This window comes from Streptomyces sp. NRRL S-1022 (assembly GCF_000720135.1).
GTDB lineage: Bacteria > Actinomycetota > Actinomycetes > Streptomycetales > Streptomycetaceae > Streptomyces.
The window spans coordinates 1-56870 of record NZ_JOIU01000035.1 but is presented as its reverse complement, the minus strand read 5'-3'; the positions used below and the strand labels follow the sequence as shown (position 1 = coordinate 56870).

Sequence of the window (56870 nt, the reverse complement as noted above, 5' to 3'; positions counted from 1 at the left end):
CCCGGGAGTCGACCAGCCGCAGCCCGCCGAGCGCGATCCCGTCCCGCCGGGCCGACTGCACGATCCGGGCGATCCGCCCCGGCGTCAGCGCGTTCTGCTGATCGTGCACCAGCAGCACCGGCCGCCCGTCCGCGCTCCAGTGGGCGGCCGTGCAGCGGATCGCCGGGAACAGCGGATTGAGCACCGGGAACAGCGGCGGTGCGGCCCGCACCCGGGTCCGGTAGGCCTCCGCCCGCGCCCGGTACGCAGCCGGCCGGCCCGCAACCCACGCGGCCCGCGTGCCCGCAGCCGCCCGCACGAGCGTGTCGACGGCCGCGAAGAACCCCTCCCCGCCCGCGTCCCCCGCCCCGCCCGGGCGCACCCGCAGCAGACGGTTCGCGGCCACCAGGAACTCCCGCCAGGCCGCGGCGCCGAAGACCTCCGGCCCCTGCCGGTACAGCGCGGCGGCGTCCACCGGGTCCGCGGACAACAGCCCGACGACCCGGTCCACGAGGAGGAACGCCTTCTCGGTCAGGTGCACATGGGCCCGCCCGTGGATGGGGCCGCCCTCGGCCAGCAGCCACAGCAGCACCGCCCGGTGCTTCTCGCGCAGCAGGTGGCCCGCCTTGTACTCCGCGGCGGGCGAACGGATCCGGCGCCGGATCTCCCCGACGCACTCCGCGGCCGCGTCCACCGGCAGGGCCACGCTCGCGTGCGCGAACACCTCGGTGTTCCCGCCGGCCAGGTTCTCCCCGTCCGACCCCGACTCGTCGCAGGCCACCTCCCGCGAGCGGCCCTCCGCCACCGCCTCCCACGCTTCGTGCGCCGCGCCGGCCCCGTCTCCGCCCACACCACAGCCCTTCGTCCCGAGCCCCACGACCAGCATGCCGCACGGCGCCGGCCGACGGCAGCGCGCAGCTGCCCCGCGGCCCACACCACCGCGGAAGACCGGGACGGTCCGGCCAGGCCGGTCAGGCCGGTCAGGCACGGCTGGGTGCCGGCTCCGCGGCGGAGGTGCGGCGGGGCAGCAGGAGCGGGGTGGCCAGCAGGAGCACGCCGGCCAGGCCGATGGCGGTGCGCGGGCCGAGCACGCTGCCCAGCACCCCCCACAGGGCCGTCAGGAGCGCGGTCGAGGCCCTGGTCGTCACCTGCCAGGCGGAGAGCGTGCGGGTGACCCGGTCGGCCGGGGTGCGTCGCAGGCGGTAGGTGGCGTAGACGGGGTTGAAGACCCCGCAGCAGAAGATCAGCCCCAGCTCGACGCCCATCACCAGCAGCAGCCCTCCGGTGCCCGGCCCCAGGAACGCCAGCCCCACGGGCCAGAGCGCGCGCAGCGCCCCGGCCGCGAGCAGGACCTCGTGCTGCCCGAACCGGGTGACCAGCGGCCGGGCCAGCCGGGAACCGAGCAGCCCGCCGATCGAGGGCGCGGCGAAGGCGAGGCCGTACTGCCACGGTGCGAAGTGCAGCCGCCCGAGCATGAGCACGGCCAGCAGCGGCTCGGCGGCCATCACCAGGCCGTTGAACAGGGCGGTGTTGAGGAACAGCGGACGCAGCGTCGGGTCGGCGAGGATGTACCGCCAGCCGTCGAGCAGGTCCCCGGCCCGCATCCGCGCCGCCTGCCGGCGCTCCGGCGGGGGCTCCTGGCCGCCCGTCGCACGGATGCCCAGGGCCGAGAGCAGGTAGCTGACCGCGTCGGCCACCACTGTCACCACCGGGCCGAGCAGCCCGGTCGCGGCACCGCCCAGCGGGGGTCCGAGGATCGTGGTCGACCAGGCCGTGGACTCGAACCGGGCGTTGGCGACGAGCAGGTCCCCGGCCGGCAGCAGCGTCTTCAGGTACGCGCCGGAGGCGGCGCGGAAGGTGATGTCGGCCGCCGCGACGACGACCGAGACCAGCAGGAGCTGGAGGAAGGTGAGCGCGCCGAGCGTGAACGCGGCGGGGATCGTCAGCAGCGCCGCGCACCGCACCAGGTCCGTCGCGATCAGCACCGGCCGCTTGCGGCGGAACTCCACCCACGGGCCGAGCGGCACGGCCACGGCCGCGCCCACCGCGGTCCCCACCGCGGAGAGCGCGGCGACCTCCGCCGGACCGGCGTGCAGCACCCGGAGGGCGATGAGCGGGAAGGCGCCGAAGGCGAGCCACGTGCCGAGCGCGCTGGTCCCGTAGGACGCCCACAGCCACCCGAACCGCCGTCCCAGCCGGTGCCCGCTCCGCATGCCCGCCGCCCCCGTCCCTCGACCCGTACAACCGATCCGCGACCGGAACCATCCAAGCGAGCACGGCACCGGGAGATCAAACAACCGCGGAGCCGCCAGGCACAACCGATCGTTGTGGCCGTAGGCTGCCGGCATGGACCTCGACGCCGTCCGTACCTTCGTCGCCGCCGCGGACGCGGGCCGGTTCCAGGAGGCCGCCGCCGAGCTGGCGATCACCCAGCAGGCCGTCTCCAAACGCATCGCCGCGCTGGAGCGCCACCTCGGGGTGCGCCTGTTCACCCGCACGCCGCGCGGCGCCCGGCTGACCATCGACGGGCAGGCGTTCCTGCCCCACGCGCGCGAGCTGCTGCGCATCGGCGAACGCGCGGTCGCCTCCGTGCGCACCGGCCGCCGTCCGCTGCGCGTCGACGTGATCGCCTCGCGCGGCGCGGGCTCGGGCCTGATGCGCGGCTTCCACCGCGCGCACCCCGGGATCGATCTCGACGTGCTGTGGCTGTTCGACATCGAGACGGCCCTCGCCGCGATCCGCTCCGGTGAGATCGACGCCTCCTTCCGCGCCGTCGCCGCACCCGGCCACCCCCTTCCGGAGGACATCGAGTCCGTCCGGGTGCTCGACGAACCGCTCCAGCTCCTGACCGGCCCCGCCCACGCGCTGGCGGGCGCCAGGTCCGTGCCCCTCGCCGAGCTCGCCGGGCACCGGATCTGGATGCCCGGCGTCGTCCCCGGTACCGAGTGGGCCGCCTACTACGACGACCTCGTCGCCGAGTTCGGCCTCACCATCGAGGCGACCGGCCCCAACTTCGGCTCCGACGCGCTCCTCGACACCGTCGCCGACACCCCGGCCCTGGCCACGTTCATGGGCGCACAGACGCGTCTCGTGTGGCCCGCCGGCCACGGCCTGCGCCGCATCCCGGTGACCGACCCGACGCCCGTCTACCCGCACTCGCTCCTCTGGCACCGCGACAACGCCCACCCGGCGCTGGCCGCCCTGCGCGCCCACCTCGCCACGACCACAACCGGCCTCGACGCCGCCGGCACCTGGACACCGGGCTGGGTGCTCCCACGCCCGGCGGAGCCCGAACAGGTCGCCCGACGTGCGGATCTGACGCTGCCGAGGGACACCGGAGCCAGGGGCAGCGACCGGCGCGGCTCCGGCGCGCCCCCGGCCGGGAGCCGATGAGGGGGACCCGTACGAGCTCGCCGTCCGTCGTGATCCCGCCGGAGACCGACACCATGGGGACATGAGCGGACAGCCGGCAGCACCCGTCATCGACACCCACGTCATCGTCCGCGACGACGACCTGATCCTGCTGTCCCGGCGGGGCAGCCCGTACGGCTACGGCCGGTGGCACATGCCGTCCGGGAAGCTCGACCGGGGCGAGCCGCTGCACGCCGGCGCCGCCCGCGAGCTGTTCGAGGAGACCGGGATCACCGTCGCCCCGCACGATCTCCGGCTCGTCCAGGTCGTCCACCACCGCCAGGAGACCGAAGGGGAGCGGATCGGCTTCTTCTTCGAAGCCCTCGCCTGGGAGGGCGAGCCCGTCAACAAGGAACCCGGCAAGTGCCTGGCGCTCACCTGGTTCCCCGTGCACGGCCTCCCCGACGACATCATCGAGTACCCCAGGGCCGGCCTGCTCGGCTACCTCGACGGCACCGGTCCGCTGACGATGCACAACTGGCCGTAGCACCGGACGCGGTGGCCGGCGTACGGATGCGTCGACCGCCGCCCCTCCCGGACCCGCTGCTCACGGGCGGACGGTTGCGGTGAGGCGGCGCAGTGCCGCGTGCGCGGGCGGGCCCCACGTGGGCTTGCCCCCGGGCCGGCCGTGGACGCCGGCGTGCCCGATGTGGAGGCAGGAGAGGGCGCGCAGCACTGCCCAGCCGCGGGCGCGGCGCAGCGTCGCGGCGTCCGGGCCCGGCCGGTACGTCGCGTGGAATCGGTCGATGGCGCCGTCCGGCAGCAGGATCCAGGCGGCGGCGAGGTCGAAGGCCGGATCGCCGGCGAACAGGTCGCCGAAGTCGATCACGCCGGAGAAGGTGCCGTCCGTGGTCAGGATGTTGGCCGGATGCAGGTCGCCGTGCAGCCACAGTGCCGGACCTGCCCAGTCCGGCGCGGCGGCGGCGTCCTCCCAGACCGCGCGGACGGCGTCCGGGTCGCGCACCAGCCCCAGTTCGGTGGCCGAGGCCAGCCCGTGGGCGAAGTCTCCGGCGGTGCCGGCCAGCGGGCCACCCCGGTCCCGGCCTTCGGGCGCCCCGTCGGGGGCGGGGCGGTGCAGGGCGGTCAGGAAGGCGGCCAGGGCGACGGCCGCCTCCGCGGCGCGCGTGGCGGGGGCGCGGTCGGCGGGTTCGCCCGGGACCCAGGTGGTGACGAGCCAGGGCCGGGGAAACCGTCCGGAGGGCTCACCGAGCCGCTGCGGGACGGGTACCCGGAGCGGGAGGTGCGGGGCGAGGCGCGGCAGCCAGGCGTGCTCCTTGCGCAGCAGCGCGTCCGCGGACCGCGTCGCCCAGGGCAACCGGACGGCGAGGTCGTCGCCGAGCCGCCACACCTGGTTGTCCCAGCCGAGCGCTCCGAGCTCCAGGGGCCGGTCCGCCAGGTCGGGGTGCTGCTCGCGCAGCAGTTCCCGGACCAGGTCCTCGGTGATGTCGATCCCGGTGGCCGTCATGCGAGGCAACGGTAGCCGGGCGACGGCCTGCCGGGGCAGCCGCCCGCGCCGCGCGCCGGGGCGGGCGGCTGCCCACCGCTCGCCGGCGTCGCGCTCGGCGCCGGTCCGGCCCTCCTCCCGCGGCGCGTCGCCTCCTAGACTGCGGGTATGGACGACACGCGGCTCGACCGGCTCGGTTCCGGCAAGTACCTGCTGGTGACCAGCTTCCGCAAGAACGGCACCCCCGTCGCCACCCCGGTGTGGGTGGTCCGGGACGGCGGCGCCCTCGGGGTGTGGACGGTCGCCGGCAGTTGGAAGGTCAAGCGGATCCGGCGCCGTCCCGACGTCCTCGTCGGCCCCTGCGACGTGCGCGGCAACCCCACCGGCGACCAGAAGCCGGCCACCGCCGAGATCGCCGACGCGGCCACCACCGCCCGCTACCGCAAGCTGATCGCCCGCAAGTACGGCGTCCTCGGCCGCCTGACCCTGTTCGGCAGCCGCCTGCGACGGGGCCTGGACGGCACGGTCGGGATCCGGGTGACCCTCGGGGAGTGAGGGCCACCCGGGCAGGGCGTCCTACGACGCGTTCCGCACCGAACCCTTCAGCTCCAGGCCGCCGGTCCGCGGCTCACCGGTGCCCGGGTCGGCCTGCCGGAACCGCACCGACTCCGTGGACTCCCGCACCCCGTCCTTCACCGTCGGCAGGGTGATGTCCGCGCTGGTACGCCCCGCGGGGATGTCCGCCCACAGGTAGAGCCCGTTCACCTTGGACAGCGGACGCTCCGGGTCGGGCTTCTCCCCGCTCATCTCCCGCAGCCAGTTCGCCGGGACGTCCTTGGTGGACACCTCGGGCGAGGTGGCCGGCGCGACCGCGAACAGCGCGCCCATGTCCACGTCGACCGCCTCGGACAGCGACACCCGCCATGTCAGCGACTTGCCCTCGGTCACCTCGCCGGCGACGGGCGTGACGGTCATCGTGGGCGCCGGATCGTCGTCGTGGACGGTGATCCCGCCCCGGTAGGAACCGACGACCGCACCGCGGACCGCCTTGACCAGCACGTCGTACGACACGTCGGTGCCGTACCGGGTGTTGCCCTTCACCCGGACCGGTACGTCGATGTCCTGACCGCCCGGCCGCACCGTCACCAGCCGGTCGGTGGCCTTGCCGCCGGCCGGGTCGACGACGTACACCCGGACCTGACCACTGCCGCCCCGGCCCGTCACCCGTGCCGGGACCCGGTAGGTGCGCACACCCGAGTCACCCTCCTGCACGGTCGTCCGGCCGAGGTCGACCCGCGGCAGCGCCTCGGTCCGCACCGCCGGCGTCCCCGGCCGCCAGCCCCACGCGTCCATGAGCCAGGCCCGCCCCGACGGCGAACGCGGCGTCAGTTCGAGCGACTTGACCGAGCCCAGGTCCGGTCCGGAGCGGCCGGCCGCCGGCAACGGCACCCGGATCTCCCGCGCCCAGTAGGACGCGGTCCGCTCGCTGCCGGGCAGCCCGTCCAGCGTGACCCGGCCGAGCTCGGCCTTCTTGCCGGCGGTGTCGGTGAGGGACACGTCCAGCTGCGTGCCCCTGGAGTTCGGCGGCACGAACAGCCGCAGCGCGAGGGCCTTGGCGCCGGACAGCGACACCGGCTTGCGCACGGTCACCCGGGCCGGGGCGCCGGTGCGCGTCCAGTGCAGCGCGATCGCGTGCCGGCCCGCCTCCGGGCCGACCTCCCACTGCGCGAAGTGCGGCGAGGCCCCCTTGGCGCCCTGCCCCAGACAGGCCTTGGCCGGGCTCGGGTCCACCGCGGCGCACAGCGTGCCGCCGCTCACCGACACCCCGCCGTCGGGCAGGAAGCCGCCGGAGCGGCGGGCACCCACCGCGTGGGTGAGGACCCGCGCCGGGTCCGCGGACGGCGCCCGCTTCCCGGAGCCGTCCAGCAGCGGCCGTACCCGGTCGTCCCCGGCGAGGAACAGGCGTGCCGCCGCGGCGATGTACGTCGAGCCGGCCCGGTGCTGCCGGTCGGCGGTCAGCCGGGTCGCCGCCCGCTTGCCGCACACCTTGTCCGGGTGCTGCGGATCGTCGTAGAAGTCGTCCTCGGCGGGAGCCGCGGCCTGGCCGGGCGTCCACTCCGAGTTGAAGAAGTTGTGGTCGGCGCCGATCACGTACACCGCGCTGTGCAGCGCGGCACCGGCGCCGACCCCGCGCGTGCCGTCGACGTACACCTCGCCCTGGAGGTCGGAGACGTCACCGTCGCAGCCCGGCAGGATGGTCACCGAGGGCACGTCGGGCACCGGGTTCTGGCCGAAGACGGTCGGGCCGATCAGGACGGTGCCCCGGATGGTCCAGCGCACCGGCCCGTGGTAGCCGTCCTGGTCGGCGGGCGGCGGGGCGAGGCTGTCCAGCACGGCCCGGTTGACACCCTCGCCGCCCCGGGAGTGCCCGACCAGCAGCACCCGCGACAGGTCGGCGCGGGGCGCCTCACGGACCACCTTCGGTGCGGTGCCGGGGTGTTCGGCCCAGTCGGCCCAGCGGGCCAGGTGCAGCCGCACCAGCGACGAACGGGCCTGCGCGCCGCCGTCCTCCGCCGCGAAGTCCTGCCCGTTGATCCCGTTGGCCGAGATCGACACGGTCACATAGCCCTGGGAGGCGAGCAGTCGCTGGTCCCGCAGGTAGCCGCGGTGGCTCGGCACCGGCTTGGTACCGGCCGGGCAGGGCCAGGTACCGCTGCTTTCGTCATGACCCTTGTAGCACGTGTAGTGGCGGCCGTGCAGGAACAGGGCCAGCGGCCGCTTGCCGGTGGCGCCGACCGGGGCGACGACCACCGCGCGCATCTCCACCGGCTTGGCGAAGCCCGGCAGCCGCACGGACTTCAGCCCGTACTCGCCGGTCCTGGTGCGGTACGCGCCGGGCTTGCCCGGGTCCACGCCGTTCGCCGGCAGCGGGGCCGGCAACCGGGGCGCCGACGCGGTGGCGGCCGGCTCCCGGACGTCCAACCGCCGTCCGCCGGACCAGACTTGCAGCCCCCGCAGCCCGGTCGCCCGCCGTCCGTCCAGCGGGAGCCGGAAGGTGTGCCCGTCGGCGGCCGGCCGCGGCACGCCCAACAGCCTCTCCCCGGCGCGGAATTCGACTCGCGCGTCCCCCATCGGCACCGGCCCCCGCGAGCGCCACACCAGCTGTGGTGCCGAGCCGCCGCCGGTCAGCCGCCATCCCGGCGGCAACGGCGTGTCCCCTGTCGACACGCCTGGTGTCGCGGGCGGTCGGGAGTGGGCGAGAGCCACTCCCGGGGATGCCCCCGCCACCGCGAGCAACGCGGCGGCGGTCACCCATATGCGCCGGGCACGGACCACAGTTCCTCCTCGAACCCCGACCACGGACGTCCCGGCCCTCCCGGGCGTCCCTCGCCCCGGGAGGATGAAAAGGGGAGGCTGTGGGTTGCCTGTGGAGGAGAGGTGGTCGATCACATCGGGGAACGAGCGGGGCGCCGTTCAACAGGGCCCGACGGCAACCGGGTTGGTCCCGGGTGCGGCGCGGGGTACGGCGGTCAGGTCCAGGCCCGGTACGGCTCGTCCAGCAGCTGGAAGACCGGCTCGCCGCGCACCGGGTCCTTGGCGGTGGACAGCCGGACCCGGTCGCCGCTGTGGATCCCGACCGGCGGGCCCATGACCCGGCCCCGGACGACGAACCCCTCGGCCATCTCCACCAGCGACACATTGCGCGCCGCGGGCGTGTTGCGGTGCACCACGGTGGAGTGGCGGACCGTGCCGACGCCCTCGCTGCGCTCGGTGCGCAGCTCGCTGCCCTGGCAGACCGGACAGAGCAGCCGGTGGTACATCGCGGTGCCGCACCAGGTGCAGCGCTGGAAGAGGATGGCGTCCTTGGAGTCCGCGGCGGGATCGAGAACACCCGCAGCGGAACCGGCCGCCGGATGCGAGGTGCTTGCTGAGTGGTGGTACACGCTGGTCAACTCCCTGCGCTCGGCCGGATCCCGCGTACCCGGCGCAGACCGGGCACACATGTGCGCGGTTGCCGTGCCACCGCGCACGCCGTCAGGTTATGGCACTGAGTGTCACTCGTAAAGGCACTCCGTACCCCGAATTTGCGCCAGGGAGGGTTCGCGGATCAGCCGCGGCCGAGCGCCGTCTCCAGTTCCTGCACCAGCCGCCACAACGGGGCGTCCCGGCGGGCGACCAGCACCACCACGTCGTCGGGCCGCGCCGGTCCCGCCCCGGCGCCGGCGGGGCCGAGCCAGGCGGCGGCCGTCGCGGTGGCCGGCGGCGAGGGGGCCGCCTGGGTGGCGGCCGTCCGGCCGAACGTCCGCTGCACGTGTCCCAGTGCGTGGTCCACGGCCGCGCCCGGGTCGTCCTCGCCGTCCGAGCGCAGCCAGGAGCGCAGCGCGTTGTTGTGCGCGGCGACGACCGCGGCCGCGATGACGTCGGCGTTCAGGATCCCGTCGGGCCGCCCCGCGAACCGCGCGCGCAGGTACTCGGCGAGCGCCCGCTCGTAGCGCCACACCACCGACAGCTCGTAGGCCCGCAGGCCCGGCACCTGCCGGGTGAGCTGGTAGCGCTGCACGGAGAAGGTCGGGTTCTCGGCGTACATCCCGAACACCAGCCGGGCCGCGTCGCAGACCCGCCGCACCGGATCGTGCTCCGGGCCGCCCGCCGCCAGGAACGCGGTCATGTCGGCCAGGCAGCGCTCGTGGTCGGGGAAGACCACGTCCTCCTTGGAGGGGAAGTACCGGAAGAACGAACGCCGGCCGACCCCGGCCAGGGTCACGATGTCGTCCACCGTGGTCTGCTCGTAGCCGTGTTCCAGGAAGAGCCGGAAGGCCGCCCCCACCAGGGCGTCCCGGATCGGCGGCTTCGCGGCCGGCGCCGCGCTGCTGGAGCTCATGGACGGGAACGTAGCATCCGGGCCCTGGATTCGTGGCACTCAGTGCAGCGGGAGTGCTCCTTCGGGGGAACTGAGTGCTGCCGTGGGCGGGTCGACGGGGTGGCCGGCGAGTGGGTCGACGGGGGTGGCCGAAAACCGCCGCACCCCCCGGCGTAACCTTTCTCCGCCGTCGGCAACGACGACTCGCAGCGCCTTTCCCTCACTCCCGCCTGACACCCGCGCCGTCCCGAGGAGCCCCCATGCCGGCCGCCCGTCCCCGCCTGCTCTACGTCACGGACCTGGCGTACCAGGCCCGCGGGCGCCGCTACTGCGACGAGGACATCCACCTCGCCTCGCGGCTGCGCGACCACTTCGACCTGGCCCTGTGCCATCCGCTGGACGCGGCGGCGCTGATGGACGGCTTCGACGCCGTCGTCGTGCGCAACAGCGGTCCCGTCCTCGGCTACCAGCGGGAGTACGACGCCTTCCGCGCCCGCGCGCTCGGCACCGGCACCCGGGTGTACAACCCGCTCACCGGGAAGGCGGACATGGCCGGCAAGCAGTACCTGCTCGACCTGACGGCCGCCGGCTACCCGGTGATACCGACCGTCGACCGCGCCGAGGACGCGGACCGACTGCCGTCCGCCGAGCAGTACGTGGTCAAGCCGAAGCTGGGCGCCGACTCCCTCGGCCTGCGCGTCGTCCCGGCCGGCCGGCTCGCCGGACTCACCGCCGGGGACGTCCTGATCCAGCCCCGCGTCGACTTCGCCTACGAGGTGTCCTTCTACTTCGTCGACGACGACTTCCAGTACGCCCTGTACGCCCCCGACCCCGGGCGGCGCTGGGAGCTGGAGCCCTACGCGGCCACCGCCGCCGACCTGGAGTTCGCCCGCCGGTTCATCGACTGGAACGACCTCGGGCACGGCATCCAGCGCGTCGACGCCTGCCGCACCCCGGACGGCGGTCTGCTCCTGGTGGAGCTGGAGGACCTCAACCCCTACCTGTCCCTGGAGGCCCTCCCGGAGGAGGCCAGGGACGCCTTCGTCACCGCGTTCACGGCGTCCCTGAGCCGCTTCGTACAGGGGGCGCTCAGCCCCGCCTGACAGGAACACCCCGGGGTCAGCGCGCCGGCCGTCGGTTCGGCGGTGTGCCGAAACCGTGGCCGAGCGGCGCTCCCGCCCGCCCCGGAGCGCTGTCGGCGGTCGCCGGTCCTGTCCGGCCACATGAAGGTCGAATCCCTTGTCGGGGCCCGGGAGATCGGCGTCCCCGGCCCGGGCGGCGCCGGGCGCACCGCGGGGCGGCCCTTCGTCGCCCCGGAGCTGGACGGCTGGCGCCCGGTCTTCGGTCCGTTCGACCTGCTCGTCGGCGACTCCTGGGACGGCATGACCGAGACGGTCGAGCGGGTCAGCGACCACTGCGGCCGGGCCCAGTTCTTCTTCCTGGACGACGCCGGCGGCTCCGACGTGTGGATCGTCGCCGAGAACGGCCGGGTGATCCGCCGCTACGCCGCCGACAGCGACCCCGAACGGGAGGGCGAGCCGCTGCCCTGGGAGACCGCGAGGCCCCGCCGAAGGCGGGCACCGTGGGCGCCCGGTCCGCCCGCGGATACCTCTCGCTCGACCCCGGCGAGGTCGGCCCGGACACCGTCGTGCGCGGCCACGGCCGGCTGGCCGTGACCGCACCGGGTGTCGGCCACGGCGCGTTCCCCGGGACCCTCCCCGTCCGACCGGCGCTGCTGCGAGCGCGGGCGGCCCGGTGCGCGGGAGGTGTCTGAACGGGGCCGCGGTGGGCGCCGTATCTGAGCGTGGGGGTGTGACAGCCCCGTATCCGCGGGACGGAAGGAGAGCCAGGTGCCGACACCGCCCGACCCCGAACAGCCGCCGCCCGGACGGGTGCTGGAGCCCGTCCGGGTCCTGCGGACCCGCCGTTTCGACGCCCTCGCGGAGCTGATGCGCGAGTTCCGGCCCGACCCGGTGACGTACCGGCCCGTCGGCGCGGCACCGCGGCCGCGGACGGCGCACTCCGCCGAGGCCGACACCCAGGAGATCCCGCCCGTCCCCACGCCCCGGCCGGCCGGTGCCCGTCCCGCGACCGCCCCGGGACGGCCGCCGGCCAAGGGCGCTCCCGGTTCCGGCTCCGGACGGCGCCGGGCCGCCGTCGCCGTGGCGGTGGCCGCCGCGGCTCTCGTGGGCTTCGGCTGCGCCCTGCTGCTCCCCGGCCGCCAGCAGGCCGCCACCGCCGCCCCGCCCCCGCCGGCCACGACCGCCCCGCCGGCCACGACCGCCCCGCCCGCCAGCGCCTCAGCCCCGCCGGCCCCGAGCGCCCCGGCCGACGTCGCCCCCGCCGCGCCCACCGGCGCGAGCGACCCGGACGGCCCCGGCACGCTCCGGCAGGGCGACACCGGCCCCGAGGTCGCCGACCTCCAGCGGCGTCTGCTGCGCATCCCGGACGTCTACCGTGACGGCTCCGCCGGCGGCACCTACGACGTCACGCTCACCGAGGCCGTGGCCCGCTTCCAGCTCTGGTACGGCATCAGCGGTGACGAGAGGGGTGTCTACGGGGACGACACGCGGCGCGCGCTGGAGTCCCGCACCGGCTCGGGGGACGATGCATGAGCGCACGCGGCGCGAGCATGCGTAACCCAACGGCGGCGGCGGACGGGAGCGGACGGCATGGCGGACGAGAGCGGCACGCGGGGCGGCGCCGGGCGGTTGAGCGGCTTCTTCGACCGGCTGGATCCGGACATGTGCGTGGTGACCGCCGCGGCGGGCGGCGAGCGCGCTGGCTGTCTGGTCGGCTTCGCCTCGCAGTGCTCCATGGAGCCGCTCCGGTTCGCCGTCTGGCTGTCCAAGGTCAACCGCACCTACCGGGCCGCCCGGGCCGCCCAGTTCCTCGCCGTCCACCTGCTCACCCGGGACCAGCGGGAGCTGGCGGAACTCCTCGGCGGGGAGACGGGCGACGAGACCGACAAGTTCGCCCGGCTGCACTGGCGGGAGGGACACGGCGGCAGCGCCGTCCTGACGGACACGGCGGCCTGGTTCGTCGGCGCCGTCCTGCACCGCATCGACGGCGGCGACCACGTCGGCTTCGTGCTCGACCCGGTCGAGTGGGGCGAGGGCCGGGACGGGCCGCTGCTGCGGCTCTCCGACGCCGCAGGCATCGAGGCCGGCCACCCCGTGGACTGAGCACGCCCGGTTCCCGGACGGCGGCCCTAGCCGTCCGCGCCCGGCTCCTCCTCCAGGGGCACCCGGATGTCCAGCACGCACACGTCGTCCCGCCGCTCCTCGGCGATCATCGAGGCGAGCAGTGCCTCCAGGGAGTCGGAATCGCCGCTGCCGTGGGCGCGCACGGCCTCGGACAGCCGGGCGAAGCCCGCGTCGAGACCCTCGCCGGGGCGTTCGACCAGGCCGTCGGTGTAGAGCAGCAGCCGGTCCCCGGGCTCCAGCCGCAGCTCGCGCGACTCGTAGGCGGGGCTGGACATCGCACCGAGCAGCATGCCTCCGGGCCGGTCCAGGAAATGCACCTCGCCCCGGCGCACCAGCATGGGCGGCGGGTGCCCGGCCTGCGCCCAGGCCAGTACGTGCCGGTCGGGGTCGTAGCGGGCCAGCACCATGGTGGCGGTGATCTGGCCGTCCCGGGAGTGCAGCAGGAGCTGGTTCAGCCGCGCCAGGGCCCCGGTGAGCGAGGAGCCGGTGCTGACCATGCCCTTCGCGGTGAACCTGAGCTGGGCCATGGTGGCCACGGCGTCGATGCCGTGGCCCGCCACGTCGCCGACCACGAACAGCGCTTCGCAGTCGGGCAGTTCGATGGCGCTGAACCAGTCGCCGCCGACATGGATGCCGGCCTGCGCGGGCAGGTAGGCGACCTCGACGCGCAGCCCGGCCAGCTCGACCGGCTTGCTGGGCAGTGGCAGCAGGGCGTGCTGCAGCCGGGCCGCCAGGGCCCGTTCGGCCTGGAGGATGCCGCGCTGGAGGAGCATCGCGCGTTCGCTCTCCACCAGCGCCAGTTCCGCGCTGCGCTGCGCGGTGAGGTCCTGGACGAAGCCGTGCACCTCGACCGGGGTGCCGTCGGGCGCCGTGACGGCCTCCGCGACCATCCGCAGGTGCCGGACGCCCGCCGGCGTGTCGATGCGGAACGGCACGTTGAACGCCCGGCCCCGGGAGACGAGTTCGGCGATGGCGTGCGCCAGCGGACCGGTGTCCTCCGGCAGCGCCAGGTCGGGCAGCCGCTCCAGCCGGACCGGTTCCTGGCCGGGGACCACGCCCAGCACGGCGTACGTCTGTGCGGCCCAGGAGATCTCCTGGGTGATCAGGTTCCAGTTCGCCCAGCCCAGGTTGCCGAGCCGCTGCACGTCGGCGAGGCGCTGCTCCTGCCGGTCCACCGGGTCGTGCCGGAGCCAGGTCACCACCAGGCCCTCGCCCAGCGGGGCCGCACGCACCGTGTAGGTGGCGGTCACGGGCACGTCGCCGATCACGTCCTGGTAGGCGAACGGCTCGCCCTCGAAGGGCACTCCGGTCTCCAGGGCCTGCAGGTAGCCCTGCCACAGCGGTTCGCCCGCGACCGACGGGTAGCTCTCCAGGATGTGACTGCCGACCATGTCCCGACCGGTCCGGCCGAACACGTCGACCGCCTCCGGGGTGGCGGCGTCGATGCGGTAGTCCTCCACCTCGCCGGAGGCTCCGCGCAGCGGGGTCAGGAAGGTCGCCGCGCCCGGCAGCGCGTCGAACACCGCCTGCACGGTGGGGGAGAGGTCCCCGGGCGTGCCGCCCGGCGGGCCGTCGAAGGCCCGCAGCCGGCCCGCGCACAGCCGGCTCACGGCCCGCAGCAGCTCCCGCTCGCGCGGCGCGAACGGCCCGCTCCGGCGGCGCAGCACCCCGAGGGCGATGTGGGCGGTCTCCCCGGCCCGCAGGGGCAGCCAGGCCCGGGTGGCCCACCGCTCCGGGGGATCCCCGATGAGCAGGTAGCGGGTGCGGTCGGCGGTGAGGTCCTCCAGCCAGCGGGGCTCGCCGGACCGCAGGGCGTCCATCGCGGCCACGCTGCTCACCGGTGGCAGCTGCCGCCACTGGGCGGCGAGGGTGGGGTCGAGGCCGGCGTACGCCATCAGCCTCAGGCCGCCCTCGGGCAGCCGCTCGTACAGCATCACCGCGTCGCCGTCGATCTCGTGCGCCAGGTGTTCGAGCAGGCACCCGGCCAGTTCGTGGGGCGAGCCGACCCGGACGAGGTCGCGGGCGATGTGCCCGAGGACCTCCGCGAGTTCCGTGGTGCCGGCGGCCGGGGCCCCGGAGGCGTCGGCCTCGGCGGGCGGCGCGGCCGGGGTGGCGGCGGGCCGTTCCAGGGGCGGCAGGGCGCCCAGGGTGAGCCAGCACTGTTCGAGGAGGGTGCGGTTGCCGTCCTTGGCGCGCCGGGCCAGCTCCTCGTGGGCCTCGTCCGGCGTACACCCGGTGAGAGCCATCAGTACGCCCTTGGCCCGCTCCAGCACGGCCGAGGTCGCGGCCAGGTCCCGCAGCCGTTCCATCTCCGCGCGCTGCCGGGCGACGACCTTCGCCAGCGCCGCCAGATCGGCGCTCGGGTCGCGGTCCACCGGAGGCAGGGGCTCGCTCGTCACGCGACGAGCATCGCACACCCGGGGCCGTTCGATCACTCGTCTGCCGGGTCGGGATTCGTAGGACCGTCGGGAAAGCTGTCCGCGAGGGGGAATCCGCAGGTCGGACGGGGTCAGCGGCTGGTGCCGCGACCGGCCAGGGCCTCGCTGACCGCACGGACACTGCGCGCGATGTGCTGCAACTGGAGTACCTCCGCCGCGTACATCTTGATCGTGTGTTCGATAACCGATTCGGGCAGTCCCAGCATCGGCAACTCGGCCCGCGCGGTCTGCAGGGCGGTCCGTGCGACCCGGATCTCCTGCTGCACCTGGATCTGCGCGTGCCGGGCGAGCAGGACCGGGTGCCGGATGAGCGCCGGATAGCTGGCGTAGCGCGCGGGGATCAGATCGCGCAGCCACTTGGCCGCCGAGCGTTCCCAGTCGTACGAGCCCGGCGTCTTGACCTGACAGGGCCAGTCGGGGGTGATGCGCGTGGTGGTCAGGGGCATGATCATCGCTTCCGGTGTGCGGCGTCGTGAAGGTTGACCGACGGATTCGGGGCGGCCCCGGCCTAGGGGATGGCCGGGGCCGCCACGGGCGCGTCGCGCAGACGGCGCGCCCCGGTGCGCCCCGGGCGCCGTCGTGGGTAGGGGACGGCGGCACGGGGTGCGCCGAGCAGTATTTATATATGCCGACCGGTTTGCAAGACGTATGAAAACATTCATGCTCGGTATGGGGTGAATCATCCCGGTCCAGGAAGTGGAGGACCGCAAGATCTTCACGGCCGGCCCGGTGCGGGCGAAAGAATCGGCCGGTCAGTCCCGAAGGAAGAACTGGTGCTGCTCCGAGAGCTGCTCGTACTTCTCCAGCCGGGCCTGGGTGCGCTCCGGGTCGGCGTCGGTCATGGCCTGCAGCAGCGCCGCGGCCAGCACACCGGGCGCGGCATAGGAGTCGAACACCAGCCGGGAACCGGTGCCGGTGGCGAAGGTGACGTCGGCCTCGTCGGCCAGCGGGCCCAGCGCCAGGTCGGTCACCAGGGCGACCTTCAGGCCCGCCCCCCGCGCCACCCGGACCGCCTGGAGCGTCTCCTGGGAGTGCCGGGGCATCGCGAAGGCCAGCACCCAGCTGCCGCCCGCCTCGCGGCACTGCAGCAGCGCGTCGTACGCCACGCTGCCGCCGCGGGTCACCAGCCGCACGTCCGGGTGGATACGGCGGGCGGCGTAGCCGAAGTACTCGGCGAGCGACACCGAGATGCGCAGGCCCAGCACGGTCAGCGGGGTGGAGCGGGACAGCTCGCGGCCGACCCGGATGACCCGGTCGGGGTCGGCGAGGTCGCGCCGCAGGTTCTCCAGGTTCTCGATCTCCGCGTCGACGGCCGCCTGCAGCTCGTTGGCCCGGTTCTCCTCGCCGGGCCCGCCGGCCAGGCTGCTGAGCGCGATCGACTGGAGCCTCTCGCGCAGGGCGGGATAGCCGCTGAAGCCGACGGCCGCGGCGAAGCGGGTCACCGAGGGCTGGCTGACCCCGACCCGGTCGGCCAGCTCGGTGATCGACAGGAACGCGGCCTCGGTGATGTGCTCGATCAGGTACTGGGCGATGCGCCGCTGCCCCGGCGACAGACGCGGGCCGTCGAAGAGTTCCCGGAGCCGCGAGGTCGGCGCGGCCTCGGCCTGGGGCACCGTCTTCCCCGACGTGATCGCTGATGCCTGTGCGCGTGCCTGCTGCGGCGAGGGCACCGGTCGGCCTCCTTTGTCTGCCACGAGCACTCAACATAGCTCACCGACCGCCGTGACCAGGGGCTCGGAGCAGGCGGCTCACCGGCGGTACAGGCTGATGGAATGGCCCACTTCGCCGACCGGCCGGCTGTCCGCGATCAGCTCGGCCAGCCGCCCGCGCGCCTTGGCGACGGCGGAGTCCGACACCACCAGCAGCCCGTGCACCCGGCCGGGTGGCACGGACCGCGGATCGGCGGCGTGGATGCCGTAGTACGACGGCACTCCGCTGCCCTTGTACACCAGCCACACCCGCTCGCCGGGGTACCGCTCCCGGAGCCGGTCGGCGAGCCGGCCCAGGTCCTGTCCCCAGTCCACGTTCGAGTCGTGCAGGAGCCGGTGCGTGTGCGCCGGGCCGCCGAACGCCTCGTTCGCGTACGGCAGGTAGTACGGGAAGGTCCGCACCGAACTCACCGCCGCCCACAGCACCAGCGCGCCGGTCAGCAGTCCCGCCCACCGCCACCGCAGCGCGAGCACCCCGGCCGCCGCCACCGCGAGGAACACCGGCACGAACAGCGCGTACCGGGTGCCGAAGTCCCGCGACCCCGTCATCGCCGCCGCCAGCAGCACGGCCGGCACCGCCAGCAGGTACGGCGCCGCGGGCCGCAGCCGGCGCCGCGCCACGACCGCCACGGCACCCGCCGCGCCCAGCGCCGCCAGCCCGAGCGGGGTCTTCACCAGCAGGGCGGCCGGCAGGTAGTACCAGAGCGAACCGGTGTACACGTGCCCGAACAGGTACCCCTGCCAGGGGTAGTCCTCCAGCCCGAACTGCACCCGCATCCCGGCCCGGTACGCCGGCGGCACCGGCAGCAGCTCCACCAGCCGTCCCCGCAGCCCGTGCACCCCAGGCACCGGCCCGGCGGGCACGAACCGCAGCCGCGGGTCGACGGCCAGGTACGCGGCCCACACGACGGCGACGGCCACGAACGCGACGACGACGGCACCCACCAGCGCCGACACCGCCGGCCGTCGCGCCCGGAGCCAGGGGAGCGGCCGCCAGGAGACCGCCTCGGACCGGTGGGCCGTCAGGGCGGACAGCGCCGCCAGCGCCATCAGCACCGGCACCGCCGGCAGGGCGCTCATCTTGGTCGCCACCGCCCCGCCCAGGGCCGCGCCCGCCAGAGGCAGGTACCGGGCGGGGCGGCGGCGGGCCCGCCAGACCAGCAAGCACGCCGTCAGGACGAGGGCGACGGCCGGCATGTCGAGCGTGGCCAGGGAACCGTGGGCGATCACGTCGGGGGAGAACGCGTACAGGGCGAGGGCGGTCAGGCCCCCCGCCGTGCCCGCCAGGTCCCGGGCGAACGCGAACACCACCAGCCCGCACAGCAGCGTCAGCGCGATCACCGGCAGCCGCGCCCACAGCATCAGCCGCCAGGGGTCGTTGCCCGAGGCGTACAGCAGGTGCCGGCCCACCTCGCCCTGGTCGCCGGTGTACGAGGGGTCGTAGTGCGGGTCAGCCACCGCCACCCCGGCCTCGATCAGCAGCTTCCCGAGCGGCGGATGCTCGGGGTTGTAGCGCAGCCGGTGCTCGCGCAGGTAGTCGGTGGCCGTGGCGACGTACACCGGCTCGTCGATCGTCGGCGTCTGCTGGACCGCCGTGGTGACCATCGCCGCGGCCATCTGGGTGAGCAGCAGGGCGACCAGGAGCGGCGGCAGCCACCGCCGGTGCCGGCGCAGCCGGGCGTAGCGGCCGGCCGGCGCCTGCCGTACCGGCGCCGTGGGGGCCTCGGGAGTGAGGACCGGGTGTCGTGCGCGTGCCATCATCCGCCCCGCGGCGGCACCGGCCGGCCGGCGACGGGAGGGTCCGGGGGCCGGAACATGGCCCCACTGTCGCACCGCTCCCGCCGCCGTGGACGTCACCGCCGCACGAGTCGTACCGACAGACCTTCTGCCGTGTACACGGGTACGGCCCGCAGCGCGTCGGAGTTCACCTCGATCCGGTCGAACCGCCCGGCCAGCCGGGGCGCGTCCAGGACGGGCAGGGTGTCGCCCGGCGCCGGTGGCCGCTCGGTGTCCAGCCGCAGCGCCAGCACCGCCGGGCCGCCGAGCACCACCCGGCGCCCGGCCGTCAGCGGTGCCCTGCCGCCGGCCCGTACGGTGACCTCCAGCGTGCCCGCCTCCTGCGCGTAGGCGCCCCGCACCCGCAGCCGCCGCGCCACCCGCAGCGTCCCGGCCGTCACCCGCACGTCCCCGTGGCCCAGCGCGTCCTCGGAGCCCGCCACCAGCGTGCCCCCGGCCGGCACGGTGGCGCCGGTGTACCGGTTGCGGCCGGTCAGCGTCAGCGTGCCCGTGCCCCGCTTGGTCAGCCCGCCGCGCCCGCCGATGTCGTTGCGCCAGCTGTCGGCGGCCGAGAAGCCGCCGGCCGCCGCGTCCATGGTGACGGTGACGTCCGCGTCGAAGGCGCCGTAGCCGTCCGCCGCGGCGAACAGGTCCAGCCGACCCCACTGCTCGAACCCGTCGAGCAGCGCGTACCCGGAGGGCAGCCCGGTGCTGCGCAGCACCTCCCGGCGCTGGTCCGCCGTCAGGTACGGCAGCCGGGTCTCCAGCAGCACCTCCGCACCCTTCGGCACGGTCAGCGGCACCTCGCGGCCCTCCCGGGGCAGGACGTACGTCAGCCGGTGCCGCACCGCGCGCCGCCGGGCGTCCCGGTCGGCGTCACGGTCGTCGGCCGGGTGGGCGTAGGCGTGGAGCGTGTCGGCGGTGGTGCCGGTCCGCGCGGTGAAGCGGGCGAGGGCCTGGGCGCGGGCGGCGGCCTTCAGCCCGGCGTTGGCCGGGTCGGCGAGGGTGGCCGCGGCGAGCGCGGTCGCCATGATCCGGCCCCCGATGACGTCGACCGGGTGGTGCATGCCGGCCACGATCCGGGTGTGGCTCAGCTCGAACGCGCGCGCCACCAGCTCCTGGAAGCGCTCCGGCACGGCGTACGCGTACGCCAGCGCGGCCAGGTGGAAGGCGTTGGTGTGGCCGCTGGGGAAGCCGCCGTCGTCGGCGGGGGAGGTGCCGCGCTGGCGCAGCAGCTGCGGTGCCACGGTCACGTCCGACGCGTACACCGGGAAGCCGAACGCGTCCGTCCGGCCGGTGTCCACGACCTCGCTGTCCTCGGTCAGCCGCCACGGCCGCGGGTACTGGTAGGCGTACTTGGCCGGGTTGCCGGAGGCGAACGGGCCGCGCACGGTGTCGACCAGCTCGGCGACCTTGCCCAGCGGCGAGTCGTGCGCGCCGGCGCCGAGCGCCGAGCCCGCGGGTGCGTCCGCGGGTACCGCGTCGCTCACGGTGGTCGCGGGGGTGCCGTCGGGTGCGCTCGTGATCGACGTGACGGCCCGGGCGTCCGTCCGGTACACGTCGGCGAGCGGGCCGAGGCCGGCGATCATGGCGTAGCTCTGGTGCTGGCGGTCGTAGACGAACGCCTCCGCGGCCTGCGCGTCGGTGCGTCCGGCGGTGATCCGCGCGCAGTAGCGCAGGTCGGCGCGGAGGATGTCGGGGCGCAGCGGCAGGCCGGTGTGCCATGCCGGGCCGGTCTTCCACAGCCGGCCGAAGCCGCCGAGAACACGGACCACCGCGTTCGTCCCGGGCGTCAGATTGCCCGCGGTGTTGGTCCGGTAGTCGTCCACGAACGCGGCCGGCGCGGTCGCGGCCTTCGCGTCGGCCGCCAGCAGCCAGACGGCGGCGGCCGGCACGGAGAGCACTCCAGCCGACGCGGCCAGCGAGGTGGTGAGGAACCCGCGGCGGTTCGGAACAGGGGTGCGGTGCCCGGCGGTTGACGGCATGCCTGTGCCTCTCGGAGAGCGTGCCCGGAACGGCCGTGCCGCTGTGCGAAGTTGTGCGGTCCCGGGGGAAACGCTGGAGCGGGAAGGTGAACGGGTGCATGTCTAGGGCCGGTTCGTGTCCGCCCGGGGAGGACCCGGCGGCCGGCGGGTGGGCGGCGGGTGAACGCGCGGCCCACGGCGCACAGAACCGAACGCCGGCGCCCGCGTCGGCGCAGGCATGTCGGCCCCGGCGTCCCGCGCCTCGGTGCAGCATGCCGGCCCTGCAGAGCGCGCGTCAGCGCAGCACGCCGGCAACCGCGGCCCGCGCGTCGGCGCAGTACGCCGGCCCCGCACAGCGCGCGTCAGCGCAGCATGGCGGCCCGCGCGTCAGCTCAGCACGCCGGCCGGCACCAGCAGATCCGCGCGTTCCCGTGTCCTCGCGACCAGGTCGGCGTTGCGCTGGTCGGTGTCCAGCACCCAGGACACGGCCGCCGCGTGCTCCTTGCCGAACTCCTCGTGCCGGGCGACCAGCCGGCGGATCCGCTCCTCCTCGTCGATCTCGCAGAACCACACCTCGTCCAGGCACGGCCGCACCCGCGCCCACGAACCCTCCCGCAGCAGCAGGTAGTTGCCCTCGGTCACCACCAGCCGGATCCCGGGCGGCACCGGGATCGCACCGGCGAGCGGCTGCTCCAGATCCCGCTCGAACCCCGGCGCGTACACCACTTCGCCGGTCTCCTCGCGCAGCCGCCGCAGCAACGCCGCGTACCCGCCCGCGTCGAAGGTGTCCGGCGCGCCCTTGCGCAGGCGGCGGCCCAGCCGGTCCAGTTCGGCGTCGGCGAGATGGAAGCCGTCCATGGGCACCTGCGCCGCCCAGGGCGGTCCGTCGCCGTTCAGCGCGGCCACCAGCCGCTCGGCCAGGGTCGACTTGCCCGAGCCGGGGCTGCCGGCGATGCCCAGCAGGGCACGCCGGCCGCCGCGCGGCAGGGCACGGGCGCGGAGGAGGAGGTCGTCGAAGGTCAGCGGCACACAGCAGAGTGTGTCACCGCCCGGCCGCGCGGCATGTGGCGTGCGCCACTCACTGGAGCGCTCCGGACGGGGAACAGTCCTGGGTATGACTCAGCTCGGTCTGCCCGACACCATCCAGGCCTGTCTCTTCGACCTCGACGGGGTCGTCACCAGGACGGCCGTCGTGCACGCGGCGGCCTGGAAGGAGACGTTCGACGCGTTCCTGCGCGACTACCCGGGCGAACAGGGACGGCCGTTCGACACCTCCGCCGACTACGACGAGTACGTCGACGGCCGCCCCCGCGCCGACGGCGTCCGCTCCTTCCTGGCCTCGCGCGGCATCCGGCTGCCCGAGGGCGACCCCGGCGACCCGCCGGACGCCCGGACCGTCCACGGCCTCGGCAACCGCAAGAACGAGCTGCTGCTGGAGAAGATCCGCACCGGGGGAGTGGAGGCGTACGAGGGCACCCTGCGGTACCTGGAGGCGGTGCGCGCCGCCGGGCTGCGCACCGCCATCGTCTCCTCCAGCGCCAACTGCCGGGACGTGCTGCGCTCCGTCGGCGCCGAGCACTTCTTCGACGTCCGCATCGACGGCGTGGTGGCCGCCGAGCGGAACCTGCCGGGCAAGCCGCGCCCCGACACCTTCCTCGCCGCCGCCCGCGACCTGGGCGTCGAGGCGTCCCGCGCGGCCGTCTTCGAGGACGCGCTGGCCGGCATGGACGCGGGCCGCGCGGGCGGCTTCGGGTACGTCGTCGGCGTGGACCGGGCCGGCCAGACCGACGCGCTGTACGCACACGGCGCCGACACCGTCGTGAAGGACCTCGCCGAACTGGGAGGCAAGCAGTGATCACCGACCGCTCGTACGCCGTCGAGCCGTGGACCGTCCGCGAGACCGCCCTCGACCTCGACGTCCTCGCCCAGAGCGAGTCGGTGTTCGCCCTGTCCAACGGGCACGTCGGCTGGCGCGGCAACCTCGACGAGGGCGAACCGCACGGCCTGCCCGGCAGCTACCTCAACGGCGTCCACGAGGTGCACCCGCTGCCGTACGCGGAGGCCGGCTACGGCTACCCGGAGTCCGGGCAGACCGTCATCGACGTCACCAACGGCAAGATCGTGCGCCTGCTCGTGGACGACGAGCCGTTCGACCTGCGCTACGGCCGCCTCGTCTCCCACGAACGCGTCCTGGACCTGCGCCGCGGGGTGCTGGAGCGGACCTGTGAGTGGACCTCGCCGGCCGGCTCGACGGTCCGGGTGCGCTCCACCCGGCTGGTGTCGCTGACCCAGCGGGCGGTGGCCGCCGTCGCCTACGAGGTGGAGGCCGTCGGCAGCCGCAGCCGGGTGGTGATCCAGTCGGAGCTGGTCGCCAACGAGAGCCTGCCCGAGCCCGACGGCGACCCGCGCGCGGCGCGGGCGCTGAAGAGCCCGCTGGAGCAGGAGGACCACTTCGCCTCCGGCACCCGGCTGCGCATGGTCCACCGCACCAGGCGCAGCGGCCTGCGGGTCGCCGTGGCCGCCGACCACACCGTCACCGGCCCGGAACGCACCACCACCCGCAGCGAGAGCGGCATCGACGTCGCCCGGCTGACCGTCACCTCCGTGCTGGAGCCCGGACAGACGCTGCGCCTGGAGAAGCTGGTCGCCCACGGCTGGTCGGGTGCCCGGTCGCTGCCCGCGATGGCCGACCAGGTCGACGCCGCGCTCGCCGCCGCCGGCCACGACGGCTGGCAGGGCCTGCTCGACGACCAGCGGGCCTGTCTGGACGACTTCTGGGCCCGCGCGGACGTCGAGGTGGAGGGCGACGAGGAGATCCAGCAGGCGGTCCGGTTCGCGCTGTTCCACGTCCTGCAGGCCGGTGCCCGCGCCGAGCAGCGCGCCATCCCGGCGAAGGGACTGACCGGTTCCGGCTACGACGGGCACGCCTTCTGGGACACCGAGATGTTCGTGCTGCCCGTGCTCACCCACACCGCGCCGCAGGCCGTCGCCGAGGCGCTGCGCTGGCGGTACAACACCCTGGACGAGGCCCGTGAACGCGCCGCCCAGCTCGGGCTCGCCGGGGCCGCGTTCCCCTGGCGGACCATCGCCGGCCCGGAGGGCTCCGCGTACTGGCCGGCCGGCACGGCCGCCTTCCACGTGAACGCCGGCATAGCCGACGCCGTCGTCCGGTACGTCGAGGCCACCGGCGACACCGCCTTCGAGCGGGAGACCGGCGTGGAGCTGCTGGTGGAGACCGCCCGGCTGTGGCGGTCGCTGGGCCACCACGACCGGCACGGCGTCTTCCACCTCGACGGCGTCACCGGCCCCGACGAGTACAGCGCGGTCGCCGACGACAACACGTACACCAACCTGATGGCCCGGCAGAACCTGCTGGCCGCGGCCGACGCCGTCGAACGCCATCCGCGCGAGGCGCGGCGGCTGGGCGTGGACGAGGAGGAGAGCGCGGACTGGCGGGACGCCGCCGAAGCCATGCACGTCCCCTACAACGAGGAGCTGGGCGTTCACGAGCAGCACGCCGGCTTCACCCGCTACCAGCGCTGGGACTTCGACGGCACCCGCGCCGACCAGTACCCGCTGCTTCTGCACTTCCCCTACTTCGACCTGTACCGCAAGCAGGTCGTCAAGCAGGCCGACCTGGTGCTGGCCATGTACACCTGCGGCGACTGGTTCGAGCGCCGGTACGACGAGGAGCAGATCGCCCGGAACTTCGCCTACTACGAGCCGCTGACCGTCCGCGACTCCTCCCTGTCCGCGTGCTGCCAGGCCGTCATGGCCGCCCGGACGGGCCACCTGGACCTGGCCTACGCCTACGCCTCCGAGGCCGCTCTGATGGACCTCCAGGACCTGGAGCACAACACCCGGGACGGACTCCACATCGCCTCGCTCGCCGGCACCTGGATGGCGCTGGTCGCGGGCTTCGGCGGGATGCGCCGCGACGGCGAGCGGCTGCGGTTCGCGCCCCGCCTGCCCGAGCGGCTGCGCCGGCTCGCCTTCCACGTCCAGTTCCGCGGGCGCCGGCTGCGGGTCGACATCGGCGCGGACAAGGTGACGTACGCGCTGCTGGACGGCCCGCCGCTGCGGCTCAGCCACCACGGCGAGCCGCTCACCGTCAGCACCGACGAGCCGGCCGTGCGGGCGGTACCACCGGTGACCCGCCGCCCCACCCCCGAACAACCCCCGCACCGCAGCCCCAACAACGGCTGACCCCCACCGGCCGGCGGCCCCAGGACGACGGGGGCACCGGATCGCAGCCTCCGGGACGGACCACCGTCCCCGGCCCCGGGCAGCGGCTGAGCGCTGCCGGTCGGCCGGCCGCGCCGGGCAGCGGCTGCGGGTTGACCGCGGCGGTGGATCGCAGGCTCTGGGGCGGGTCGCTGTTCCTGGCCCCCTGGGCAGCGGCTGAGCCCTGCCGGTCGGCCGCGTCGGGCAGCGGCTCCGGGTCGACCGCGGCGGTGGATCGGGCTCGGGGGCGGGTCGCTGTTCCTGGCCCTCGGGGCAGAGGCTGACCCCCGCCTGCCGGTCGGCCGCGTCGGGCAGCGGCTGCGGGTCGACCGCGGCGGTGGATCGCAGGCTCTGGGGCGGGCCGCCGATCCCGGCCCCGGGCAGCGGCTGAGCGCTGCCGGTCGGTCGGCCGCGTCGGGCAGCGGCTCCGGGTCGACCGCGGCGGTGGATCGGGCTCCGGGGCGGTCGGGGCGGTGGATCGTGATTCGGGCAGTGGTCGGGCGGTGTCGGTCAGTCGAGCATGGCGGAGAGCAGTCCCAGCAGGTCGCCGGTGGCGTCGGCGGCGAGGAGCGCCGGGAGCGTGCCGAGGGCGAGGGCGACCAGCGCGACGGGCCACAGGAACGGGGGCGGGCCGGTCTGCAGGGCCGCGATGCGGCGGGTGACCGCCCGGTCGGTGAACTGCAGGGCGCACACCGTGCCGGTGCGGCCCGCGGTGAGCGCGGCCCGGGCCAGTGCCCGCGCCGTCACCCGCCGGTCCCCGACCGCGGCCGCCGCCCGCTCGTCGGCCCAGCGCTCCACCAGGAAGACGACCGCCGTGCGCACCGGACCCAGCAGCGGATCGGCCGCCGCGGCGAGCGTCACCGCCGTCACCACCAGCCCGTGCCGGTGCGTGAGATGGGCCCGCTCGTGCGCGAGGAGCACCCGCCGCTCGGCGGGCCCCAGCGCACCCAGCATCGCCGAGGTCACCAGGATCCGGCCCGGCCGGCCCGGGATCGCGAACGCCCGCGGCACCTCGGAGGCGGCGACGATCAGCTCGGTGTCCCCCGGCTGCCCCGCGGCGAGCCGTCGCAGCGCCCGCCGCGTGCTCCGCTCGGCCCGCACGGCCCGGCGCAGCCGCAGGGCGACGACCGCCAGCGCCAGGCACGCGGCGAGCCCGATCGCCTCCGGCACCGGATCGGTGAACGGACGCCCGTCCTCCCGGGCCTCGCGCACCAGCGGCGGCACGTCCCCGAGCAGCGCGGCGGCCAGCAGCACGAGCGACCACACGGTGGCCGCCGCCGTGAGCACCGCGGCCGGGGCCAGCACGCGCGCGGCGAGCGCCGGCTCGGCCCGCCGGGCGAGCACGGGAGCGAGCGCCGACAACAGCAGCGACAGCACCAGCGGGGCGTACACAGCGAACCTCATGCGCCGTACCTCACCGTCCGCTTCCGCTCATGGGCCCGGCCTCACACGCCGCCTCCGGCGAGCAGCTCGCGCAGCGCCCGCTCTTCCTCGGCACTCAGCCCGGTCACGAACTGCTGGAGCGCAGCGATCGGGTCCGGCCCCCGGTCCAGGGCCTCGTGCATCGCCTGCGCGGTCAGCTCGGCCGCGTTCTTGGCCGGCCGGTACGCGCCGCGCCGCCCGTCGGCGTCCCGCAGCACCAGCCCCTTGTCGTACAGGCGTTTGAGGATCGTGTGGACCGTGTTGTAGGCGAGGCCGCCCCCGATCCCGTGCTGGATCTCGGCCGGTGTCAGCGGCCGCTCGGTGGCCCAGAGCGCGGCCAGCACCTCGCTCTCCAGCGCCCCGGCGCTGCGCCGCTCCGCCCTGCCGCGGGACCCTGTGCCAGCCATGCCCCAACCTTACAGCGCGTAGGGCCGTCGGCCGGTTGGCCCCGTCAGCCGGGCATCGCCGGGTGGTCCGGGTTAGGTTGAGCCGTGTTCCCCGGCTCCCTCCCTCGGCCCTACAGGCCGTAGGGTGGCGTCGGGCCCTACGACCTGTAGGGGACGGAGGGGTGGTCCATGACCGGCAGTGCGCACGCGGCAGTCGCCACGGCGAGCCGTGCGCGTGCGCGGCGCCCGTCCGCCGGCCCGCCACGCACCGCCTGGCCGCTCGCGGCCGTCGCCGCGGCCTTCACCGTGGCCCAACTCGTCCTGGTCCGGCCCGGGATGGGCCTCGGCTGGGACGAGACGGTGTACGTCAGCCAGGTCAGCGGCCACGCCCCCGCGTCCTTCTTCAGCGCACCCCGTGCCCGGGGCATCTCCCTGCTGGTCGCGCCCATCGCGTCCTGGTCGTCGTCCACCCCCCTGCTGCGGGTCCACCTCGCTCTGCTCTCCGGGCTCGCCCTGTACCTGGCCCTGCGCGCCTGGCGCGGACTGTTCCCCGCCCGCGTCCTCGCCCTCGGCGGCGCCCTGTTCGCCTCCCTCTGGGTGACCTTGTTCTACGGCCCCCAGGCCATGCCCAACTACTGGGTAGCCGTCGGCGCCCTGGCCGCCACCGGCTGCTTCCTGCGCTCCCGCACCGGGCCCGGCGCCCTGTGGGGGCTGGCGGGCAGCGCGGCACTCATGGCGTGGATGCGGCCGGTGGACGCGGTCTGGGCGGCTCTGCCCCTGCTCGTCCTCGCTCTGGCGCGCCACCGCCGGCATGCCCTGCCCGCCCTGCTCACCGGGCTCGCCGCCGGAGCCGCCGAGTGGGTGATCGAGGCGTACACCGGCTACGGCGGCCTGGCGCGGCGGCTGTCCGAGGCCTCGGCGATCCAGGGCGGTCTCGGCTGGCACGTCGCCGTCGTGGACCAGCTGCGCAGCCTGGGCGGGCGCACGCTGTGCCGGCCCTGCACCGGCGCCCTCCCGCACCCGCTGCTCACCCTCTGGTGGTTCACCCTGCCGCTGCTCGCCGCGCTCGCCCTGGCCGTCGCCGTCCGCACCCGGCGCACGACGGCCACGGCACTCCCGCTCGGCTGCGCGGCGACCGCCGCCTTCCCCTACCTCTTCCTGATCGGCTACGCGGCCCCCCGCTTCCTCCTCCCGGCCTACGCCCTGCTCGCCGTGCCCGTCGCGGACGCCCTCTTCCATCTGACGACCGCCCCGCCCCGGGCACCCCGCCGGCCCCGGCGCTCCACCCCGCGCACCGCCCCGCTCCTGCTCCCGCACCTGCCCCGGCGCCCGGCCCTGCCCCCGGCCCCGCGCCCGGCCGTCCGTCCGGTCGCCGTGGTGCTGGTCTGCGCCGGGCTCGCCGCCCACCTCGCGGTGCAGCTCGCCGTGCTCCTGCACACCGTGGGCCACACCACCGCCGCCCACCGGGAGTGGACGCGCACCGCGGCCGCACTGCGCCGCACCGGTGTGCGCCCGCCCTGCCTGGTCGCCGGCCACGAGGCCCTGCCGGTCGCCTTCGCCGCCGGCTGCGGCTCGGCCGCGACGGCCGGGCCCAACGCCAACGCCACCGAGGACGGCATCGCCGGGGCCGCGCGGCACACGCCGGTCGCCGTGCTGGTGCCGACCGGTTCCGCGCCGCCCGGCTACGCCCGCGCCTGGCGGTCCGTCCCCGCCGGCACGGTCCGGATCTACTACGCCGTACCGGGCGCCGGCTCATGACGGCGCCCGCCGGACTCGCCCCCACCCTCGGCCGCCGGCACGCCCGCTGGCAGGCCGGCGTCTGCCTCGTCCTCCTGCTCGGCGCGGTGTACCTGGCCCGCCGGCACTGGCCCGCCGTCGAGAGCGGGGCCGGACGGCTGGCGGTCGCCGACCAGGGCTGGCTGCTGGTCGGCGCGGCGGCGGCGCTGGGCACCTGGGCGGCCTCCGCGCTCGCCCAGCAGGGCGCCGTCGTCCCGCGGCTGCCCGGACCCCGGCTGGTCGCGGCCCAGTTCGCCGCCTCCGCCGCCAACCACCTGCTGCCCGCGGGGCTCGGCGCGGGCGCGGTGAACCTGCGGTTCCTGATGCGCTGCGGGCTGCCGGCCGGGCGCTCGGCCGGCGCGCTCGCCGTCAAGGCCGCCGCCGGCGCCACCGCCCGCCTGACGCTGATCGCGCTGCTCGCCCCGGCCTGCCCGGGCCTGCTGCGCCTCCCGCGCTTCTCCCTGGCGGCGGTCGCCGTCGCCGTGGGCGTCGCCGCCCTCGCGGCGGTCCTGCTCGCCAGCCCCCTGTGGCCGCGCTGCCGGCGGCCGCTCGCCGCCGTCCTGGCCGACATCCGCGCGCTGCACGCCTGCCCGGTCCGCGCGGCGGCTCTGTGGGGCGGCTCCGTGGCCTTCGCCCTGCTGCACGCCCTGGTCCTCGTGGCCGTCACCCGGGCCGTCGGTCTGCCCCTCGCCCCGCTCCAGGTCGTCCTGCTGTACCTCGCCGCCAGCAGCGCCGCCGCGCTGCTGCCCACACCGGGCGGCTTCGGCTCGCTGGACGCCGCACTGGCCCTCGCGTTCACCGCCGCCGGCACCCCCGGCGCCGCCGCCGCGTCCGCGGTGCTCGGCTACCGGCTGCTGACCGTGTGGCTGCCGCTGCTTCCCGGTCTGCTGGTGCTGGCGGTGCTGGTGCGCCGCAAGGCCCTGTGAGCGCCGGGGGAGTTTCCCGCGCGCCCGCCGCGCCACGGCCCGGCGCGGCTTTCCCCGCCCTTTACTGCACATGGGTTGCAGGTACGGGTGGATGACACAAGGCTGTCAAGCGCGGGAAACGCCTCCCCTCACGGCCGCCCCTGATCCGCTCCGTCCCTCCCCGCTCGGACCGGGGCACCGCCCCCGGCCCGGCACCGCGTCCGCGGCTCCGTGACGCGGCAGGAGCGGATCAGGGCCGGCGGCCGATCCGTCCGGGCGCCCGCGGGGTCGACGACACGGGGTTAATGATCCGGCCACGGGAAACGCGGACCGGGACCGTCCGACAACCCCCGCAGGAGGCGACCATGAGCGACCAGCAGTCCGAGCAGACCCCCATGGCGGACGACGCCTACCAGCCCACGGGCACCAACGAGGAACAGGAGGACGCCGGGCCCCTGGACCTGCAGGACGCGGTCGGCGAACGCACCTACGACGACATGCTCGACGAGGGCTACTCCCCGCCCGAACGCCCCCTGGGCGTCACCCGGCACGGCACGACCGCCGCCGAACAGCAGGCCGGCGAGACCCTGGACGAACGGCTCGGCCAGGAGGTCCCGGACGTGACCGCACCGCCCGGCGACGACATCGGCGACCTCCCCGGCGGCGAGGGCGAACCGGTCGATCCCGAGGCCGGCGAGGCCCGCGCCGGGCGGCTCGTCGCCCCGGACGAGGGTGCCCACACCGACACCACCAAGGAAGAGGTCGCCCGGGACGTGGGCATCGACGGGGGAGCGGCCGGGGCGGAGGAGGCCGCGATGCACGTCGTACCGGACGAGACGGAACTGCCGGAGTAGGCGGACCCCCGCCGGCGGCCGTCGGGCCGGCGCGCACACACCACCGGCCGGGCGCGAATGCGCCCGGCCGGTTCCCCGTTGCCGTCCCGGAAATCCCCGGACCGCCCTAGGGCAGCAGCTTCTCGATGGCAGCCGTGCCCTCCGACTCCAGCTTGCGACGCGCCCAGTCGAGGGTCTTCGGTGTGACGTCCCTGCCCGCCGCCATCACCAGGTCCTCAGGGGTGACGTCCCCGGGGGGCGCGGAGTGGAGCAGGGCGTCCGGGGTGCAGACGTCGTCCGACGAACGGGACTCTTCGGGTGTGGATGTCGACATGATGCCTCCTCCTCGGTCCGGATGACCGCATCCGTGCCGGTGCCTCCGAACGGAGCACACTCTCACCATTCCCCTCCCCGGCGCAGCGTGCATCCCGAAGCGCCCCGGGGAAGGGTGAAGGGCACCTTCCCACGCCACACGGATCCACTCCCCCCTAAGCTGGAAAATATCCGAAAGCGGGAGAATCCCGTACACCGGACGAGACCACAGCCCCGACCGGGAGGCCGCCGATGGTCCACACGCCGTATCCCGAGGACCCCCCGCGCGGCCCCCGCTACCTGCCCATCGCCGAGCACGGACTCATCGGCGACCTGCGCACGGTGGCCCTGGTCGGCAGCAACGGCACGATCGACTGGTACTGCTGCCCCGCCTTCGACGCCCCCAGCATCTTCGCGGCGATCCTGGACGCCGAGCGCGGCGGCTCCTTCGAACTGGCCGCCGCCGTACCCGCCCGTACCAAGCAGTTCTACTTCCCCGACACCAACGTGCTGATCACCCGGTTCTTCACCGAGGACGGCGTCGGTGAGGTGCAGGACTTCATGCCGGTCGCGGCGGAGGCCCCCCACGAGACCGGCCGGCACCGGCTGATCCGGCGCGTGGTGTGCGTCCGCGGCACCGTCCCCTTCCGGATGCTGGTCGCCCCCCGCTTCGACTACGGCGCCGTCGCCCACACCGTGCGCACCGTGGACGGCCTGGTCCTGTTCGAGTCGTCCGTCCGGTCGCTCGCGCTCACCTCGACCGTCGCCCTGGAGTGCGACGCCCGCGACGCCCGGGCCGATTTCAAGCTGAGCGAGGGCGAGTCCGCGGTGTTCGCCCTCGACCAGGTCGACGGCGCGGTCGCCCCGCGCGGCTGCGCCCACGCCGAGGCGGAACACGAGTTCAACGCCACGGTGGCCTACTGGCGGCGCTGGCTGCACCAGTCCCGCTACCGGGGCCGCTGGCGCGAGATGGTGCACCGCTCCGCGCTCACCCTCAAGCTCCTCACCTACGCCCCCACCGGCGCCATCATCGCCGCCCCCACCACCAGCCTGCCCGAACAGCTCGGCGGCGAGCGCAACTGGGACTACCGGTACGTGTGGGTGCGGGACGCCGCCTTCGCCGTCTACGCACTGCTGCGGCTCGGCTTCAGCGGCGAGGCCGAGGCGTTCATGCGGTTCCTGACCACGCACATCAGCCCCGGCTGCGGCGACGGCTCCGGCCCGCTGCAGATCATGTACGGCATCGACGGCAGAGCCGACCTGCCCGAACGCGTGCTGCCGCACCTGGAGGGCCACCGGGGCTCGGCCCCGGTCCGGATCGGCAACGCCGCCGTCGGCCAGCTCCAGCTCGACATCTACGGCGCCCTGATCGACTCCATCTACCTCTACGACAAGTGGGCCCAGCCCATCCCCAGCGGCCAGTGGGACGACGTGTGCCACCTGGTCGACTGGGTCTGCGACAACTGGGACCAGCCCGACGAGGGCGTCTGGGAGACCCGCGGCGGACGGAAGGACTTCCTGTACTCGCGGCTGATGTGCTGGGTCGCGATCGAGCGCGCCATCCGCCTCGCCACCCACCGCGGCCTCCCGGCCGACCACCGGCGCTGGCGCCAGGCCCGCGACACCATCTACCGGCGGATCATGGACCGCGGCTGGTCGGAGCGCCGGCGTGCCTTCGTGCAGTACGAGGGCGGTGACGTGCTGGACGCCTCCCTGCTGATGATGCCCCTCGCCAAGTTCATCGCCCCCACCGACCCCAAGTGGCTGTCCACCCTGGACGCGCTCACCGAGGACCTCGTCTCCGACTCCCTCGTCTACCGCTACGACCCGCAGGCCAGCCCCGACGGCCTGCGCGGTGACGAGGGCACCTTCTCCATCTGCTCGTTCTGGTACGTCGAGGCACTCGTGCGGGCCGGCCGGCTCGACGAGGCCCGGCTGGCCTTCGAGAAGATGCTCACCTACGCCAACCATCTCGGCCTGTACGCCGAGGAGATCGGCCGCACCGGGGAGCAACAGGGCAATTTCCCGCAGGCGTTCACCCACCTGTCCCTGATCAGCGCCGCGTTCAACCTGGACCGCGCCCTCGGCTGAACCGCGCGGTGACCGGCGGGCGGGGGCGGACCCGAACGGCCGGTGTGCCCGCAGGCGGCACGGGTACCCGGGCGGTCCGCAAGCGGAATCGCCACAGGGTCGACAGAAGGAGGAGGCCCCGGATGACCAGCACCAGCGAGACCGGCGACGTCACCGGCACCCGCGACAAGGACTACAACCTCATCTGGTACGTCGAGGCGTGCCTGAGCAACGCCCTGCGTCTGGAGCAGTACATCCAGGACGCCGAACGCGACAAGGACAACGAGGTCGCCGAGCTGTTCCGCAAGGCCCAGGCCGACAGCCGCAAGGGTGCCGACATGGGCAAGCGGCTGCTGCGCTCGCGGCTCGACGGCGGCTGACCGCCCCGCTCAGGCGAACCGGGAACTCGGAACGGGCCCGGCGGACCGCACACGCGCCCGGTCGCCGCGCAGCCACGTGCCCGCGACGGCCGTGGCGAACGCGGCGAACTCCGCGTCGCCGTCCGCCGGGCCCGTGCCGTCCCCGGCGCCGTCGGACAGGCCCGCGCCGGTGATGCCGGCGGCCACCTCCGCCTCCGGACGGTCGTCCGCCGGCCCCTGCTCCACCCCGCCGTCGGCGGACTGGCGCAGCTGCGCCCTCCACGGCGCCACCACCGACTGGTGCAGCAGGGCGGCACTGTCCGGGGTGACGGCGGGCGGGTCCGTCCAGCAGCACGCGTGCGCGTGCAGCACCTGCCCCGGGACCCGCTCGAACAGCTCTCCGATCAGCTCCGGTCCGCCGTCGTGCGCCGCGAGCCCGTCCAGGTCGTAGGCCACGACCACCGTGTCCGGCCGGCCCGGCGCGAACGGCTCGGCCGGCAGGCCCAGTACCTCCGCCGCGGCGAGCCCGAGGATCCGCGAGTCCCGGTCGGGCAGCAGCGACACCGTCCGCGGCCGGACCCCGGCGCCGTCCAGCAGCGCCCGCAGCCGCAGCAGACCGCGCAGGCACTGGTCCGGGGTGTCCTGCAGCCATGCGTAGCGACCGTTCATGCCGTCGTCGAAGCCGTACGGCGACAGCGTGCCGAGCACCGTGCCGCCCAGCACGTACTGCCAGCCCCGCACATCCGACGGGCCGAGCCGGCCCGCCCGCCCGGCGTCGGCGGCCCGGGCGAGGGTGCGGTTCTGCCGGTCCCGGGCGGGCTGCCACTGCGGGTCCTCCGGGTCGGACAGCAGCGCGTGCCGGCTCCGGGCCAGGTCCAGGTCGCCCGCGAGGACGGCGTTGTAGACCAGCAGGTAGCGGTCCGGCCAGTCCGCCAGGCGCTCGTCGTGACGGAGGAGTTCGGTCACCGCCTCGCGGTGCCGGCCCTCGTCCTCGTACGCCGACACCAGCTCCCGGAGCACGGGCAGCGCCCCGCCGCTGCGGCGCAGCGCCTCCCGCAGCGCGGGAACCGCCAGGGCCGGCACCCCCCGCTCGACGCACGCGTACCCGAAGTCGTACAGCGCCCGCGCGTCCTCGGGCGCCGCGGCCAGGGCGGCCGAGGCGTCGGCGAGGTCGGGGAAGCCGGCCGAGCCGGCCGCCCGCCCCACCACCAGGGCCACCTCGGCGAGCGGCTGGTCCTCCCCGGCGGCCCGGACCTGCCGCAGGGCACCGGGCACGTCCCCGGCGTCCAGGGCTTCCCAGGCGGTGACGAGAGCGGGGGAGGAGGGCCGGTCCGACCGGCCGGCCCGGCGGTTTCTGCGCGAGAACATGCCGGAGATCATCACCCGCCGGCCGGTCCCGGCTCAACGCATTTCCCGTGCCCCCGGATCTCGGGGCAGCGGCTGCTCCGCCCAGATCACCTTGCCGTGCGGGGTGTACCGGGTGCCCCAGCGTTCGGCGAGCTGGGCGACCAGGAACAGGCCCCGGCCGCCCTCGTCGGTGCTCGCCGCGTACCGCAGGTGCGGCGAGGTCGTGCTGCTGTCGGAGACCTCGCAGACCAGCGCGCGGTCACGCAGCAGCCGGACCCCGATCGGGTCGCGCCCGTAGCGGATGGCGTTGGTGACCAGTTCGCTCAGGATCAGCTCCGTCGTGAACGCCAGCTCCTCCAGCCCCCAGTCGGCCAGCCGCCGGGTCACCGAGGCCCGCACCTCCGACACGGCCGCCGGGTCGGACGGCACCTCCCACTGCGCGACCCGGTCGCCGCCCAGCACCCGGGTCCGGGCGACGATCAGCGCCACGTCGTCGCTCGGCCGGGCCGGCAGCCGGTCCAGCACGGTACGGCAGGTGTCCTCCGGGGAGGCGCCCGGCGTCCTGAGCAGGGCGTCGCGCAGCAGATCGAGCCCCTCGTCGATGTCCCGCTCCCGGTCCTCCACCAGACCGTCGGTGTACAGCACCAGCCGGCTGCCCTCCGTCAGTTCCAGCTCCGCCGTCTCGAACGGCAGCCCGCCCAGGCCCAGCGGCGGGCCCGCGGGCACCTCCGCGAACTCCACCGCGCCGTCCGGGTGCACCAGCGCGGGCGGCGGATGGCCGGCCCGGGCCACGGTGCACCGCCGGGACACCGGGTCGTAGATCGCGTACAGGCAGGTCGCACCGGTCACCACCGCCCCGCCGGTCACCGGGGTCTCGTCCTGGTCGAGCCGGCCCACCAGCTCGTCCAGCAGGCCCAGGAGTTCGTCCGGGGGCAGGTCGAGGGAGGAGAAGTTGTGCACGGCCGTGCGCAGCCGGCCCATGGTCGCCGCCGCGTGCAGCCCGTGCCCCACCACGTCCCCGACGACGAGGGCCACCCGGGCACCGGACAGCGGCAGGACGTCGAACCAGTCGCCGCCGACGCCGGACTGCGCCGGCAGATAGCGGTAGGCGAGCTCCAGGGCACCCTGCTCGGGCAGGGTGCGCGGCAGCAGACTGCGCTGCAGCGTGACCGCCATGCTGTGTTCGCGGGTGTACCGGCGGGCGTTGTCGATCGACACCGCCGCCCGCGCCACCAGCTCCTCCGCGAGGGCCAGTTCCTCGGAGTCGAACGGCTGCGGCTTCTCCGCCCGCCAGAAGTTCGCCACGCCCAGCACCAGACTGCCCGCCCGCAGCGGCACGGTGATCAGCGAGTGGATGCCGTACGCCAGCACCTGGTCGGCGCGCTCCAGGTGCTGCGCCCGCCAGCCGGGCTCGTCGCGCAGCCGCGCTCCCACGACGGACTGCCCTGTCGTCAGGGCGCGGGCCTGCGGCGAGGTGGCCACGAACCGGATACGCTCGCCGGCCGGCATCAGCGGCGAGTCCTTGCGTACGCCCACGCAGGCCGTACGGCGCAGCGCCGTCCCCGGCCGCGGCTCCTCCCCGTTCAGCACCGCGTCGAACAGGTCCACCGTCGCGAAGTCCGCGAACCTGGGCACCGCCAGTTCGGCCAGCTCCTCCGCGGTCCGGGTCACGTCCAGGCTGGTGCCGATGCCCACCCCGGCGTCGTACAGCATGTTCAGCCGTTCCCGGGTCACCTCGGCGCGACCCGACAGGGCGCGCAGCTCGGTGGAGTCGCGCAGCGTGGTGACGCTGCCGGGCGGGCCGCCGCGCAGGTCGGTGGGCCGCTGGTTGACGGCCAGCAAACGGTCCTTGACCAGGTGCACCTCGTCCGTGGCGACCCGGCCCGAGGTCAGCAGCCCCGCCGTCTCGTCGTCCAGGCCCAGCTCCAGCACATGCCGCCGCTCGGCGTCCGCCGGCAGGTTCAGCAGGCGGTGCGCCTCGTCGTTGGCGAGCAGCAGCCGGCCGTCGCCGCCGACGATCAGCACACCCTCACGGACGGCGTGCAGCACCGCGTCGTGGTGCTCGTACATCCGGGTCATCTCGTACGGCCCGAGGCCGTGCGTCTGGCGCAGCAGGCGTCTGCTGACGAGCGCGGTGCCCGCGGTGGCCAGCGCGAGCGCGGCGGCCGCCGCCGCGAGCAGCAGGGGCAGCTGCTGGTGGGCGGCCCCGCCGACGTGCGCCGTGGTGATGCCCGCCGACACCAGGCCCACCACCGTGCCGGCGCGGTCCTTCACCGGCACCACGACCTGCACCAGCGGGCCGATCGTGCCGTTGATGTGCTCGGTGACCGTGCCGCCGGCCACCGCCGGCGCGAGCGTGCCGACGAACTTCTTGCCGATGCGGTCGGGCTTGGGGTGCGTGTAGCGGATGCCCTCGGTGTTCATCACGACGAGGAAGTCCACGCCGGTCGCCTCGCGGGCGGCCTCCGCGCGCGGCTGCAGGACGGCCGAGGGATCCGCCGAGCGCAGCGCGGCGACCATGCCGGGCGAGTTGGCGAAGGTCTCGGCCACGGCGAGGGAACGGTTCGTCGCCTCCCGGTCGCTGTCGTGCCGCACCTGGAGCACCTGGGCCACCACCGCCGAGACGACCAGCAGCAGCACGATCACCACCTGCAGGAGGAACACCTGACCGGCCACGCTGCGCCCGGTCACCGCCGACCGCAGCACTCCCGGCCGGCTGACGCCCTTGCCGCCCTTGCCGCGCGCCTGCCGCGGCGGGCTGTGCGGTGCGCGCGGCTGCCCGGGAGAACGGGGCGGCCGGGACACGGGCCGGCCGGGCAGACGCACCATGTGCCCATGTCTACACTGCCGGACGCCTTCAGGCGAGACCGTCACCCGAGCCGCCTTCGGCGACCGGAGCGCGCCGGGCCGGCGCGGTCGGGCCCGGGGTCCCGGACCGCGCGCCGGGCGGCGAGGAGGAGGGCGACGTCGTCGGGGCGGTCGGTGGCGTGCCGGGCGGTGGCCGTGAGCCGGTCGGCGACCGAGGCCAGGGACCGCCCGCCGCGCCGGCCGGTGGCGGCGCCGGCCCCGGCGAGCGCCCGGCGCAGCGCCGCGATGCCCTCGTCGATGTCGGCGCCGGGCCGCTCCACCAGGCCGTCGGTGTACAGGGCGAGGATCGCGTCCGGCTCCAGCAGCAGCCCGGTCACCGGGTACCGGGCGTGCGGGTCCACCCCGAGGACGACACCCCCGGGTATGTCCAGCGGCCGGGTGCTGCCGTCGGGGGCCCGCAGCAGCGGCGGGAGATGGCCGGCCCGGGCGATCCGGGCCCGGCCGGTCGAGGGGTCCAGCCGCAGGTAGCAGCAGCTGGCGAACTGGCCGGGGTCCAGGTCGATCAGCAGGTGGTTGGTGCCGCTCAGCACCTCGTCCGGCGGCCGGTCGCCCAGTGCGAACGCGCGGACCGCGCTGCGCAGCTGGCCCATGGTGGCCGCCGCCTGCACCCCGTGCCCCTGCACATCGCCGATGACCAGGGCGAGCCCGTCCCCGGCCTCCACCACGTCGTACCAGTCGCCGCCCACGTCCATGCCCTGGGTGCCCGGCAGGTAGCGGCCCGCGGTCTCCACCCGCGGGTGTGCCGACAGCCGCCGCGGCAGCAGCGCCTGCTGCAGTCCGCGGGCGAGGGCCGCCTCGTCGTCGTACCGGCGGGCCCGCTCCATCGCGTGCGCGATCAGCCCGGCGAGCGCGGTGAGGACCGTACGCTCCTCCGTGCTGAAGCTGCGCGAGCAGTCGAAGCCGAGGATGCAGGAGCCGACCGGCCGGCCCGAGGCGATCAGCGGCAGGAAGGCCCGCGCCCCCTCGTCCGCGTCGAGCGCGATGCCCGGATAGGCCGCCGCGATCTGCTCCATGGACTCGAAGAACAGCGGCCGGCCGGTGGTCAGGGTCTCCACCCCGGGCAGGCGGGCATCGAGGCCGACGCCTTCGAACGGGGCGAGGAAGCCCTGCGGGAACCCGGTCTCCCAGGCCAGGTACAGATGGCGGTCCTGGAGCAGGTAGATCGCCAGCTGCCGGCCGCCGAACGCGGGCAGCAGCTCCTGCATCACCACCTCCGACACCTGCCGGGCGGTCACCGCGTCCGTCAGCGCGATGGCCAGCGCGATCGGCCGGTACAGCGGCGCCATCGCGTGACCGCGGGCCGCCGGGTCCCGCACGACGTGCGGCGCCGGAACCGCCTCCCGGGTGGTGTCCATGCGGATGGCCGGGACGAGTGTGCAGGTCAGCAGGTCGGGGCCGGGGTGCACCGACACGGCGAGCCAGTCGCCCTCGGCGGGTTCCTCCCGGCCCCCGGCCGGCCGCCGGGCGTGGAAGTGCACCGGCTCGGGAGAGAGCAGCGCACCGCGCAGGTGGTCGTCGTAGGGCGGACCGGTCAGCCAGGGCAGCGCCTCCCACAGCGGCCGCCCGAGCAGCGCCTCCCGCGGCCGGCCCGCCAGCCGGGCCGCGGCCGGGTTGACGTACACGATCAGCCCCAGCCGGTCCAGGCAGAACACACCCTGCGGCAGCAGGTCGGCCGCGCCGTCCGCGGAGGCGGACGTTCCGAGGTCGAACACCATCCCGCCGACCCCCGGACCGACCCCGCCGGTGCCGGCCGGCCACAGGTCCATCAGCCGCGGTGTGCCGTCCCGGGCGCGCAGGCTGAGCAGTGCGCCCGGCGGTTTCCCGGCGGCGGCTTCGCGCAGCGCGGCCAGGACCCGGTGCGCGTCCAGCGGGGCCACGGCGTCCGCGAGCGCCGCCGCCGTCCCCGCGAACTCGCCGGGGCGCAGCCCGAGGAGGGCGTGCAGCCGGTCGTCGGCGTGGACCGCGGAGGTCGCCGGGTCCCAGCTGAACCGTCCCACGGCCGCCTGCGCGGGCGGGCTCGCGGGCGGCGGCCGCAGGCAGAGCGGCTCCGCGTCCCAGGACACCGCGTTCGCGTTGCCGTCGGTCAGGCAGAGCAGCTCGGCGCCCAGGGCGTCGGCCAGCCGGGCGAGCACGTCGCGGTCGAGGAGTTCGTCCACGCTGTCCGCCACCGCCGGGTGCAGCACGGTCAGCACGCCGAGCGGCTCGGTCCCGCCCGGCACCGGCACGTGCACGGACCCGAACGGGAAGGGCAGCCCGGCCGCGAACTGCGGATAGCGGCGCATGGTCTCGATGGCGTTCGGGAGGATCACCTGCACGCCGAGCCGGTAGGCGTCGGCGACCGGGAACGGACGGTCGACGTGCAGCCGCCACCAGGGCTTGAACAGCGGGCCGGGCAGTCCCACGAGCACGGCGAGGCGCAGCAGGCCGGGGATGCCGGAGCGCAGGTACACACCCGCCACCCGACCGCCGCCCGCGGTGAGGGCGCCGGTCGAGGCGTCGGCCAGCAGCGCGGTCAGCCGGGCCCCCCTGCGGACGGCCTGCTCGTCGCTCCCAGCCATCGGCCCTACCTCGTCCCGTGCGCCTCCGGGTGGATGACACAGCAAGAATGCGCCACGGGACGCGCGGAACGCACGTCAGGGCCGGTCGGTCAGGACCCGCCCGTCTCCCGTGGCAGCGGCCCGGCGGTGCGCAGGCTGCGCAGGGCCAGGAGCAGAACGCCGATGTCGTCCAGGTAGACGGGGTCGGGCAGCAGATCGGTGGGCAGCAGCAGATACGCGACCGCGCCCCAGAACACCCACCGCGGTCCCGTCGGCAGCCCGGCCCGCCGCAGGGTCCGCCGCGCCCGCACCAGCCGTACCAGCAGACCCACCGCGACGGCGAGCAACGCCGCCGCCACGACGGCGGCGATCACCAGTAGGGTCGTGGTCGTGTCCATCCCGGCTCCTCGTCCTGGTCGTGCGCCTACGACGACCGGTCGCCGGCGCCCTCGGTGTCCTCGGCGGCGTCCGTCTCCCGCGCGGTGCCGTTCGGCGAGGCGTCCGCGGCGGGCTCCGGCTGCGGCCGCCCCCTGGCCGTCAGCCTCAGCTTCTCGAACGTCCGCGTCAGCTGCTGCAGCGCCCCCGGGGTCCGCGCGGCGGGCCGCTGCTGGGGCAGGGCGGACACGGGCACGTCACGGTAGGCGGCCAGGGCCTCCAGTGCCTGCTCGGCGGCCTGCTTGTACAGGTCCCGGGACCTCGTCATCGCCTCCAGCGCCTCGGCGTACATGGCGACCAGCCGCCGCTGGCGCTCCAGCTCCTCCTGGAGGGTCAGCAGGGTCCAGTTGTCCCGCAGGTCGGCCAGCGCCTCCTCGGCGCCCTGCGGCAGCGGCCGGGGCAGGGCGGCGAAGTGCCGCAGCGCCGCGATGAGTTCGGCCGGTTCCGAGCCGTCCAGGAAAACGTTGCGTACGCTGTGCTCCCGGCCGTCGTAGTCCTCCGGGGCCGGATCCGGCGGCAGCAGCACGGCGCCGCCGCGCGGCACCTCCACACCGAGGTCCTTCAGCGCCCAGTTGACCGCGCGCAGCTGCTGCGGGGCGGCCCGGTGCTCCACCACGCGGTGCCGCAGCCCGGGCGGCAGCAGCCGGGCCAGCGGCAGCCGGCCCCGCTCGTCCGGCGTCATCGCCTCGTGCACGACGACGTGCACGCACCACGCCTGGCGGGCCGCGTCCCGCAGCCGGCGCCGCATCTCCTTGTCGTCGTCGGGCAGCGCGTTGACCTGCCGCAGGCGCAGACCGGGGACCGTGGGGTGGTGGTCCCAGGCACCGTCCTCGCCCTCGTCCGAGCCGCCCTCCGGCCAGAACAGGGTCGCCGGCGAGGGCCACGCGTCGTCCCACGGCCGTTCCGCCTCCGCGACCAGCCGCCACTCGTGGCCCTGCGGCCGGCCCTGGTGCGGTACGAGGGTGAGCCGGGCCCGCACGGCCACCGTGCCCCCGGCCCGCCAGCGGGCCTCGAAGACCCGCAGGTCCGGGTCCTCGGCCGGCGGTTCGGCGAAGTCGTCGATGTCCCCGCTGTTCTTGTGCCGGCGCAGGGTGCGGCGGACGGCCTCCTCGGGTGCGGGACCGGTGTGACGGCCCCGGGCCGCCCAGAGGGTCTGAGGGATGGTGGCGTGGTCGCTGGCGGAGTTCGACATGAGCCAATCTGCTGATGGGGGCGGGTGTGCCACCCAGTATCACCGTTCGGCGGCGGGATACGGTGGCCGGGGCCCGGCCCCGCGCGTCGTCCGGGGGCGCGACCGGCGCACGGGGTGTGTGCCGTACGCCCGGGGTGTGCGCGGCGCGCGTCGGGCGACCGCGGTTCACCCGTGCCCGGCAGCCCCGTACGGCGCCCGGAATGTCCGGCGATCGGGGTCCGTCCCGTCCGCTCAGAGGCGGCCCCCGTTCGCCCCGCCCCGGCGCGCCACCGCCCCCCTCCTCTCGATATATATCGGCGGCCTATATATCCTGGCCGCATGACAGCGAAGGGCATGACCCGGGCGGCGTTCTTCGTCCTCACGGCGCTCGCCGACCAGCCGCGGCACGGCTACGGCATCCTGCGCGAGGTGGAGGACCTCTCCGACGGTGAGGTGCAGCTGCGGGTCGGCACGCTGTACGGCGTGCTGGACCGGCTCACCGCGGACGGCCTGATCGTGCTGGACCGGGAGGAAGTGCAGCAGGGCCGGCTGCGGCGCTACTACCGGCTCACCGACGAGGGCGTGGCGGCCCTCGACGCCGAGGCCGAGCGGATGGCCGCGGGCGCCGGGGCCGCCAAGCGGCGCATCGCCGCGGGCCGCGCCGGCGCCCCGGCCCGCCCCACCACCGGCGGCCAGGCCGGCCTCGAACCCCCGACCACGCCCGGACTCGCGGGAGGCTTCGCGTGACCACGCTGCTGGAGACCCGCTACCGCACCGTCCTGCGCCTGCTCCCCGCCTCCTACCGGCGCGACCGGGAGGAGGAGATGGTCGAGACGTACCTGTGGGACGTCGACCGCGACCTTCAGGACCAGAGCCGGCCCACGTTCGGCGAGGTGGCCAGCATCGCCGCGCTCGCCGTGCGCTGCCGGCTCGGCGCCCCCGGCGCACCCCGGCGGTACGCCCTCCTCGGCTCCGCCGTCCGCCTCTTCGCCCTGTCCGCCCTGCTGCTCCAGGCGGCCTGCGCGATCGTCGGCCCGGTCCTGCAGCTGACCTGGTCGTTCACCCACGGGCCGAGCGGGCGGCACATGTTCCTCACCGGGTTCACCGGCCGGGGTACGACCGAGACGGTCGCCGCCGTGCTGACCTGGACGCTGCCCCTGCTGTGGCCGGTGGCCTACTTCGCGCTCCTGCACGACCGCCGCCGCCCGGCCCGCTACGCCGCGCTCGGCGCGGCCCTGCCGGCCCTGTGGCCCCTCGTCCGTGCGATGGGCCCGCCGGCCGGGGACGGCATGGCACCGGGGCTGCCGTGGTACGAGACGTCGGCGGCACTGCTGGCCTGGCTGCCGGCGCTCGCCCTGTGCGCCGCCTACCACCGGGACGCACCCGCGGCCCGCCTGCCCGTGGGCTCGCCGGGACTGGTGCTCCTGGCCGCGTGCGTGGTGACCGGCGGGTCAACGGTGCTGCTGCCGGGCGTCGCGGACCTGGTCTGGGCGCCCGCCACCGGATTCGTCGTGGGCGCCCTCGGCTGGCTGCTGTGGCGCGCCCGGAGGACCGACCGTGCGACCCCCGGGGCCGGCCTCGCCCTGGCCGCGCTCGGCCTGCTCCTCCTCGCGGTCCGGATCGCGGCCCTCTATCCCTGGCTGCACGTTCCCGGAGCCGGTGCGCTGCTCGGCGGCGGCCTCGGCCAGACGGCGGCCCTGGCCGCGCTGACCGTGGCCCTGGCCGTGGTGGGGGGCCGCGACCTCGCCCGCAGCCGGCCGGTTCCGGGCCGTGCGGACGGACGGTGACCGCTCCGTTCGCGGTGTTCCGGTCCGCCGCCGTCCCGGCCGGCCGGCGGTCAGCGGTCAGTGCGGGAACACGCGGGGCGGCCGCTGCCGGGGCAGCTCGTCCCGGAACGCGCTGACGGCGGTGCTGATCTGGCGCATCAGCACCGTGTCCGCCAGCCGGTCCAGGTACAGGTTGGCCTGCGCCAGCGCGGGCAGGTCCACGCAGAAGTACAGCGCCATCAGCGGGTTGACGAACAGTTCGCTGCCGCGGGTGCGTTCGGTGAACCGCACGTCGCCGAAGGCGCCCCGCACCGCCGCGGCGACGGACCCGTGCACGATGCTGGGACGGCTCCCGTGGCAGCGCTGGGCGTGGTCCACGGCGTCCAGGTAGGCGGTCCCCTCGGGACTGTCGCGCGGGAGCGAGAACGCGCCCAGGTAACCGCCCGCGCGGTCCAGCGCGGCCAGGTTCTCCAGCACCAGGGAGTGGTTGACGCCGTGATGGGCGTCCACACCGAAGCCCAGGCAGGCCACCAGCCGGTCCGGCACCTCGTCGAGACCGGCGACGGCGGCCAGGCTCGCCATGTCCTCCTCCGGAGTTCCGAGTCCGTGCTCGTCCCCGCGCATCAGGATGTCCGTGCCGCCGTCCACCAGCACGATCGCGTCCACCCCGCCGAGGTGCGCGAGGAGCGCCCGGTAGGCGGCGCGCAGCGGCCCGACACCGGTGAGGGGGAAGGCGTACACGGTCTCGGGCAGGCCCTGTGCGCGCAGCCACTGTGCGAGCGAGCGCTCGGGGAAGTAGTCGCCGCGCAGCGGGGTGTCGGCCCGGACGGCGGCGACGTCCTCCGCGACCCGGCTGTCCGGGCCCAGGCCGTACAGGTCGGCGAAGGACAGACTGGCCAGGTGCACCTCCTTGCCGGCCGAGCGCAGCGCGAGGGCCAGGGGGAGTCCGGCGTAGACGTCGAAGCCGCCGCCGGCGCCGGCGACCAGCACGCGACGGGCCTCGCGCAGGCGGGTGAAGAACGCGGGTTCGGACAGCGAGAACACCGCAGGACCCTAACAGGGCCGCCCCCGAGGCAGCTTGGGGATTCCCGCCGTACGGACCCGCAGCCGGCCCCGAGTGTCCACAGGCCCGGGGGCCGGCCGCGGCGGTCGTCCACAGGCCCGCACGGCTGTCGGAGCCGTGTGCGCAGGTTCGAATCCTGCCGGGGGCACTCGTCGGTCAGCCAGCCTGAATCAGGCCCTGACCAGGACACACCGTTGAGCGCCGCGCTCACCCTCGCCCCGGAGCCGGACCGTTCCTTCGCGATGTGCTTCACCTCCACGCCCCGCGGAGCCCGTCTCGCCCGCCGCCAGGCGGCCGTCCGCCTGGACGCGTGGGGCATCCCGTGCGGCACCGGTCCCCACGACGCGATCGTGCTGATCGTCGCGGAGCTCACCGCGAACGCCGTGCAGCCCGGGCACGTCCCCGGCCGGGACTTCCACCTCCGCCTCCACGCCGCGCCCGGCGGCCGGGTCGTGCGCGTCGAGGTGACCGACACCCGCACCGAACGCCTTCCCCGCCGTACCGCGGTTCCGGAGGGTGTCGCCGGCGCCGAGTAGGCCGGCCGCGGGCTGCTCCTGGTGTCGCACCTCGCGGCCCGCTGGTCCTGCGCACGCGCGCCCGGACGGACCGGGCGGGACCGTCCGGGCCGAGTACGCGTTCCCGTCGCCTCCCCGGCAGTGAGCCGGGACCCCGCTCACCCCGAGGAGAGGATCCCCGGCGTCGTCACTGCGCCATGCGACGGCTCCGGGGCGGGCGCGCACCCGGATTGCAGGTGGCCGACAGGACGCCCAGGCTGGAAGGAGCGAGGCCGGGAAGCGGTCGTCGGCCGCGCCGTGCGGCGACCGGCCGGTCACCGTGCCGGTGCCCCGGTGTACGGCAGCGGCGACACGTCTCGAGGTGGCACATGACATCAGCGACGACGACCGACGCGGCGGAGGAGTTCCGCCGGCTGAGCGACGACGATCCGGAACTGCGGGCTCACGGCACGTACTACTCGTGCAGCTTCCTGCTGGACATGGCCCCCCACCGGTTCCTCGTGCGGATGCACAAGGGAAAGGTGGAGGAACTGGTCACCGACCCCGAGCCGTTGGCGGCCTACGACTTCGCGATCCGCGCGGACGCGGAGACATGGCAGGGTTTCTGCCAGGAGACGCCTCCGCCGATGTGCCACGGCATCTGGGCGGCCACGTTCCGGCGGGGCATGCGCCTGGAGGGCGACCTGCTCGTGCTCATGCAGAACCTGCGCTGCGTGACCCGGCAGCTGGAGCTGCTGCGCGTCACGGGCCCCCTCGGTCCGGCGGACGAGGCCGGGCCCGCCCCATCCTCTCGTGAGACATAGGAGCTTCCCATGGTCAGCGGCAGGATCTCTCCGGTCACCGGCCACTACGTCACCGTCGACGTGGAGGACGCACAGTACAAGGTGTTCTACCTGGAGAACGGGCAGGGCACGCCTCTGGTGTGCCAGCACACCGCGGGCTGTCACAACCACCAGTGGCGGGGCCTCCTTGAGGACGAGGAGATCACTGGCCGCTATCGGGTGATCGCCTACGACCTCCCCCGGCACGGCAAGTCGGACCCGCCGTCGAACCAGGAGTGGTGGAAGGAGGAGTACCGGCTCACCGCGGACCACTTCACGTCCTTCATCGTCGCCTTCTGCGACGCCCTCGAGCTGCAGGACCCGATCTTCATGGGGTCGTCGTTCGGGGGGAACGTGGCCCTGCAACTCGCCCTGCGGCACCCGGACCGGTTCAAAGCGGTGATCCCCGTCGAGGGCGCGGACTACTCACCCGGCTTCTACCTCGACTGGTGGCAGCATCCCCACGCCAATGCCGCCCAGGTGTGCGCCAGCGGCGTGTGGGACCTCATGGCACCGCAGTCCCCGGAGCAGGACCGCTGGGCCACCTGGTTCTACTACACCCAGGGATCGGAGGCGTTCAAGGGCGACCTGTACTTCTACTCCGTCGACCACGATCTGAGGGACCGGCTGGACGACATCGACGGCGACCGGTGTCCCGTGATCATGCTGACCGGCGAGTACGACTACCTCACCACCCCCGAGGACGGGCGCCGGACCGCGGAGGCCATCCGCGGAGCGGAGTTCATCGAGATGAAGGAGATCGGCCACTTCCCGATGAGCGAGAACCACCCGCGCTTCGCGCAATACCTGGGACAGGCCCTGGAGCGGATCGAGAAGCGGACCGGCTCCTGAGGCCACGGCGTACGTCCCTGCGTCCCGCACCACCCGGTCCATGCCGCCGCTGCCGATGGAGTCGGCCAGCCGGTGCACCCGCGGTCGTACGCATGCCGGCCGGCCCCTTCAACGGCTGGCCACCATCTGGAGGCCCGGACGTCGGCGGGGGCGCTGGAGCAGCGCGAACCGCGTGCCGTCCGGGTCCGTCACCCGGGCCAACGGCCGTGGGCCCCGTCGTGGGCCGGTACGAGGACCTGGCCGCCGAGGCGGGCGAGACGGTCCAGCACGTCGTCCAGGCAGGCCACCTCGAAGTAGGTCAGCCAGTGCGGGCCCAGGTCCCGGGGCAGGGCGCGCCCCAGGCTAGGGGGAGATTGCGTGTTACGCCCACTGATCACGTGGACCGTTGGTGGACGAGGTCTTCAAGTACGCCCAGCCGGATGCCTCTGACCAGCACAGCGGCCGTGGAATCAAGCCCCTGTAGGAGCCGCGTGCCAAGATCGCCGCACGCTCACTCACGATCTGCTGCTTGCGGAAACCCTCCGGTCCACGACCTATGCGCTCTGGGTCAGGTCCCACGACCCGGGGGCCGAGGGCGCCGCCGTCGCCCTGCTCGGCACCGGTACCGCTGCACGAGCTGTTCGCCCGCGCGGCACAGGCGCCTGAACGGCAGGCCCGAACGGCAGACCCGAACGGCGGCGGGGGCCGGCGCACCCGGCGCCGGCCCCCAGGGGCCCGAGGGGGAGGCGGGAGCCTACGCCCCGCTCTCCCGCAGCATGTCCGCACGCTCGACGATCTTCACGCGCTCGCGGCCCTGCGGCTCGCCCAGGGCGCGCTCGGCGGCGTCCAGCCTGTACCAGCCCTCCCAGGTGGTGAAGCGGACGTTCCGCTCGGCGAGGAAGGCCTCCACGGCCTCCGGCTCGGGCGCCGACGGGGTGTGCAGCCGGCCGCCCGCGTGGTCGGCCAGCAGGTTGGCCACCGTCTCGTTGGCGTCGCCCTTGGTGTGCCCGATCAGGCCGACGGGGCCGCGCCGGATCCAGCCGGTGACGTAGGTGGACTGCAGGTGGGCGCCGCCCTCCTCGATGACCCGGCCGCCCTCGTCCGGGACGGTGCCGGAGTCGAGGTCCCAGGGCAGCTTGGGCAGCTTCTCGGAGAGGTAGCCGACCGCGCGGTACACGGCGGTGACGTCCCAGTCCTTGAACTCGCCGGTGCCCTTGACGTTGCCGGTGCCGTCCAGGGCGGTGCGTTCGGTGCGCAGGCCGACGACCTTGCCGTCCTCGCCGAGGATCTCGGCCGGCGACTCGAAGAAGTGCAGGAACAGCTTGTGCGGGCGGTCGCCGACGTCCCGGATCGCCCAGTTCTCCAGGGTCTTCGCGACCATGTCGGCCTGCTTGTTGCCGCGCCGGGTCTCGATCGAGCCCTCGTCGTAGTCGATGTCCTCCGGGTCGACGATGACCTCGATGTTCGGGGAGTGGTCCAGCTCGCGCAGCTCCATCGGGCTGAACTTCGCCTGCGCCGGACCGCGGCGGCCGAAGACGTGGATCTCCACGGCCTTGTTGGACTTCAGGCCGTCGTAGACGTTCGGCGGGATCTCGGTCGGCAGCAGCTCGTCGGCGGTCTTGGCGAGGATGCGGGCGACGTCCAGGGCGACGTTGCCGACGCCGAGCACGGCGACCTTCTCGGCCTCCAGGGGCCAGGTGCGCGGCACGTCGGGGTGGCCGTCGTACCAGGACACGAAGTCGGCGGCGCCGTGGGAACCGTCCAGGTCGATGCCGGGGATGGACAGATCGCGGTCGGCCGTCGCGCCGGTGGAGAAGATCACCGCGTCGTAGAAGGCGCGCAGGTCGTCGAGGCTGATGTCGGCCGGGTAGTCGACGTTGCCGAACAGGCGGACCTGCGGCTTGTCGAGCACCTGGTGCAGGGCGGTGATGATGCCCTTGATGCGAGGGTGGTCGGGCGCGACGCCGTACCGGATCAGGCCGAAGGGGGCGGGCATTCGCTCGAAGAGGTCGATGGACACACCGGGGTCGGCGGCCACCTCGGATTTGAGCAGGGCGTCGGCGGCGTAGATCCCGGCGGGGCCGGCTCCGACGATGGCTACCCGCAGGGGGCGCGGCATGATCAGGTTCCCTTCGAGGCGAATGGGTGACTGATCACGAAGCCTAAACTAAGGCAGACCTTACTTGGTACGCGGGTCCGGTCTATGACCTCATAAGGTGATCTTATGCCTCCCCCAGTCGTGCCTTATCGCCGACGATCGGGGCGGCCGAGGCGATGACGTCGTTCCATGAGACGTCCCGCACCCGACCGGGTCCTGGGTGCCGCCTTCGGCCTCACCCAGGACTACATCGCAGACACCTCGGCATCCGGTTCCGCGTCGGCAACAGCTCCCCGTGGAGGAGACCCCTTCTCGACCACTACGAGAGCATGCGCGCCCGGCGACGCCGCGGCTGACCCCGGTCAGGCCGGCCGGACGATCCGGTGGATGGCCGCCTCGCCGGCACCGTAGACCGACTCCTCGCGGACGGACGACCCCGGCCCCGGGGCGTGGACCATCATGCCGTCGCCGACGTGCAGGCCCACGTGCCGGTCGTCGTCGAAGAAGAGGACCAGGTCACCGGGTTCGATACCGGCGAGCGTCACCGGCGTGCCGGCCAGCGCCTGCTCGTGCGCCGCGCGCGGCAGCGTGACGCCGGCCGCCCGCCAGGCCGCCTGGGTGAGGCTGGAGCAGTCGTACGAGCCCGGTCCCATCGCACCCCAGACACAGGGCTTCCCGATCTGCGCCCGGGCGAACGCGATGGCCTTCGCGGCCCGGAGGGCGCGCGGCGACTCGGGTGCGGGTGCGGCGGCAGGGGCAGCGGCGGGGACGGCGTAGGAACCGGTGTCGGTGAGGGCGGTGAGCGCGGTGAGGGAACCGGTGTCGGTCAAGGAGGCGATGGGCGCGGCCGGCGGAGCGTCCGTGGCCGGCGTCGCCGTCCACTGAGGCTGCCGCCACTGTCCCGTGGCCTCGGCCACGGCGGGTTGCCGCACCTCCTGGGTCCCGGGCGCCCATTCCGGCTGTACCGCGATGCCGGGGAAGCTGGTCCGAGCGGCCCCCAGGGACAGCAGGTCGCGTGCCCTGCCCAGTTTCCACCGGGCGCCGGACTTGGAGGCGGTGGGGGAGAGGCGTCCGGGCACGTCGGTACCGGGCAGCGTCCTGGGCAACTGCGCCGCGGCCCCCGCCGGCACCTGAGCGGTGGCTGTCCCCGGCAGCTGCACCGCGGCCCCCGCCGGCACGTGGGTCGGGGCCGTCGTGGGCAGCGGCACCGCAACCCCCGTCGTTATCTCGACCGGGGCTCCCGTCGGCGCCGGGACCGGGTGCGCCATCGGCAGCGCAGCCCCCGTCGCCACCTGAGCCGACGCTGCCCCCGGCAGCTGCATCGCTGCCCCCGGCAGCAGACCCGGAGCCTCAGGCCGCAAAAGGTCCGCACCTCCCGTCGGCAGCAGACCCGGAGCCTCAGGCCGCGGAAGGTCCGCACCTCCCGTCGGCAGCAGAGCCGCCGTCGCCGACGGGCCCGCGGCTCCCGGTTCTCCCTGGACCGCGGTTGCCCACGGTGCCTGAGCGGCGGCTCCCGGTGCGCCCGGCCCCGCAGCAGCCGGCAGGGCGGCGTAGCTCACCGGGCCGGGCGTGCCCCAGTCGCCCGGTTCCGCCGTACCGGCGCCGGGCAACGCCACCGCATGCCCCGGCAGTTCGGGGCCCGTCGCACCCGGCAGCGCGAACTGCCCGCTCTGCGGGGCCTGCGTGGGCCGGCCCGGCGGGTCCGCCGGTGAGCCGGCCGTCAGTTCGGCCACCGCGCTGGCGCCCCGCTCAAGGGCCTCGGGCCGCTCGGCGGACGGCAGGGCCGGCCGCTCCCCACCCGGAAGGGCGAGGGCGTCCCCGCCGGCGGGGAGTGCCCGGACCTCCCGCTCACCCCCGGACGGACCGCCGGTCCGGCCCCATGAACGCCCGGACGTCACGGGGACGTCGGGAAGCCGGTCGGCGGGCAGTGCGGCCGGGACGGTCGGGCCGAGCTTGGCGCGGGCCGCGTCGAACCACTGCCGGGCGATCTCTTCGAGCCCCGGATCCGGACGCCGGCCCGTCCGCTTGGCCAGCGGGACACCACGGGACCGTGTGCGGGCGGCCATCGCCCGGGTCGCGTTGAAGTTCCCGGTGTCGTTCTCCGCCTGATCGTAGAGGGATGCGATCCGCTGCCGAACCTCGTCGCGGCTCTCCGGCGCCATGGAAGACGTGCTCCTTCCTTGCCCCGCAGGGCAGTTGAGCGGCTCGCCGGGACAGACCCGGGCGGCGGCCTCGCGTCAACCTAGCCAACGTGTGTGGCTCGTGTGAAGGTTGAGGTGTGAAATGTCCGATACATATTCGTGATGTTCGCTGAGACGTTCGGCAGGGAAGGGGCGCGAGCCATGGTTTCCTGTGAGATCCCGGTGAATTCGAGATTCCGTTGAACACGGTGACTCCCGCTCCCGTATGAAGCCGGGGAACTCCATGCCCGACCGGTGCTCACACACAGGGGACGACCTTGGTACGCAACAGCCGCAGACGCCCGACCCGCGCACGACGCGCGACCCTCGCCGCGGTCTCCCTGATGCTGGGCGGCGCCGGGCTCGTGGCGGCGAACGTCTATGCCTCGGCCAGCGAGGGCTGGGGTGACGGTTCCGGTACGGACACCACCGGGCACGTCCGGTCCACGGGCATGGCGACCGTCGACTGCCCCGACGTCGGCGGCCGGCTGACGGCCGTACCGGACGCGGCCCGCGCGGACGTCGACCGTGAACTCGCCCGCCTCGACCAGCAGACGGCGGCGGCCTACCGACAGCTCCAGCAGGCCGGCGGCCCGGACGCCGGCTCCCTCGACGCCACGATCATGCAGCCGTTGAAGGAGCAGCGGTCGGCGTCCATCGGGCGGATAGCCGACGCCATCGACCGGGCGGGGGAGCGTCCGCAGGGCCTGGATTCCCTGGCCGCCTGCACCCTGCGCCCCGGCGACACCGGCCAGGCCACCGGCACGCCGGCGGGTGACGGCGGGCAGGGCGGCGACGCTCAAGGGCAGACCGGCGCGGGGCAGGGGCAGACCGGCACGGGCCAGGGCGGCGCGGGGCAGGGCGGCAACGGGCCCGTCGTCTCCGACTACGCGGACATCACCGCCGTACCGCCCGCCGCACCGGCCCCGCCGCCGCAGGCCGGCGCCTCGCGCGGCACCTTCACCTCCGACTGCGGGGTCAACGCGAACGGCCTGTTCAACTCCGACAACGTCATCGTCGCCCCCGGCGTCTCCAACGGCGCCCACCACTTCCACGACTACGTGGGCAACCAGGCGAACAACGCGTTCGCGAGCGACGATGACCTGGCGCAGGCCGGCACCAGTTGCGTGGACCAGGGTGACAGGTCCACGTACTACTGGCCGGTGCTGCGCCTGCAGAACGGCACCCAGGAGCGGGACGCCGGGGCGCCGGGCGGCGGTACGGAGGGCAACGCGGGCCGGATCGTGACGCCCAAGCAGGTGACGCTGACCTTCGTCGGCAACCCGCTCGGCCAGGTCACGGCCATGCCGCGCCTGCTGCGCATCATCACCGGCGACGCCAAGGCCTTCGTCAACGGCCCCGGCAACGCCAACGCCTCCTGGAGCTGCACCGGTTACGAGGACCGGCAGCTGAAGGACAAGTACCCGCTGTGCCCGCGGGGCAGCGACGTCGTGCGCACCTTCCGGTTCCAGAGCTGCTGGGACGGCCGCAACATCGACAGCGCCAACCACCGGACCCACGTGGCCTTCACCGCCGTCGACGGCTCCTGCCCGGCCGGCTTCCGGCCCATTCCCCAGCTGGTCCAGCGCATCGTCTACGACGTCGACGCGCCGAGCCTCGCGGACGGCGGCCGGACGGTCCCGCTGTTCGCGGTGGACTCCTTCCCGGAACAGCTGCACAAGCCCGTCACCGACCACGGCGACTTCATCAACGTCTTCGACGAGGACCTGATGCGCGAGATGGTCGACTGCATCAACACGGGCCGCACCTGCGGCCCCTCGGCCGGGGACGGCTCCGGTACGACGGCGGCTCCCACCGCGGCTCCCACCGCGAGTCCGGGCTCCGCCGCCCCCGGTGACGGTTCCACCGAACAGCCGGGCGACGGCGGTGCCCAGCAGTCCGGCGACGGTTCCAGTGCGCAGCCCGGTGACGGTTCCGCCGGGCAGCCCGGCCGGAGCGGCGCCTCCGCCTCCGCGCCGCCCGCGGCCTCCCGGTCCGCCGAGGTACCGCGCCACGACGCGACGACCGCACCGGCCCGCACCACCAAGCACGACACGGACGACAAGGCCGCACCGGCCGAGTCCGCCCGTCCCCGTGTCACGCCGGCTCGTTCGGCAGCGGGCCGCCCGACGCCTTCCCCGTCCGCGCCCGTCTCCTCCGCAGCCGTCTCCTCCGCGCCGGTCTCCTCTGTGCCCGCCTCCTCCGCTCCCGGCCAGGTCACCGCGGCGGCCTTCGCTCCGCCGTCGTCCGCGCGCTCCGGATCCCAGGCCGCACAGGGCGGCTTGGCGCAGACGGGAGCCCGGTTGTGGCCCGGGGCGATCGGCACGCTGCTCGCCCTGTCCGGCCTGTTCATGCTCCTGCGGGCCAGGCGCCTGCGCTACTGAACCGTCACAAGGGTGGGGCCGCCGTACCGGCACGGCGGCCCCACCCTTGTGGGAGCGCTCCCAAACCGCCAGGATGCCTGTATGCCGAGCTCTTCCCAGGGCGCCGTGATACGGCCCTACCACCCCGCCGACCGCGACGCCGTGGCCGACGTCTGCGTCCGCACCGCGCACCTGGGGGGCGACTCCCGGGCGATCTACCCCGACCAGCGCCTCATGCCGTCGCTCTTCGCCGAGCCGTACTGCCACTTCGACCCGGACCTCGCCTTCGTCCTGGACGCCGGCACGGGCCGGGCCGTGGGGTACATCGTCGGCACCGCCGACACCGAACGTTTCGTCGAGGACTTCCGGCGGGACTGGATCCCCCGGCTGTCCGACCGTTATCCGGAGCCCGCCGGGCCGCCCCGGACGCCCACCGAGGAGCTGGTCCGGCTCCTGCACCACCCGGAACGGATGCTCGTCCCCGAACTCGCCGGCTACCCGGCCCATCTGCACATCGACCTGCTGCCGGCCTGGCAGAGGCGGGGCTACGGCCGCCGCCTGATGCGCACCTTCCTGGACGCCCTGCACGGACAGGGGGTCCAGGCGGTTCACCTCGGCATGGTGACCGCGAACACCGAGGCCCGCGCGTTCTACGACCGGACCGGCTTCCACCGCATCCCGGTCGCGGACGCCGGGCCGCTCACCTACCTGGGCCGGTCCACGGCACCGGACTGAGCGGGCGCGGGGCGGCCGGCCTCATGCCAGCCGGAGGGTCGCCTTGGCGAGTTCGTACGCGGGCCGCATCTCCTCGTGCTCCTGGGTGTCCATGCCGCCGAGGTGCAGGACGACCGGACCGTCGGGCGTGGCGACCGCGAAGGCGCTCTCCTTCTTGGTCTCGTCCAGGAGCTTGCTCGTGTAGAGGTACTCCACCTCGACGGCGTCGACGCCGCCGCCGGTCTTGAAGGAGTGGTACTTCGGTTTGCTGACGTTGTCCTCGGCGGCGACGAACGCGCGCAGCACACCGGCCGTGTCCGTGTCGCCGGGCTTGCCGGTCCACACGCGCAGGAAGCCGATGTTGCCGGCCGGCTTGGCGTCGATCTCGCAGGCCGCGGTGACCGGTCCCTGGCGGAGGAAGGCGTCGGCGAGGGCCCCGTTCAGGTCGCCGTCCTCGCCCTCCCCGCCCTTCGAGGACTTGGACAGCTCCTTGCCGGCGTCGACGGACTCGGGCTTCCAGTGCCTGGCGAGGGCGAAGCTGACGGGCAGTTCGCAGGCCGAGCCGGCCGCGCCGACCGTGCCGCCGCGTGCCGCAGCCGGGCTCTTCGCACCCGCGCCCCCGGCCGCCCCGCCCGCGGCGTCCGCCGAGGCGCCCGCGGCCTTCTTGCCGTCGCCGTCCGCCGAGCCCGCGCAGCCGCCGAGCAGTGCGGCGAGCGCCGCCGCCGCGACCACACGGCCCCCCACGGTCCCCACACTGACCTGCACCGTCGCCTCCCCTTCGGTTCCGAGCCGTCACTGTAACCGAGGGCACCGACAACGCCGAACGGGAATACGGCTCACCGCCCGGGGGCCGTGTCACCGCGCCGCACGCCGGGCGAGGACGAACAGATGCGGCTCGGGCACGGCCTCGGGATGGGCCGGGGTGAACACCTCGTGCTCCTCGGACAGCACCGTCAGGCCCGCCCCGGACACCAGCCCGGTGAACGCCTCCGCGGCGAAGCTCGTCACCCGCACCGGCTGACCCATGAAGACACCCTCGACGTCCTCCACGTCCAGGGGCACGGTGGCCAGCGCGACCAGTCCGCCGGGCCGCACCGCCCGGGCCAGCTTCGCCACCACCGCGGCCTGTTCGGCGCGGGTCATCTGGAGCAGCGAGAAGTAGGCGCACGCGGCGTCGAAGGAGGCCTCCGGCACCGTCGCCTCTCGGATGTCGGCGAGCCGGAACTCGGCGCCGGGCACCTGCCGGGCGGCCAGCTCGACCATGACCGGGGAGACATCGACGCCGACCACCCGGTGACCGGCCTCGGCCAGTGTCCCCGCGGTCGGCCGTCCCGTCCCGCTGCCCACGTCCAGCACCCTGCTGCCGGGCGCCAGCAGCTCCAGCAGCCGGCCGAGCGACGCCCGGTGCGGTGCGGAGCCGGCGAACGCCCGCTCGTAGTCCAGCCCCAGCGCGTCGAACACCACGGCGGCCGGTGCCCGGCGCTCCTCCTCGGTCCGGTGGTCCTCCTCGGTCACCACGACTCCTCCCGCCACCCCCGGCGGCGTGCCCCTCGCGACGCCGCCGCGGCCCGCCCGCCGTTTGCCACGGGTGGCGGACGCACGGCAGGGTGCCGCTTGTGCCTACCCTGCTGATCGTCCATCACACCCCCTCGCCGCACTGCCAGGCCCTGTTCGAGGCCGTCGTGTCGGGCGCGACGACACCGGACATCGAGGGCGTCCGCGTCGTACGCCGGGCGGCCCTGTCGGCCACCGCCTCCGACGTGCTGGAAGCCGACGGCTACCTGCTCGGCACGCCCGCCAACCTCGGTTACATGTCCGGCGCCCTCAAGCACTTCTTCGACCAGATCTACTACCCCTGCCTGGACGAGACCCGGGGCCGCCCCTTCGGCTACTACGTGCACGGCGGCAACGACGTCACCGGCGCCGTCCGCGCCGTCGACTCCGTCACCACCGGCCTCGGCTGGCGCCGGGCGGCCGAGCCGGTGACCGTCACCGGTGAGCCGGGCAAGGCCGGCATCGAGGCCTGCTGGGAACTGGGGGCCACGCTCGCGGCGGGCCTGATGCCCGGCAGCTGAGCGGTCGCGCGGCCACCGGAGTGATCTTCGTACGGTTGCGTCCGGTGCCCGGCGTGTGCCGAAGCCCGCCCGCAGACCGCCCTGTTAGTCCTTTTCGTGTGTTCATAGGATTGTTAGGGAGGTGCTGGCGAGCCCTCGGGACACGTCTTCCCGCCGTGTTGCCGCTGCTCATGGCCGCCTACGGCGGACCGGCGCAGCGTGCCGTCGCCGACGGCGCCGGGTCCGAGGGGCTGGACCTCCGGGTCGCCGTCGACACCAGACCGGGTACGGAGGCGACCAGCCCCGGCATCCGCGTGGGCCGCCCGCTGGTGAAGACGTACCGCCTCATCAACCGCACCGGGGCCGACCTGTACGACGTGCGGGTGAACGACCCGGGCCTCCCGGACGCCGACATCCGCTGCCCCGGCGGCGGCGACCACCTTCCGATGCTCCGTGGCCTGGACTCGGCGACCTGCACCGCGTGGGCCACCGCCCGGCCGGGCACCTGGATCGCCGACGTCACCGCCGTCGGCCGCATTCCCTCCCTCGGCACGGAGTCCCGGGCCGCCGCCCGTTCCGGATACGCCGGCGTCGGCGGGCACCTGGAGCTGACCGAGACGGTGACGACCGGCGCCGGAACCCCGGACCGGTTCCTGACCCTCGGCCGCGCCACCGTCTTCTACGACGTGACCAACACCGGTGACCGCACGGTGTTCGACCTCCGGCTCACCGACCCCGTCCTCCAGCCGCCCGCCATCGTCTGTGCGTCCGGCGGCGACGTCGTCCCGAGCCTGGAACCGGGCGGCTCGGCGCGCTGCGTCGCGACCGTGGAGCGGCTCCCGGGCTGGTACCTCAGCGAGGGGAAGGTGACGGGCAGCGACCGGCTCAAGACGCTGCGGCCCGACGGCTGTCCGGAGTGGCCGCCGCTGCTCAAGGCCCACGCGACCGGCGAGTTCGAGCTGCACGAGCCACCCCCACCGCCCCCGCCTCCGGCGCCCGTACCGCTGCCCCCGCCCCCGGCCCCCGTACCGC

The 56870-nt window shown here is 74.9% G+C and carries 48 protein-coding genes and 1 pseudogene (1 of these 49 running past the window's edge); 23 read left to right on the top strand and 26 right to left on the bottom strand.

What is annotated here, in order from left to right; genetic code table 11:
• A protein-coding gene (locus IG05_RS0136500) for a hypothetical protein (protein ID WP_078894752.1) crosses the window boundary here: on the bottom strand, positions 1–760 show its 5' portion. 215 nt of this gene lie to the left of the window's left edge; only the first 760 of its 975 coding nucleotides appear in the window; its start codon is at positions 758–760; its stop codon lies off the left edge, out of view.
• Between the two features lie 199 nt (positions 761–959).
• Positions 960–2192, bottom strand: a complete 1233-nt coding sequence (locus tag IG05_RS0136495) for an MFS transporter (RefSeq protein WP_030348398.1) — start codon at positions 2190–2192, stop codon at positions 960–962.
• Positions 2193–2325: 133 nt separating this feature from the next.
• Here IG05_RS0136495 and IG05_RS0136490 point away from each other — a divergent pair, with 133 nt between their 5' ends.
• Together IG05_RS0136490 and IG05_RS0136485 are read left to right on the top strand one after the other, a co-directional pair.
• A complete protein-coding gene (locus IG05_RS0136490) occupies positions 2326–3372 on the top strand; it encodes a LysR family transcriptional regulator (protein WP_078894742.1) in 1047 nt (348 codons plus the stop codon).
• A 61-nt stretch (positions 3373–3433) separates the two neighbouring features.
• A complete protein-coding gene (locus tag IG05_RS0136485) occupies positions 3434–3877 on the top strand; it encodes an NUDIX hydrolase (RefSeq protein ID WP_030348396.1) in 444 nt (147 codons plus the stop codon).
• Positions 3878–3937: 60 nt separating this feature from the next.
• Here the strand turns inward: IG05_RS0136485 and IG05_RS0136480 are convergent, their stop codons facing one another.
• Entirely contained in the window at positions 3938–4855 is a 918-nt protein-coding gene (locus tag IG05_RS0136480; protein ID WP_030348395.1) for an aminoglycoside phosphotransferase family protein, read from the bottom strand.
• Positions 4856–5002: 147 nt separating this feature from the next.
• Here IG05_RS0136480 and IG05_RS0136475 point away from each other — a divergent pair, with 147 nt between their 5' ends.
• On the top strand, positions 5003–5389 hold the full coding sequence (locus tag IG05_RS0136475; RefSeq protein WP_030348394.1) for a PPOX class F420-dependent oxidoreductase: 387 nt from the start codon (positions 5003–5005) through the stop codon (positions 5387–5389).
• Between the two features lie 21 nt (positions 5390–5410).
• On the opposite strand, the gene IG05_RS0136470 is transcribed toward IG05_RS0136475, so the two are convergent.
• The 3 genes from IG05_RS0136470 to IG05_RS0136460 all read right to left on the bottom strand — a co-directional run bounded on the left by IG05_RS0136470 (position 5411) and on the right by IG05_RS0136460 (position 9716).
• Complete coding sequence (locus tag IG05_RS0136470) at positions 5411–8170, bottom strand: hypothetical protein (protein ID WP_030348393.1); 2760 nt, start codon at positions 8168–8170, stop codon at positions 5411–5413.
• Between the two features lie 194 nt (positions 8171–8364).
• The gene (locus IG05_RS0136465) at positions 8365–8778 is read right to left on the bottom strand and encodes a Zn-ribbon domain-containing OB-fold protein (protein ID WP_030348392.1); all 414 of its coding nucleotides are present in this window, start codon (positions 8776–8778) and stop codon (positions 8365–8367) included.
• 164 nt (positions 8779–8942) lie between these two features.
• Entirely contained in the window at positions 8943–9716 is a 774-nt protein-coding gene (locus IG05_RS0136460; RefSeq protein ID WP_030348391.1) for a TetR family transcriptional regulator, read from the bottom strand.
• A gap of 239 nt (positions 9717–9955) precedes the next feature.
• Here IG05_RS0136460 and IG05_RS0136455 point away from each other — a divergent pair, with 239 nt between their 5' ends.
• From IG05_RS0136455 to IG05_RS0136440, 4 genes are all read left to right on the top strand, one after another.
• The gene (locus IG05_RS0136455) at positions 9956–10798 is read left to right on the top strand and encodes a hypothetical protein (protein ID WP_030348390.1); all 843 of its coding nucleotides are present in this window, start codon (positions 9956–9958) and stop codon (positions 10796–10798) included.
• A gap of 120 nt (positions 10799–10918) precedes the next feature.
• On the top strand, positions 10919–11371 hold the full coding sequence (locus IG05_RS42800) for a hypothetical protein (protein WP_030348389.1): 453 nt from the start codon (positions 10919–10921) through the stop codon (positions 11369–11371).
• Positions 11372–11545: 174 nt separating this feature from the next.
• On the top strand, positions 11546–12310 hold the full coding sequence (locus tag IG05_RS0136445; protein ID WP_030348388.1) for a peptidoglycan-binding protein: 765 nt from the start codon (positions 11546–11548) through the stop codon (positions 12308–12310).
• 57 nt (positions 12311–12367) lie between these two features.
• Complete coding sequence (locus tag IG05_RS0136440; RefSeq protein ID WP_037815403.1) at positions 12368–12880, top strand: flavin reductase family protein; 513 nt, start codon at positions 12368–12370, stop codon at positions 12878–12880.
• 26 nt (positions 12881–12906) lie between these two features.
• Here the strand turns inward: IG05_RS0136440 and IG05_RS0136435 are convergent, their stop codons facing one another.
• From IG05_RS0136435 to IG05_RS0136410, 6 genes are all read right to left on the bottom strand, one after another.
• Positions 12907–15210 (bottom strand): SpoIIE family protein phosphatase, encoded by a 2304-nt coding sequence (locus IG05_RS0136435; RefSeq protein WP_078894748.1) that lies wholly within the window; start codon positions 15208–15210, stop codon positions 12907–12909.
• Positions 15211–15410: 200 nt separating this feature from the next.
• Positions 15411–15791 (bottom strand): hypothetical protein, encoded by a 381-nt coding sequence (locus IG05_RS0136430; protein WP_030348385.1) that lies wholly within the window; start codon positions 15789–15791, stop codon positions 15411–15413.
• Positions 15792–16091: 300 nt separating this feature from the next.
• Positions 16092–17009, bottom strand: a complete 918-nt coding sequence (locus IG05_RS0136425) for a MurR/RpiR family transcriptional regulator (protein ID WP_030348384.1) — start codon at positions 17007–17009, stop codon at positions 16092–16094.
• Between the two features lie 78 nt (positions 17010–17087).
• Positions 17088–18809: an ArnT family glycosyltransferase gene (locus IG05_RS0136420; protein ID WP_030348383.1), complete on the bottom strand. Its 1722-nt coding sequence runs from the start codon at positions 18807–18809 to the stop codon at positions 17088–17090.
• A gap of 92 nt (positions 18810–18901) precedes the next feature.
• Complete coding sequence (locus IG05_RS0136415; RefSeq protein WP_030348382.1) at positions 18902–20809, bottom strand: phosphatase PAP2 family protein; 1908 nt, start codon at positions 20807–20809, stop codon at positions 18902–18904.
• Between the two features lie 366 nt (positions 20810–21175).
• Positions 21176–21817 (bottom strand): nucleoside/nucleotide kinase family protein, encoded by a 642-nt coding sequence (locus IG05_RS0136410; protein WP_030348381.1) that lies wholly within the window; start codon positions 21815–21817, stop codon positions 21176–21178.
• A gap of 85 nt (positions 21818–21902) precedes the next feature.
• Here IG05_RS0136410 and IG05_RS0136405 point away from each other — a divergent pair, with 85 nt between their 5' ends.
• Both IG05_RS0136405 and IG05_RS0136400 read left to right on the top strand, forming a co-directional pair.
• Entirely contained in the window at positions 21903–22643 is a 741-nt protein-coding gene (locus IG05_RS0136405) for an HAD family hydrolase (RefSeq protein ID WP_030348380.1), read from the top strand.
• Positions 22640–24994 (top strand): glycoside hydrolase family 65 protein, encoded by a 2355-nt coding sequence (locus IG05_RS0136400; protein WP_030348379.1) that lies wholly within the window; start codon positions 22640–22642, stop codon positions 24992–24994. The genes IG05_RS0136405 and IG05_RS0136400 overlap by 4 nt, the downstream gene beginning before the upstream one ends.
• 528 nt (positions 24995–25522) lie before the next feature.
• Here IG05_RS0136400 and IG05_RS0136395 read toward each other — a convergent pair.
• Both IG05_RS0136395 and IG05_RS0136390 read right to left on the bottom strand, forming a co-directional pair.
• The gene (locus IG05_RS0136395; protein ID WP_030348378.1) at positions 25523–26416 is read right to left on the bottom strand and encodes a M48 family metalloprotease; all 894 of its coding nucleotides are present in this window, start codon (positions 26414–26416) and stop codon (positions 25523–25525) included.
• A gap of 41 nt (positions 26417–26457) precedes the next feature.
• A complete protein-coding gene (locus IG05_RS0136390) occupies positions 26458–26841 on the bottom strand; it encodes a BlaI/MecI/CopY family transcriptional regulator (protein WP_030348377.1) in 384 nt (127 codons plus the stop codon).
• 168 nt (positions 26842–27009) lie between these two features.
• Here IG05_RS0136390 and IG05_RS0136385 point away from each other — a divergent pair, with 168 nt between their 5' ends.
• The 3 genes from IG05_RS0136385 (at position 27010) to IG05_RS0136375 (ending at position 30355) form a co-directional block, all read left to right on the top strand.
• Complete coding sequence (locus tag IG05_RS0136385; protein ID WP_107051487.1) at positions 27010–28578, top strand: hypothetical protein; 1569 nt, start codon at positions 27010–27012, stop codon at positions 28576–28578.
• On the top strand, positions 28575–29522 hold the full coding sequence (locus IG05_RS0136380) for a lysylphosphatidylglycerol synthase domain-containing protein (RefSeq protein ID WP_030348375.1): 948 nt from the start codon (positions 28575–28577) through the stop codon (positions 29520–29522). The genes IG05_RS0136385 and IG05_RS0136380 overlap by 4 nt, the downstream gene beginning before the upstream one ends.
• Positions 29523–29866: 344 nt before the next feature.
• Positions 29867–30355 (top strand): DUF5709 domain-containing protein, encoded by a 489-nt coding sequence (locus tag IG05_RS0136375; RefSeq protein WP_030348374.1) that lies wholly within the window; start codon positions 29867–29869, stop codon positions 30353–30355.
• Between the two features lie 106 nt (positions 30356–30461).
• Here the strand turns inward: IG05_RS0136375 and IG05_RS0136370 are convergent, their stop codons facing one another.
• Positions 30462–30668: a hypothetical protein gene (locus IG05_RS0136370; RefSeq protein WP_030348373.1), complete on the bottom strand. Its 207-nt coding sequence runs from the start codon at positions 30666–30668 to the stop codon at positions 30462–30464.
• 230 nt (positions 30669–30898) lie between these two features.
• Here IG05_RS0136370 and IG05_RS0136365 point away from each other — a divergent pair, with 230 nt between their 5' ends.
• Both IG05_RS0136365 and IG05_RS0136360 read left to right on the top strand, forming a co-directional pair.
• Positions 30899–32737: a glycoside hydrolase family 15 protein gene (locus IG05_RS0136365; RefSeq protein ID WP_030348372.1), complete on the top strand. Its 1839-nt coding sequence runs from the start codon at positions 30899–30901 to the stop codon at positions 32735–32737.
• A 122-nt stretch (positions 32738–32859) separates the two neighbouring features.
• On the top strand, positions 32860–33096 hold the full coding sequence (locus tag IG05_RS0136360) for a hypothetical protein (RefSeq protein WP_030348371.1): 237 nt from the start codon (positions 32860–32862) through the stop codon (positions 33094–33096).
• Positions 33097–33105: 9 nt separating this feature from the next.
• Here IG05_RS0136360 and IG05_RS0136355 read toward each other — a convergent pair whose 3' ends face one another.
• The 5 genes from IG05_RS0136355 to IG05_RS0136335 all read right to left on the bottom strand — a co-directional run bounded on the left by IG05_RS0136355 (position 33106) and on the right by IG05_RS0136335 (position 41454).
• The gene (locus IG05_RS0136355; protein WP_030348370.1) at positions 33106–34443 is read right to left on the bottom strand and encodes a hypothetical protein; all 1338 of its coding nucleotides are present in this window, start codon (positions 34441–34443) and stop codon (positions 33106–33108) included.
• 33 nt (positions 34444–34476) lie between these two features.
• Positions 34477–37251 (bottom strand): SpoIIE family protein phosphatase/ATP-binding protein, encoded by a 2775-nt coding sequence (locus IG05_RS0136350; RefSeq protein WP_234336174.1) that lies wholly within the window; start codon positions 37249–37251, stop codon positions 34477–34479.
• A gap of 41 nt (positions 37252–37292) precedes the next feature.
• Positions 37293–39848 carry a SpoIIE family protein phosphatase gene (locus IG05_RS0136345; RefSeq protein ID WP_051790645.1) on the bottom strand — a complete coding sequence of 852 codons (2556 nt, stop codon included), beginning with the start codon at positions 39846–39848 and terminating at the stop codon, positions 37293–37295.
• An 89-nt stretch (positions 39849–39937) separates the two neighbouring features.
• The gene (locus tag IG05_RS0136340) at positions 39938–40225 is read right to left on the bottom strand and encodes a DUF1232 domain-containing protein (protein ID WP_030348367.1); all 288 of its coding nucleotides are present in this window, start codon (positions 40223–40225) and stop codon (positions 39938–39940) included.
• A gap of 26 nt (positions 40226–40251) precedes the next feature.
• Entirely contained in the window at positions 40252–41454 is a 1203-nt protein-coding gene (locus tag IG05_RS0136335) for a hypothetical protein (protein ID WP_030348366.1), read from the bottom strand.
• A gap of 333 nt (positions 41455–41787) precedes the next feature.
• Between IG05_RS0136335 and IG05_RS0136330 the strand changes: the two genes are divergently transcribed.
• Both IG05_RS0136330 and IG05_RS0136325 read left to right on the top strand, forming a co-directional pair.
• On the top strand, positions 41788–42180 hold the full coding sequence (locus IG05_RS0136330) for a PadR family transcriptional regulator (RefSeq protein ID WP_030348365.1): 393 nt from the start codon (positions 41788–41790) through the stop codon (positions 42178–42180).
• Positions 42177–43220 (top strand): hypothetical protein, encoded by a 1044-nt coding sequence (locus IG05_RS0136325; protein WP_030348364.1) that lies wholly within the window; start codon positions 42177–42179, stop codon positions 43218–43220. Before IG05_RS0136330 ends, IG05_RS0136325 begins: the two co-directional genes overlap by 4 nt.
• Before the next feature lie 57 nt (positions 43221–43277).
• Here IG05_RS0136325 and IG05_RS0136320 read toward each other — a convergent pair whose 3' ends face one another.
• Complete coding sequence (locus IG05_RS0136320) at positions 43278–44243, bottom strand: DUF1152 domain-containing protein (RefSeq protein WP_030348363.1); 966 nt, start codon at positions 44241–44243, stop codon at positions 43278–43280.
• A gap of 213 nt (positions 44244–44456) precedes the next feature.
• On the opposite strand from IG05_RS0136320, the gene IG05_RS42795 reads away from it, so the two are divergent.
• From IG05_RS42795 to IG05_RS0136305, 3 genes are all read left to right on the top strand, one after another.
• Entirely contained in the window at positions 44457–44798 is a 342-nt protein-coding gene (locus tag IG05_RS42795) for an ATP-binding protein (protein WP_324605043.1), read from the top strand.
• A gap of 347 nt (positions 44799–45145) precedes the next feature.
• On the top strand, positions 45146–45580 hold the full coding sequence (locus IG05_RS0136310; RefSeq protein WP_030348362.1) for a hypothetical protein: 435 nt from the start codon (positions 45146–45148) through the stop codon (positions 45578–45580).
• A 9-nt stretch (positions 45581–45589) separates the two neighbouring features.
• The gene (locus IG05_RS0136305; RefSeq protein WP_030348361.1) at positions 45590–46450 is read left to right on the top strand and encodes an alpha/beta fold hydrolase; all 861 of its coding nucleotides are present in this window, start codon (positions 45590–45592) and stop codon (positions 46448–46450) included.
• A 188-nt stretch (positions 46451–46638) separates the two neighbouring features.
• Here IG05_RS0136305 and IG05_RS0136300 read toward each other — a convergent pair whose 3' ends face one another.
• From IG05_RS0136300 to IG05_RS49645, 3 genes are all read right to left on the bottom strand, one after another.
• On the bottom strand, positions 46639–46827 hold the full coding sequence (locus IG05_RS0136300; protein WP_030348360.1) for a hypothetical protein: 189 nt from the start codon (positions 46825–46827) through the stop codon (positions 46639–46641).
• Positions 46828–47183: 356 nt separating this feature from the next.
• Complete coding sequence (locus IG05_RS0136295; protein WP_030348359.1) at positions 47184–48548, bottom strand: FAD-dependent oxidoreductase; 1365 nt, start codon at positions 48546–48548, stop codon at positions 47184–47186.
• A 341-nt stretch (positions 48549–48889) separates the two neighbouring features.
• On the bottom strand, positions 48890–50689 hold the full coding sequence (locus tag IG05_RS49645; RefSeq protein ID WP_051790643.1) for a C40 family peptidase: 1800 nt from the start codon (positions 50687–50689) through the stop codon (positions 48890–48892).
• 362 nt (positions 50690–51051) lie between these two features.
• Here IG05_RS49645 and IG05_RS0136285 point away from each other — a divergent pair, with 362 nt between their 5' ends.
• Together IG05_RS0136285 and IG05_RS0136280 are read left to right on the top strand one after the other, a co-directional pair.
• Complete coding sequence (locus tag IG05_RS0136285) at positions 51052–53091, top strand: DUF1996 domain-containing protein (RefSeq protein ID WP_030348357.1); 2040 nt, start codon at positions 51052–51054, stop codon at positions 53089–53091.
• Between the two features lie 81 nt (positions 53092–53172).
• Positions 53173–53805: a GNAT family N-acetyltransferase gene (locus tag IG05_RS0136280; protein WP_030348356.1), complete on the top strand. Its 633-nt coding sequence runs from the start codon at positions 53173–53175 to the stop codon at positions 53803–53805.
• Positions 53806–53826: 21 nt separating this feature from the next.
• Here IG05_RS0136280 and IG05_RS0136275 read toward each other — a convergent pair whose 3' ends face one another.
• Both IG05_RS0136275 and IG05_RS0136270 read right to left on the bottom strand, forming a co-directional pair.
• On the bottom strand, positions 53827–54549 hold the full coding sequence (locus IG05_RS0136275) for a lipoprotein (protein WP_030348355.1): 723 nt from the start codon (positions 54547–54549) through the stop codon (positions 53827–53829).
• Between the two features lie 90 nt (positions 54550–54639).
• On the bottom strand, positions 54640–55299 hold the full coding sequence (locus tag IG05_RS0136270) for a class I SAM-dependent methyltransferase (RefSeq protein WP_051790641.1): 660 nt from the start codon (positions 55297–55299) through the stop codon (positions 54640–54642).
• A 101-nt stretch (positions 55300–55400) separates the two neighbouring features.
• Here IG05_RS0136270 and IG05_RS0136265 point away from each other — a divergent pair, with 101 nt between their 5' ends.
• Together IG05_RS0136265 and IG05_RS0136260 are read left to right on the top strand one after the other, a co-directional pair.
• Positions 55401–55859 (top strand): flavodoxin family protein, encoded by a 459-nt coding sequence (locus tag IG05_RS0136265; RefSeq protein ID WP_030348353.1) that lies wholly within the window; start codon positions 55401–55403, stop codon positions 55857–55859.
• A gap of 155 nt (positions 55860–56014) precedes the next feature.
• Positions 56015–56870: pseudogene (locus IG05_RS0136260) on the top strand (hypothetical protein); the annotation flags it as partial.

What these genes read in the sequence shown, in the direction of transcription:
- IG05_RS0136495 (WP_030348398.1), bottom strand. Translation starts at nt 2,192, where the DNA reads ATGCGGAGCGGGCACCGGCTGGGACGGCGGTTCGGGTGGCTGTGGGCG.
- IG05_RS0136490 (WP_078894742.1), top strand. Translation starts at nt 2,326, where the DNA reads ATGGACCTCGACGCCGTCCGTACCTTCGTCGCCGCCGCGGACGCGGGC.
- IG05_RS0136485 (WP_030348396.1), top strand. Translation starts at nt 3,434, where the DNA reads ATGAGCGGACAGCCGGCAGCACCCGTCATCGACACCCACGTCATCGTC.
- IG05_RS0136480 (WP_030348395.1), bottom strand. Translation starts at nt 4,855, where the DNA reads ATGACGGCCACCGGGATCGACATCACCGAGGACCTGGTCCGGGAACTG.
- IG05_RS0136475 (WP_030348394.1), top strand. Translation starts at nt 5,003, where the DNA reads ATGGACGACACGCGGCTCGACCGGCTCGGTTCCGGCAAGTACCTGCTG.
- IG05_RS0136460 (WP_030348391.1), bottom strand. Translation starts at nt 9,716, where the DNA reads ATGAGCTCCAGCAGCGCGGCGCCGGCCGCGAAGCCGCCGATCCGGGAC.
- IG05_RS0136455 (WP_030348390.1), top strand. Translation starts at nt 9,956, where the DNA reads ATGCCGGCCGCCCGTCCCCGCCTGCTCTACGTCACGGACCTGGCGTAC.
- IG05_RS42800 (WP_030348389.1), top strand. Translation starts at nt 10,919, where the DNA reads ATGAAGGTCGAATCCCTTGTCGGGGCCCGGGAGATCGGCGTCCCCGGC.
- IG05_RS0136440 (WP_037815403.1), top strand. Translation starts at nt 12,368, where the DNA reads ATGGCGGACGAGAGCGGCACGCGGGGCGGCGCCGGGCGGTTGAGCGGC.
- IG05_RS0136435 (WP_078894748.1), bottom strand. Translation starts at nt 15,210, where the DNA reads ATGGAACGGCTGCGGGACCTGGCCGCGACCTCGGCCGTGCTGGAGCGG.
- IG05_RS0136430 (WP_030348385.1), bottom strand. Translation starts at nt 15,791, where the DNA reads ATGATCATGCCCCTGACCACCACGCGCATCACCCCCGACTGGCCCTGT.
- IG05_RS0136420 (WP_030348383.1), bottom strand. Translation starts at nt 18,809, where the DNA reads ATGATGGCACGCGCACGACACCCGGTCCTCACTCCCGAGGCCCCCACG.
- IG05_RS0136415 (WP_030348382.1), bottom strand. Translation starts at nt 20,809, where the DNA reads ATGCCGTCAACCGCCGGGCACCGCACCCCTGTTCCGAACCGCCGCGGG.
- IG05_RS0136405 (WP_030348380.1), top strand. Translation starts at nt 21,903, where the DNA reads ATGACTCAGCTCGGTCTGCCCGACACCATCCAGGCCTGTCTCTTCGAC.
- IG05_RS0136395 (WP_030348378.1), bottom strand. Translation starts at nt 26,416, where the DNA reads ATGAGGTTCGCTGTGTACGCCCCGCTGGTGCTGTCGCTGCTGTTGTCG.
- IG05_RS0136390 (WP_030348377.1), bottom strand. Translation starts at nt 26,841, where the DNA reads ATGGCTGGCACAGGGTCCCGCGGCAGGGCGGAGCGGCGCAGCGCCGGG.
- IG05_RS0136385 (WP_107051487.1), top strand. Translation starts at nt 27,010, where the DNA reads ATGACCGGCAGTGCGCACGCGGCAGTCGCCACGGCGAGCCGTGCGCGT.
- IG05_RS0136380 (WP_030348375.1), top strand. Translation starts at nt 28,575, where the DNA reads ATGACGGCGCCCGCCGGACTCGCCCCCACCCTCGGCCGCCGGCACGCC.
- IG05_RS0136375 (WP_030348374.1), top strand. Translation starts at nt 29,867, where the DNA reads ATGAGCGACCAGCAGTCCGAGCAGACCCCCATGGCGGACGACGCCTAC.
- IG05_RS0136370 (WP_030348373.1), bottom strand. Translation starts at nt 30,668, where the DNA reads ATGTCGACATCCACACCCGAAGAGTCCCGTTCGTCGGACGACGTCTGC.
- IG05_RS0136365 (WP_030348372.1), top strand. Translation starts at nt 30,899, where the DNA reads ATGGTCCACACGCCGTATCCCGAGGACCCCCCGCGCGGCCCCCGCTAC.
- IG05_RS0136360 (WP_030348371.1), top strand. Translation starts at nt 32,860, where the DNA reads ATGACCAGCACCAGCGAGACCGGCGACGTCACCGGCACCCGCGACAAG.
- IG05_RS0136355 (WP_030348370.1), bottom strand. Translation starts at nt 34,443, where the DNA reads ATGTTCTCGCGCAGAAACCGCCGGGCCGGCCGGTCGGACCGGCCCTCC.
- IG05_RS0136350 (WP_234336174.1), bottom strand. Translation starts at nt 37,251, where the DNA reads ATGGTGCGTCTGCCCGGCCGGCCCGTGTCCCGGCCGCCCCGTTCTCCC.
- IG05_RS0136345 (WP_051790645.1), bottom strand. Translation starts at nt 39,848, where the DNA reads ATGGCTGGGAGCGACGAGCAGGCCGTCCGCAGGGGGGCCCGGCTGACC.
- IG05_RS0136340 (WP_030348367.1), bottom strand. Translation starts at nt 40,225, where the DNA reads ATGGACACGACCACGACCCTACTGGTGATCGCCGCCGTCGTGGCGGCG.
- IG05_RS0136335 (WP_030348366.1), bottom strand. Translation starts at nt 41,454, where the DNA reads ATGTCGAACTCCGCCAGCGACCACGCCACCATCCCTCAGACCCTCTGG.
- IG05_RS0136330 (WP_030348365.1), top strand. Translation starts at nt 41,788, where the DNA reads ATGACCCGGGCGGCGTTCTTCGTCCTCACGGCGCTCGCCGACCAGCCG.
- IG05_RS0136310 (WP_030348362.1), top strand. Translation starts at nt 45,146, where the DNA reads ATGACATCAGCGACGACGACCGACGCGGCGGAGGAGTTCCGCCGGCTG.
- IG05_RS0136305 (WP_030348361.1), top strand. Translation starts at nt 45,590, where the DNA reads ATGGTCAGCGGCAGGATCTCTCCGGTCACCGGCCACTACGTCACCGTC.
- IG05_RS0136295 (WP_030348359.1), bottom strand. Translation starts at nt 48,548, where the DNA reads ATGCCGCGCCCCCTGCGGGTAGCCATCGTCGGAGCCGGCCCCGCCGGG.
- IG05_RS49645 (WP_051790643.1), bottom strand. Translation starts at nt 50,689, where the DNA reads ATGGCGCCGGAGAGCCGCGACGAGGTTCGGCAGCGGATCGCATCCCTC.
- IG05_RS0136285 (WP_030348357.1), top strand. Translation starts at nt 51,052, where the DNA reads ATGCTGGGCGGCGCCGGGCTCGTGGCGGCGAACGTCTATGCCTCGGCC.
- IG05_RS0136280 (WP_030348356.1), top strand. Translation starts at nt 53,173, where the DNA reads ATGCCGAGCTCTTCCCAGGGCGCCGTGATACGGCCCTACCACCCCGCC.